Genomic DNA, 54,321 nt, shown 5'->3' with positions numbered 1-54,321 from the left:
TGGGCGATCGGCCTGCGCGATCTGCGCCGCGGGCTGGAACGCCATGCCACGCCCACCCAGATGGGCCGCTGGGTGGCCGCGTGGCGGCGGTACTTCTTCGGTCTGGGCTGGGAGACCCTCCACCGCAGCCAGGGGACGCTGCCTTCGCTCAATGAATTCGTGGCCATGCGGATGGCGGGAACCGTCGGCATGGAGATTCTCACCACCATGAGCGATATCGCGGAGGGCTATGAATTGCCCACGGCGGATCTGGAAAAGCCCGCGGTCCGGGCGCTCACCGAAATGAGCTGGCTGCTCGTCGCCCTCGACAACGACCTGTATTCCTATCACCGCGAATCCCTGTTGCAGGGCAATGGGCTCAACGCCGTCGATGTGATCGCCCACGAGGAGCGCTGCACGGCCGGGCAGGCGGTCACCCAGGTGGTGGCGATGCGGGACCGCGTGATGTGCCTGTTCCTGCGCCTCCACGATCAGGTCGCCAAGGAGGCGGGCTGGGAGCTGAACCAGTACGTGGCCGGCCTCGGCCGCTGGGTGCGCGCCCATCTGGACTGGGGGCTGGCGAGCCCCCGCTATCTGCGTCCGCTCGGCGCACAGAGCCCGCCGGAGACCTGGGCGCGGCTGCCCCGGGAGTATGCCGAGGAACCCGCCGACGCCGACCCGGCGCCCCTCCCCCTGCCCGCCATCGCCTGGTGGTGGAGTTGCGTGGACCCCGCGCCGGCCACCGGCTGAGGGCGGACCGCGCCCCGCCGCACCGCTACCCGTCCGACGGCCGACCCAGCAGCCGCCGCCACAGGGGTCCCCACCATCGGGCGCGCCGGGGCGGCGGCGCCACCGGTTCGGTGACGGGCGGCCGCGGGGGCGCGGGCGGCTCCTCCTCGGGCATCCAGCGCGCCCGGAACTCGGGCGAGAGCGGGGTGCCGGCAGTGTCCTCCATGATGTCGGGCTCGGGCCGGCGCGGCATGAACTCGGCGGGCAGCGCCACGAGATGGCGCGACACCCAGGAGGAGACCCAGTTCAGCTCGGACTCCGGAACGGCCAGTCGGAGGTCGGGCAGCCGCAGCAGCAGGGTGTCGATCCCGGTGTCGGTGATGGCCCGGCCGATGTCCTGGCCCGGGCACTCGTGCGGGCCGCCGCTGAAGGCCAGGTGCGAGCGGTTGCCGTACATGGGCGCGGCGATGTCGGGGCGGATGGCGGGGTCGACGTTTCCGGCGGCGAGGCCGAGCAGCAGCATGTCCCCGGCCTTGATCTGCTGGCCGCCCAGCTCGGTGTCCCCGGTCGCCCAGCGGCCGGGGACCACGGTGAGCGGCGGCTCGTTCCACAGCACATGCTCCACGGCGTCGGGCAGGGTCATATGGCCGCCCGCCAGGGAGGCGCGGAAGCGCGGATCGGTGAGGACCATGCGCAGCGTATTGGCCATCAAGTTGGTGGTGGTCTCGTTGCCGGTGAGCAGGACGAGCCGCAGATGCTGGACGACCTCGTCGTCCGTGAGGTCGGAGGGGTGGGTCAGCAGCCAGGACGCCAGGTCGTTCCCGGGGCGGGTGCGCTTGCGCTCCACGAGCTGCCGGATGGTCTCGGTGACGTATTCGTTGCTGCGGATGGCCGTCTCGGAGCCCTTGATGAGATCCCGGCTGGCCTCGACCAGCCGGGGGCCGTACTCGTCGGGCATCCCGAGCAGATGGGTGAGGACGAGCAGGGGCAGCTGCTGGGCGAACCGGCCGAGCAGCTCGGCCTCGCCGTCGGCGCAGAAGTCGTTGACCAGTTGGTGGGTGAGGCGGGTGATGTGACGGCGGATCCCCCGGCGGTCGAAGCGCGCCATGGACTCGGTGACCGCCGCGCGCAGCCGCTCGTGCTCATCGCCATCGGCGAAGACGCAGGTGGGCTGCCAGGCGATCACCGGCAGCAGCCGCGAGTCGTCGGCGACCCTGCCCTCCCGCCAGTCGCGCCACTGCCGCGAGTCGCGGGAGAAGCGGGACGGGGTGCGGGTCACCTCCAGGTTCTCCCGGTAGCCCAGCAGCAGCCAGGCCGGTACGTCACCGTCGAGCCGGACCGGGGCCACCGGGCCGTGCTCGGAGCGCAGCCTCTCGTACAGGCCCATCGGGTCCTTCGCGTTCTCGGGCCCGAAGAGGTCCGTCATGGCGCCCTCGGACATCAGGGCGTGGGCGGGGCACTGGACGGGCGGCACGGCCGCGCGCCCGGTGCCGGTGCCGAGGTGGTCGGAGGGAGGGGTCACGGTGTCTCCGGGGTCACGGTGGTGAGGGATTGCAGATAGCGCACGAGGGTCAGGAGGGTGTCGCGGCTGGAGCCGCGGTCGCGGGCATCGCAGTCGATCATGGGTACGGCGTCGGGCAGATCCAAGGCCGCGCGCAGCTCCGGGATCGGGTGGACGGGGGCCTCGGGGAACGCGTTGACCGCGACCACGAAGGGCACGCCCCGCTCCTCGAGCCGGCCGACCACATCGAAGCTGACCTCCAGCCGGCGGGTGTCGATCAGGACCACGGCGCCGAGGGCGCCCTCGAAGAGGCCGTTCCACAGGAACCAGAACCGCTCCTGCCCCGGGGTGCCGAACAGATAAAGCACCAGCCGCTCGTTGAGGCTGATCCGGCCGAAGTCCATCGCCACGGTGGTCTCGGTCTTGCGCTCCACCCCGGCGATGTCGTCGACACCGACCCCCGCCTGGGTCATCGTCTCCTCGGTGGTCAGCGGGCGGATCTCGCTTACCGAGCCGACCATGGTCGTCTTGCCGACCCCGAACCCTCCGACGATCACGATCTTGACGGCCGCGGCGGCGGACGCCGGAAGGGTGTCCTCGGTGCGCGGTCCGGTGATTCCTTCAGAGATTCTGTAGTCCATGCATCACCGCCTGCAGCAGTTCGGGGTCGGGCAGCGTTGCGGCGGGAACCGGCGCCCTGGCCTCCACCTGGTTGTCGTCGAGCAGACCCGCGAGGAGCACGGCGACGGTGGAGACGGGCAGCACCAGATAGGCGGAGATCTCGGCCACTGACAGCGGAAACTGGCACATCCTCAGCACGGCCGCCCGCTCGGGCTGTATGCCCGGGTCCGGCTCGACGCGCGCCACGATCAGGCTGACCAGTTCGACGGTCGTCCGCGCGCTGCCGCCGCCCACGATGTACAGGCGCTCGGGCCCGCCCTCGTCCCACTCCTTGTCCGGGCCGCTCATGTCACCTGTCCGTCGACGCGCGGCGGACTGCTCAGATGCTCCCCGAGCCGGGCTACCAGATCTCTCATGCACTGTCCCATCAGCCCGGCGTCCACGCTCTCCTCGGCGAGCACCGCCAGATACGAGCTGACACCGGCCGCCATCAGATAGAAGAAGCCGCCGCCGACCTCGATGACGACCAGCCGCATCCGCCCGTCGCCGTCGGGGAATTCGGCGGCGATCGCGGACGAGAGGCTCTGGAGCCCCGCGCAGGCGGCGGCCAGCCGGTCGGCGGTGTCCTTGTCGGTGCCGACCTGTGCCATGCACAGGCCGTCCGAGGAGAGCAGGACCACGTGGCGGGTCTGAGGCACGCTGGACGCCAGGTCCCGGAGCATCCAGTCCATGTTGAACCGCGCTTGCGTCACTTGCCTACTCATCCTTGTTCGACGGGTCCGAGGGGTCGGCCGTGGCCGAGGTGTCCGTGACGTCCGAGGTGCCGGTCGTGGCGGGGGTGCCGGTCGCGTCCGAGAGGTCACCGGAGATGCCCTTGTGGAACGCGGCCAGCCACATCCCCGGCTGCACGGGCGGGGCAGCCGGTGCCGGGGGCCGCTCGGGGTCGGGCGAGGGAGCGGAATCGACCCCGATGGGCGGGGTGACGACCGGCATCCTTCGACGGCGCTGCGGCAGCCCGGCGCCGTTCTGCCGAAACCCGGGCTGGCCCGGGGCGGCCCTGCCGGTGCGCGAGGGCATCGGCGTCGGCGTCGCCCGCTTGACGGGCTTGGGCGGCGGCAGCTTGGCGGCCCGGGCGATGGCGCCGCCGGGGGCGGGGGTGGTGCAGGTGATGTCCTGCGGTACAACGAGTACGGCGCGCACCCCGCCGTACGCCGAGGGCCGCAGCGAGATCTGGAACCGGTACTTCAGGGCGAGCCTGCCGACCACCGCGAGACCCAGCCGAGGCGTCTCCCCCAGGTCGTTGAGGTCGAGTCCGGTCGACGCCTGCGCCAGCACCAGCTCGGTGCGTCTGCGCGCTTCCTCCGACAGGCCGACCCCCGCGTCCTCGATCTCGATCGCGACCCCGGACTGGACCTCGATCGCGGTCAGATGCACCCGGGTCCTGGGCGGCGAGTAGCGGGTGGCGTTGTCCAGCAGCTCGGCCAGGGCATGGATCAGCGGCTCGACCGAGGGTCCGACGATGGCGACGTCCGCCACCGAGTGCAGATCCACCCGCTGGTACTCCAGGATCCGCGACATGGCGCCGCGCAACACATTGAACAGCGGCACCTCCTTCTGCCACTGGCGCCCCGGGCGGGATCCGCCCAGCACCGCGATGCTGTCCGCCAGCCGTCCGATCAGCGCGGTGCCGTGGTCCAGATGGAGAAGATCCCCGAAGACTTCGGGGTCGGCACCGTGCTTGTCCTCCAACTCCCGCAGGTCATGGGCCTGCTGGTGGACGATGGCCTGCACCCGGCGGGCGATGTTGACGAAGGCCCGCTGCGCGGCGTCCCTCAGCTCCTCCTCGGCCTGCACGGTCTCCAGCACCGAGCGCACCAGGGCCCGGTGTGCGGCCTCGAAGTCCGGGTCGAGGGCGGGTGAGTGGTCGAGCCCCTTCAGCACGTCTTCCACCATCGCGCCGCGCTGCAGCCGGGCCACCGCGGCGGGCAGCAGATCGCCGGCCAGCCGCCGGGTCTCCGCCTCCTGGTCCACCAGCCGCTGCCGGAGCGCGGCCTCCTGCGCGGCGAACCGCCCGCGCAGTGTGGTGATCAGCCGTCCCCTGCGCAGCGCCTCGGCCGCCGCCAGGGCCACCGCCAGCGTGGCCGCCGTTCCGCACCAGGCGACCGTGGCGCGCGCCCCGGCGGGGACCACGGTCACGGCGAGTGCCGCGCAGAATGCCATCGCGGCGGGAGGGATAACCCATACGAGCGTGGAGGCGGGCCGTCGGCCTCCGGGTGAGGCGCCAGCGAAAACCATTGGCTTCCTTAAAAGCAGGGAAGAGAAAATGAGTGCGAAAATGCGCACGAAGGCGAGGAGCTCGCTATGGGCCCTGGAGCATAGCGCTTTCATCGCGCCCCGAGCCGAATATGCTTTTTTCTTCCGCAGGGATCGGGGGGTGAATTCAAAGAGCGCGAAGAACCGATCAGATTCATTCACTTTCACCTGCACCCTGAACACCCACACCGTCAAAATGCGGTGCATCGGCGGCGATTACGGACATTGCGGCGCGGCTCATGACAGGCGCCCGAGAGTTGTAGAGTCTGTCGTTTGACCACGACGAGGTGGAGGCGGTCGCCGTGTTCTACCAGGTGCTCAAATATGTGCTGCTGGGGCCGTTACTGAGACTGATCTTCCGCCCCCGGGTCGAGGGCGTGGAGCACATCCCGGCCGAGGGCGCCGCGATCGTCGCCGGGAATCATCTGTCGTTCTCCGATCATTTTCTGATGCCGGCGATCGTGCCGCGCCGGATCACCTTCCTCGCGAAGGCGGAGTACTTCACCGGACGCGGACTCAAGGGGCGGCTGACCGCCGCCTTCTTCCGCGGCGCCGGTCAGATCCCGGTGGACCGTTCGGGCGGGAAGGCGTCCGAGGCGGCCCTGCGGTCGGGGCTCGCGGTGCTGCGCAAGGGCAGACTGCTGGGGATCTATCCGGAGGGCACCCGTTCGCACGACGGCCGGCTCTACAAGGGGCGGACGGGCGTGGCGGCGATGGCGCTCGAGGCGAAGGCACCGGTGATCCCGTGCGCGATGGTGGGCACCTTCGAGATCCAGCCCCCGGGGCGGCTGATCCCCCGGATCAAGCGCCCGACCATCCGCTTCGGCGAGCCGCTGGACTTCTCGCGGTACGCGGGGCTGGAGGGCGAGCACACCGTGCTGCGGGCCGTCACCGACGAGGTCATGTACGAGATCCTGCGGCTGTCCGGGCAGGAGTACGTCGACCGGTACGCACCGGACGTCAAGGCCGAGCAGGCCAGGCGCCCTCCCCGGGCGTTGCGCTGACGGCGAATCTGCTGGCGGCGAATCTGCTGACGGCCGAGGGACCTGGGCACCGCGGCCACCCGGCCCGTAGCGTCCCGTCATGACCACAGGCAGCGCATGCGTCATCGGGGCGACAGGACAGATCGGGCGGGCGGCGGTGCGGACGCTCGCCGCCGAGGGATGGAAGGTGCGGGCGCTCTCACGCGGCGGGGGCCGCGATGAGAGCTGGCCCGCGGAGGTGGTGAGCCTGGCCGTGGACCGGGACGACGACGCGGCGCTGGCCGCCGCGCTCGGGGACGGCTGCGACGTGGTGCTGGACTGCGTCGCGTACGGCCGCGCCCACGCCCGGCAGTTGCTGGGGCTCGCGGACCGGATCGGATCGGCGGTGGTGATCTCCAGCGGGGCGGTGTACGAGGACGACCAGGGCCGCGGCTTCGACACCCAGGGAGAGCCGGACGGCGCCCCGCGGTATCCGGTGCCGGTCCCCGAATCCCAGCGGACCGTCCCGCCCGGCGACAGCTACGGCACCCGGAAGATCGCGCTGGAGCGGGAGCTGCTGGCCGCCGGGGACCGGCTGCCGGCCACCCTGCTGCGCGCCGGGGCGATCCACGGCCCGCACTGCCGTACGCCGCGTGAGCTGTACTTCGTCAAGCGGGCGCTGGACGGGCGGCCGGTGCGGATCCTGGCGTACGGCGGCCGCAGCCGGTTCCATCCGGTCCATGTCGACAATATCGCCGAGCTGGTGCGGCTGGCCGCGCACCGGCCCGGGACACGGGTGCTCAACGCGGCCGATCCGCAGGCGCCCACGGTGGCCGACATCGCCGCCGCGGTGGACGCCGTGATGGGCACGCGCAGCGAACTGGTGCTGATCGACGGCGAGCCGCCGCATCCGCACGTCGGCGGCACTCCGTGGAGCCTCGCGCACCCGCTGGTCTACGACATGTCGGCGGCCGAGCGGGAGTTGGGCTACCGCCCGGTCATCGACTACGCCGCATCGCTGCCCACGACGGTGGAGTGGCTGGCCGGGCGGCTGGCGGACGGCCGGGACTGGCGCGCGGCGTTCCCGGAGATGGCCAGGGTGTACGACGCGAGGGTCGATCTGTTCGACTATGCGGCCGAGGACGAGTGGCTGCGGACGAGCGGTAAATCCGTCGCGCCGTGATCACCACGGCCCGTAGCCTCAAGGCGCTATGACGAAGGTACGGACATGAGCGCGCGGCTGCGCTCCATCGCCAAGGACACCGAACGGATCGTCGTTCCCCGAGTGACCGCCGGGCACGGCACCGGGCCCGCCCCGTCACGCACCGACGCGTGACGAGACGGGCCCGGCCGACCGTTACTTGATCGCCTCGGCGGCCTCGGCCACCAAGGCCTTCGCGGCCCTGGCGGCCAAGCCGGCCTTGGCCGGCACGGGCGTGGCGTGGGGGCCGCACGTCACGTCCTTGGCGTCCACCGTGCCCTTGAGCAGGTAGGCGTCCACCCGGTCGTTGATGCAGGGGTTGACCAGGCCGGTGACACCGTGCGAACCGGCGTCCTTCTCGGTGATCAGACGCGATCCCGCCAGCCGCTTGTGCAGTTCGACGGCGCCGTCGTACGGGGTCGCGGCGTCACGGGTGCTCTGCACGATGAGCGTCTTGGGCAGGCCCTTGGCGGCGCCCACCTCCAGCGGGGTGTGCTGCTTGGCGCCCCAGGTGGCGCACGGCAGGTTCATCCAGGCGTTGGACCAGGTCAGGAAGGGGTAGTCCTTGTTGAGCCGGGTGTTGTCCCGGTCCCACTTGGCCCAGCTGGTCGGCCACTTGGCGTCGGCGCACTCGACGGCGGTGTAGACGGCGTTGCCGTTCTCCGAGGAGATGTTGCCCGCGGTGTCGGACATATCCGGCCCGGCGGCCTCGACCAGCGCCTTCTCGTCACCGGCGAGGTAGTCGCTCCACACCTGGGCGACCGTGGCCCACGACGAGTCGTAGTACGGGGCGCTCTGGAAGAAGCCGAGCAGCTCGGCCGGGCCGACGACCCCGCCGATGGGGTTCTTCTTGGCGGTCGCGCGCAGCTTCTCCCACTGCTTCTGGACCTTCGCTGGGGTGTTGCCTATGTGGTAGGCGGCGTCGTTCTTGGCGACCCACGCCTTCCAGTCGCCCCAGCGCATCTCGAACGCGACGTCCTGGTCCAGGTTCGCCTGGTACCAGATCTTCTCCCGCGAGGGGTTGACCACGCTGTCCACGATCAGACGGCGCACATGGGTCGGAAAGAGCGTCGCGTAGACGCCGCCGATGTACGTTCCGTAGGACACTCCCAGGTAGTTGAGCTTCTTGTCACCGAGCGCCGCCCGGATGACGTCGATGTCACGGGCGGTGTTGGGCGTCGTCAGATACGGCAGCATCCAGCCGCTGCGCTCCTTGCACCCATCGGCGTACTCCTTGGCCAGCTTGCGCTGTACCCGCTTGTCGGCCTCGCTGTCGGGCACCGGGTCGAGCTTCGGCGCCTTGACGAACTCCTGCGGGTCCACGCAGGAGATGGCGGCGGAGCGGCCCACGCCGCGGGGGTCGAAGCCGACGAAGTCATACGCCTTCGAGGTCTTCGTCCACAGCGGGTTCTTGTTGGTGACCCGGGTCGGGAAGCGCATACCGGAGCCGCCGGGGCCACCCGGGTTGTAGATCAGCGAACCCTGGCGCTCGGAGGCGGTGCCGGTGTTGCCGATCCGGTCCAGCGCGAGCTTGATGGTGCGGCCGTTCGGCTTGGCGTAGTCGAGCGGCACGGTGACATAGCCGCACTGAATGGGCTTGGCCAGCCCCCAGTCGGCCGGGCAGTCCGCCCAGTCGATGCCCTTCTTCGCGGCCTTCTCGGCGGCGATCGCCACCCCGCGCGCTTCCTTGGCGCCACCCGGCGTCCGCTCCGAAGCGCCGGCCATGGGAGCAGCCAGCGCACCGGTTATCAGCGCTCCGGTGATCACACCACCGGCCACGCCGAAGAGTGCTGTGCGTCTCACGTAGTAATCCCCCTGCATTGGTGCGCCGCTTGTGGCGGCGCTGGCGTCACAGAGTGTCAGGGGGGATTCTTGTGTCTACCCTACCGCCGAGTACAGGGCGAACCGCCGTTTCTTTATCAACACGTAAGCATCAGCCCATGGGTGAGGGCCGCGTCGTCGAACAGCCGACGCAGGTGGAGCGCGTCCGGGGCCACGGCGCTGACCAGGGCGGCAGGGCCGGACAGGGGGGTGAGGACGGCCGTTCCGGCAAGCGACCAGGGGTCGGCGGGGCGGTCGTCGAACCCCGGATCGACGACGAGGAGTTGCCCCACCGCGCGGTGGCCGCCGAGGACCGCGCCGCCGTCCCAGCCGGGCACGCCGGGGCCGTAGGCGAGCTCCTGGTCAAGCAGCGGGCGGCCGGCGCGGTGGACGGTGAGGTGGCTGGTGAGGCGGCCCGGGGGTTCGCCGGTGCGGCCGAGGACCTGCTCCTCGCGGAGCACGAGCCGGGCAGTGGGGGCCAGTTCGACGCGGGTGGTCATGCGCAGATCGCTGCCGTGGGCGGAGATCAGCGGCTCGGGCAGCCAGCACAGGGTCGCGCCCTCGCCGACGGTCAGCCGGACCTCGTAGTGGGCGGGCTCGGCCGAGCGGCCGGGCAGGGCGATGGTGGCTGCCGCCGAGCCGATTCGCAGCCACGCCCCCGGTCCGGCCGTCGCCTCGAAGCCGATCCGGTCGCCGCCGAGCGGCGCGCTCATCGCCCCGACCACGGTGACGCGCGCCTCCGGGCCGGTGGAGCGGGTCCGGCGCAGCGCGAGCGGGCCGTCCCCGGCGAGCACGGGCAGCGCGGTCCCGCCGCGTCCGTCCGCCTCGGCGACGACGCGGGCGGTGGCCCGTACGCCAGGGGAAGCCCCGCCGGGCGCGGCCGGGTCGCCGGGCGGCGCCGGGGTGAGCGTCGGCCGGGTTACGGGAGGCGTCACGCCTCGGCCGCCGTCCAGGCCGTGAGCCGGGCGCGGACCCAGTCCACGATCGGGCGGACGCCGTCCTCGGCGACCAGGGAGGTGAAGGCGACGGGCAGGTCGCCGCGCTGGGCCTTGGCGTCGCGGGCCATGCGCTGCAGGTCGGAGCCGACGTACGGGGCGAGGTCGGTCTTGTTGACGACGAGGAGGTCGGCGGTGGTCACCCCGGGGCCGCCCTTGCGCGGGATGTCGTCGCCGCCCGCGACGTCGATGACGAACACCTGGGCGTCGACGAGCCCCTTGGAGAAGGTCGCCGTGAGGTTGTCGCCGCCGGACTCGACGAGGACGAGGTCCAGCGGGCCCACGCTCTCCTCCAGGTCCTCGACCGCTTCGAGGTTGGCGGAGATGTCGTCGCGGATCGCGGTGTGCGGGCAGGCGCCGGTCTCCACGGCGGTGATGCGTGTCGCCGGCAGTACGGCGTTGCGCAGCAGGAACTCGGCGTCCTCGCGGGTGTAGATGTCGTTGGTGACCACGGCGATCGACAGCTGGTCGCGCAGCGCCCGGCAGAGCGCGGCGACAGTCGCGGTCTTGCCGGAGCCCACCGGGCCGCCGAGGCCAATGCGCAACGCCCTGCGGGTGCCGTCGGGGCGGCGGGGGGCGGCGCTGTAGGTGTGGCGCGGGGGGTAGGTGTCCGCGTGGTCGAGATGCATGACGGCTCCGGGTGTCGCGGTTACGAGGCGAAGAGGCGTACGGGCCAGGTGGCGTGCTGTTCGGCGGTGATGTCGAGCAGCGGCGCCGCGGCGGCGGGCAGGGCGCCCGGGCCTTCGTCCAGCGCCTGTCGGGCCGCCTCGGCGGCCCGCGCCGCGACCTGGTCGAGCTCGGGGGCGAGGCGGGCGAGGACGGCGGTGGCGTCGAAGGGGTCGAGGCTCAGCAGCCGTACGGCGGCGGTCGCCGGTCCGCCGACCGACTCGTACGCGGCGGCGTACGCGGCGTCCGACGGCCCGAGCCCGGCGGCGCGCGCGGCGAGGCCGAGCACGACGGGCTGGTGCGCGCCGCGCGGGCGCGCGGCGGCCAGGGCGTCCAGCTCCGGCGAGGGCCAGGTGGCGCGGGCGGCGCGCATCAGCTGGCGGCCGAGTCGCCGTGCGGTGGTGCGCAGCGCGGGGACGGGGGTACGGGCGTCCGCCGCCTCGTCGAGGGCGAGCGGATCGAGACCGGCGGCTGCCGCGGCGGCGAGCCCGGCCGCGGTGAGCCCGGCGGTGTGCAGCCGGCCCCGGCAGAACTCCTCCAACGAGGCCGCGTCCCGGATCCGCCCGGCCGCGACGGCGGCCTCGACGCCCCCGGAGTGCGCATGGCCTCCGGCCGGGAACCGGCCGTCGGCCAGGATGAGCAGCGCGGCCGAGGTGCCGCCCCTTGAGGTTTCGCCGTCGGGCGCGGGGCCGTGGGTGGGCACAACCGGGTGCGCGACGTCCAGCCCGTCCGGCGTTTCGCGGATCATGATCAGAAGAGGAAGTACCGCTGGGCCATGGGGAGTTCGGCTGCGGGGGCCGGTTCCACGAGGGTGCCGTCGATGGTCACCGTGAATGTGTCGGGGTCGACCTCCACCACCGGCAGGGCGTCGTTCTCGCGCATATCGGCCTTGGTGACGCCGCGCGTGGAGCGGATCGGGACGAACCGCTTGCCGAGGCCGAGCCGCTCCGGGAGCCCGTCGTCGAGCGCGCTCTGGGTGACGAAGTTGAACGAGCCCGCGGCGGGGGCACGGCCGAGGGCGCCGAACATGGGGCGCGGCATGACCGGCTGCGGGGTCGGGATGGACGCGTTGGCGTCGCCCATCTGCGCGTACGCGATCTGTCCGCCCTTGATGACCAGCTGCGGTTTGACGCCGAAGAACGCGGGCTCCCACAGCACCAGATCGGCGAGTTTCCCGGGCTCGACGGAGCCGATCTCCCCGTCGAGGCCCTGGGCCACCGCCGGGTTGATGGTGTATTTGGCGACATAGCGACGTGCCCGGTGGTTGTCGGCGCGGCCGTCCCCCGGGAGCGCGCCCCGGCGGCGCTTCATGACATGCGCGGTCTGCCAGGTGCGCAGCACCACCTCGCCGACCCGCCCCATGGCCTGGGAGTCGGAGGAGATGATCGAGATCGCGCCGAGGTCGTGCAGGATGTCCTCGGCGGCGATGGTGCTGGGCCGGATGCGGGATTCGGCGAACGCGAGGTCCTCGGGGACGGCCGGGTTGAGATGGTGGCAGACCATCAGCATGTCGAGGTGTTCCTCGACGGTGTTGACGGTGTGCGGCCGGGTCGGATTGGTGGAGCTGGGCAACACGTTCGGCTGCGAGACGACGGTGATGATGTCGGGCGCGTGCCCGCCGCCGGCGCCCTCGGTGTGGTACGCGTGAAGGGAGCGTCCGGCGATGGCGGCGAGGGTGTCGCCGACGAACCCCGCCTCGTTCAGCGTGTCCGTATGGATGGCGAGCTGGGCGCCGCTCTCCTCACAGACGCCGAGGCAGGCGTCGATGGCGGCGGGGGTCGCCCCCCAGTCCTCATGGATCTTGAATCCGAGGGCGCCGCCCCGCAGTTGGGACCACATGGCCCCGCGCGAGACGGTGTTGCCCTTGCCAAGGAGCCCGATATTGACCGGATAGGACTCCAGCGCCTCGAACATTCGGGCGAGATGCCAGGGGCCGGGGGTGATGGTGGTCGCCTTGGTGCCCTCGGCGGGGCCGGTGCCGCCGCCGACGAGGGTGGTGATGCCGGCCGAGAGCGCCTGGTCGACGATGGTCGGGGAGATGAAGTGGACATGGGCGTCGATGGCGCCCGCGGTGAGGATTCTGCCGTTGCCCGCGATGACCTCGGTCTCGGGTCCGATGACGAGATCGGGGTGGACACCGTCCATGGTGTCGGGGTTCCCGGCCTTGCCGATGCCCGTAATACGGCCGTCACGCAGCCCGATGTCGGCCTTGACGACACCCCAGTGGTCGAGCACGACGGCACCGGTGATCACGGTGTCGGGGGTGCCGTCGGCGCGGGTGGCGCGGGACTGGCCCATGGACTCGCGGATCACCTTGCCGCCGCCGAAGACCGCCTCGTCCCCGGCCCGGCCGGGGCCGCCGCAGCGGTCCTCCTCGATCTCGACGAGGAGGTCGGTGTCGGCGAGACGTATACGATCCCCGGTGGTGGGGCCGAAGAGATCCGCGTACGCGGTCCGGCTGAGCTCAGTGGTCATGGTGCCCCCTTTTGTTCGCTTCTCCGCCCGCGAGGCGACAGCGCGGGCCGTCGTCCACGTACCGCCCGGCGGCCTCGCGCGCGTCGCTCACAGGGGCCCTCCCGTCTCGCCCCGCAGCCCCGGCACGATCCGCGCACCCGCGATCGGCACCAGTCCGACCTCGACCGGAATGCCCGGCTCGAAGCGCACGGCGGTGCCCGCGGCGATGTCCAGGCGTGTACCGCGGGCCGCGCCGCGGTCGAATTCCAGGCCGGGGTTGGCCTCGGCGAAGTGGTAGTGGGAGCCGACCTGGACGGGCCGGTCGGCGGCGTTGAGCACGGTGAGGCGGATCACGGGCCGCCCCTCGTTGAGCCGCACCGGCTCCTCCGCGTGGAGGACCTCTCCGGGGATCATGGAACAGGCCCTCCGGTCAGGCGATCGGCTGATGGACGGTGACGAGCTTGGTGCCATCGGGGAAGGTGGCCTCGGCCTGCACATCGTGAATCATCTCGGGGACGCCCTCCATGACCTCGTCGCGGGTGAGCACCCGGCGGCCGGAGGCCATCAGCTCGGCGACGGTACGGCCGTCGCGGGCGCCCTCCAGGATGTGCGAGGTGATCAGCGCGATCGCCTCCGGGTGGTTGAGGAGCACACCGCGGGCCCGCCGCTTCTCCGCCACATCGGCGGCCACATGGATGAGCAGCCGCTCCTGCTCGTGCGGGGTCAACTGCACGCTTTCCACCTCACACTCGTCCCGTCGGAGGGGGCGACTCGCGCCCCGGTTGGGGCAGGCTAGTTCGGCGGCGTTTCCTCCGCGTTAACTGGCGCGTGGGCGGTACGGCTCGTGGGGGCGGTGCTCGTTCACCGGCTCAGGCGGCGGCTGTCAGCGCAGCGGCACGAGGGCCCGTACGCGCTTGCCCCCGCCGGGGAGCGCCGTGACCGTCACCTCGGAGGCCAGGCTGCGCACCATGGGCCAGCCGTGGCCGCCGGGCATCGACGGGTCGCTTGGGGGACGTGCGGTGGGCAGGTGATCGCTGGCGTCCTCGACGGTGATCTCGAGGCCGTTCTCCCGCACCGCGCTCCCGAACACGGTGATCCCGCCGGCGTGGCGCAGGGCGTTGGTGGTCAGCTCGGATGTGACGAGCAGGGCGTCGGTGAGGGCGGCACCGCCCACCGGGCGCCGCTGTCGGCTGAGCAGTTCCCGTACCGTGTCGCGCGCCACCGCGGCGGTGCCGGGGCTCGTGCGCACCGGCATGTGTCGGTCGACGGTGGTCACATAGCCTCCCTCCGCGCGGTTGCGCGTGTCTCTTCCCCCTGCTTCCCCGCGACGCGACGCGCACGCACACGCGCCCCGAAGTCGCGACCGGGTGCCCCTCTCCTGCCCGTCCGCCGACGGGCCGGGGTCAGATCACATCGATACTGCGCGCGGCCGAGCCGGTGGCGGTGGCCGTTCCCGGCGGCGACCTCCAACTCCTGCGGGCGGCACTGGGCCCCAGCGCCGAGAGGGTCCGGTTCCTCGACATGACCGAGGCCGGGCGCAACACCGGGCGGATCATCCCCGGTGTGCTGCGGGCCTTCGCCGACCGGCACCCCGCCGCCCGGGTAAGGATCATCGGCGAGCCCATCTGGGCCGGCCGCACCGAGGCGGGGTACGGCGCCTGCGTCCAGCACGAGGCGTTGATCAACCTGGCCTTCCGCGGCCGTGCGGTCACCATCATATGTCCGTACGACACCGCCCGGCTGGATGCCGGCGTGCTCGCCGACGCGCGGGCGACACACCCGCTGATCGTCGAGAACGGCCACCAATGGCCCAGCCATGCCTACGCCCCCGAGCAGGCCATCGCGTCCTACAACGAGCCGTTGGGCGTCCCCGCCGGGGCCCCTTCGTTCTCGTTCGCCGCGGACTGTGTGCCCGGCGCCCGGGTCTTCGCGGTCTCAGAGGCGAGAGGCTCGGGCTGATGGGGCGGCGCCTGGGCGATCCGGCCCTCGCGGTCGCCGAGTTGACCACCAACAGCGTGCTGCACGGCGGCGGCCGCGGCACGGTCCGGGTCTGGGCCCAGGGCGGACAGGTGCTGTGTCAGGTCGAGGACCCCGGCCGCCTCAGCGATCCGCTCGCCGGCCGGCGGCCGGCCCTGCCCGGCCGGATCGGCGGCCGGGGCCTGTTGCTCGTGCATCAGGTCTCCGACCTGGTTCGCGTGCACACCGGGCCCGACGGCACCGCCATCAGGTTCCACTTCGGCCGGTAGCGGCGTCGGTCTCCGCCCCGGCCGGTACCGCGCCCTGCCCCCGCGTCACCTCTCCCGGCCCGGACGCCGGTCCCCGCCCTCCGGGCCGCGGTGTTCCGCCGCGATACCAAAGCGCCGCCGTTCGCCCGGAGCGGACGCCGGGGGGCGCACCGCGGAGACGGTGCTGATCACCTGCTCCTCCGCCTCCGTCTCGCTCTCCTCAAGTCGCCGCAGGTCAGCAGCGGACACCAGGGCGACGAGCGGCTTCCCGTGGCGTGTGACGACCACTCTCTCGCCGCCGTACACCACGCGGTTGATCAGATCCGCAAGCTCTGCACGGGCTTGCGTCACCGGAATCTCGTAGGCCATGCTCCCCACCTTACGAGATGTACGTCCTGTACATTTTTCACGCAGCCATGAGGCCGAGAGGTGACGCGAATGGAACGACCCGCGATCCAACGACCGACCGCGCGCTATGTCCTGCCCGAGTTCACCGAGCGCACCAGCTCGGGCGTCCGCACCATGGACCCCTACTCCAAGCTGCTCTCCGAGCGGATCGTCTTCCTCGGCACCCCCATCGACGAGACGTCGGCCAACGATGTGATCGCGCAGCTCATGCATCTTGAGCACGCCGCGCCCGACCAGGACATCTCGCTCTACATCAACTCCCCCGGCGGCTCGTTCAACGCCATGACGGCGATCTACGACACGATGCACTTCGTCTGCTGCGACATCGAGACGATCTGCCTGGGCCAGGCCGCGTCGGCGGCCGCCGTGCTGCTCGCCGCCGGTGCCCCGGGCAAGCGGCTCGCGCTACCGGGCGCGCGGATCCTCATCCACCAGGCCGCGTTCAGCGAGCCGGTCCAGGGCACCACCTCCGATCTGGCGATCCAGGCGGCCGAGATGCTCCGCACCCAGCGGATGCTCGAGGAGATGCTGGCGCGGCACACCGGCCGGACCACCGAGCGGATCCGCGCCGATATCGACCGCGACAAGATCTTCGACGCCGAGGCCGCGGTGGCCTACGGGCTGGTGGACCGGCTCACCCGGAGCCGTAAGCGGCCGGTCTCGCCGCGCAGGGCGGGGTGAGCGCGATGTTCCCGCCGGAGCTGCCCCCGCTGCCCGCGCTCACCCGCGCGGAGGGAAGCGTCATCGACCACTACCTGGAGGCGGTCGATCTGCTCGGCCGGATCAACCCGGCGCGCGGCAGTGACACCTACGGAAGCCTGCGGGCCGCGCAGGCGCTGGCCGGGAAGGCCGTCGCGCTGCGGGACGCGCTGGCGCTTATGCACGAGCGCGGCGAGAGCCGGCTGCACGCCACGACGCTGGCGCGGGCGCTGCGGGTGCTGGACGGGGAGCGGCGCGCGGAGCGGGTCACGCTGCCCCCTGCGCTGCGGACCTGAGGCCCGGGGGCCCGAGGCCGTCGCCCGAACGGCGTAGCCGGATCCCGGCGGGCGGCGCGCGGCCCGCTTGCGCGCCGCCCGCCGCCCCGGGTCCGCAACGCGGGCCGCCCCACCCCGGCGAAACGGCCGTTCCCGCAGGTCGCGGGCGTACGGCAGAGCGGCGCCCGCCACCCGAACGGGCCAGCCGTGACCACCCTCACATCGCGCCGTTTCGAGTCGGAACCGGCGGCTGCCGTGCGTGACCATCCCTGGGACGACACGAACCCGCCGTCGCACCGGGGGGGTCGGCTCACGAAGGGTGGTGCGCGATGAGTGCGCACATACGTATCCCCAGGATGGTCTCCCGAGCGAGCGCCGTCTCCGCGCTCACCGTCGCCGCCGTGGCGTCGCCCGGATGTCCACCGGAGGCCGAGGCGGCGACGGCGTCGGCCAAGGCCCTGAAGGTCGCCGCCTCGAAGAAGGGCGCACCGTACAAGTACGGCGCGGCGGGGCCGAACCGCTTCGACTGTTCCGGTCTCACGCTGTACGCGTACAAGCGGGCCGGGAAGCGGCTGCCCCGCACCGCCGCCGCCCAGTACAACCGGACGCGTCATATCGCGGCCGCCTCCCGCAAGGGCGGGGACCTGGTGTTCTTCCACTCCGGAGGCAGCGTGTACCACGTCGGCGTGTACGCGGGCAGCGGCCGCGTCTGGCACGCGCCCAAGACGGGCGAGGTGGTCCGGCTGGAGCGGATCTGGACCAGGAAGGTCTGGTACGGCCATGTCCGCTGACCGGTGCCGGCCCAGGTCATGGCCCGTTGTCAGTGGCCGCCGGTAGGTTGACGAGGCGGGTGGAGGCCCGTCCGTCCCCCCTCCGGAGGCCCCGTATGGCGTATCTCAACCCGGTCCGGCACATCACCTTCGACGCCCACGATCCCTATGCCCTGGCGCGGTTCTGGTCCCAGCTGACCGGCTACGCGCTGGAGGACTCCGCACCGGGCGACGACGAAGTGCTGATCGTGCCGGACCACCCCGGGATCCCGGGCCTGCTGTTTCTGCGGGTCCCGGACTCCAAGGCCGTCAAGAACCGCGTCCACCTCGACATCCAGCCGCCCTCGGGCACCCGGGACGGCGAGGTGGAGCGGCTGATCGGGCTCGGCGCGAGCGTCGTGGACGACCGGCGCACGGACGAGGGGATGGGGTGGGTCGTGATGTCCGATATCGAGGGCAATGAGTTCTGTGTGGAGCGCAGCGCCGTCGAGCGCGGTCTGGTGCCTTCATAGGCTTTCCGCCACCTGGAGCGGGCTCCAGGTCAGGCGTTAGCGTGAGCCGGTGCCGGCGCGGCCGGCACCGGGAGGGGGATCGTCATGAGTGGTCAGTTCCAGCCGGACCGGACCTACGACCAGGTGTATCTCGTCTTCGTGGACACCTCCGGGTATTCGACGATCGTCCGGTCGAACCCCAGAGATCGCGCCGCGCACGCCTTCGATCTGCTGCGGGAGCGGATGCGCGCGCGGATCGGCCAGCTCTCCGCGCAGCATCGCTGTGCCCGCAGCGACTTATGGAGCTGGCGCGGCGACGGCGGATTCTTCGCGGTCCACGACGACAGCGAGAGCGTGGCCCGCGATGTGGCGCTGGAGGCCGCCCGCACCTTTCTCACCCTGGATCTGCGGCATCTGCGGGACGAGTTCGCCCAGGCGGGGGTGGACGGCGCGCTGCATGTGCGGATGGCGGTGCACAAGGGGGCGATACGCCACAGCGCCGAGGGCCGGACCGGTGCCATCCACTCCCCCGACATCAATCTCGCCGCGCATCTGGAGAAGGCGACCCCGCCGGACTGTCTGGCGGTCTCGGAGGATGTGTACCGCACGGCGGGGCCCTACGCGGAGCTGTTCACCCCGGTCGGAAGCCATGAGGGCAAGGACGTCTATCTGATGGCGGGCGACGGCGGCCCCGGGGAGGCCGCCAAGGCGTGGCTCGCGGGCCGGGGGCTGGCCGACGGCACCCCCGTGCACGCGTATCCCGAGCGCCCGAGCTCACCGGAGAAGGCGCGGCTGCTGGACGCGTCGTCCGAGGAGGTCCTCGACATGGGGACGGCGCTGCGCACCTCCTCCAGCCGGCTGGTCACCACCGAGCGCCCGGCCCGCTACCGCGACGCGGTCCTCGGGCTGCTCCGCCGGGGGGGCGTCTACCGCTGCTATCTGCTGGATCCGTCCTCGGACGCGGCGGCCACGCTGTCGCGCCAGTACGAGGAGGACATGACGCGGAAGATCAAGGATTCGCTGGAGCGGTTCGGCCGCTTCAAGGAGCGCTACGGGGCGGAGGCCGAGCGGTTGCGGGTCTACCAGACGGATGAGTTCCCCGGGTTCTCGGCGCTCACCGTCGATATGCGCGGGCCCAACGGGCTGATCCTGTACTCCTCGTACCTGATGGGCGCGAGCCCGTACGGGGTGATCGAACGCGGCGACATGCCGCACTATCTCATCGGCCCGGCCGCCGGGCGGGTCTTCACCCGCATCCGTGAGCTGGCCGAGGCCCGTGCCACCACGGGGCAGGTCCAGCGCGTGCTGTGAGCCGTCGGGTGGCTCAGCGCACCGGCACGGTCCACGGCAGGGCGATCCATACGGTCTTGCCGCCCTCGGCGGTGGGGGTGACGAAGACCTCGCCGCCCGACTCGGCGGCCAGACAGCGGATGATGACCAGTCCCCGCCCGTGGTCCTGCTGGGTGGCGGCCGACAGCCGCCTGGGCCATCTGGGGTGACTGTCCGTGACGCCGATCTCCAGCCGCTGCTCGCGGTCGAGCCGTAGGTCCAGAGTGAAGGTGGGCGACTGGCCCAGGGTGTGCTGGACGGCGTTGGTCGCGAGCTCGGAGACGATGAGCCGCACGGTGTCGGCGGCCTCCGCACCCGCCCCGATCCCCCACTCGGCCAGCACGTTCGTCACATAGGCGCGTGCCGCGGGAACCGAGGCCGGTGCGCTCGGCAGAGTGACGGATGCTTCCTGATGGTCTGCCATGGCGGCTGTCCCTTTCCCGCCGGGGCGCGGCTGCGGACGCGTTCGGGAGGTACTGCGAAGTCAGGGCAGCCCCGGCGGCTCTAGGCGTCAGAGTGCCACCGATGCCCTCCGTAACGGGGGCGATCCACCGAGTTATGCATATATCTGTCGCCCAAAGCGGTGAACTCTGCTACGGAAGACCGGATTTGGACGGCACACTGAGTCATGGGCGCAATGTGGGGCACGAACCGGAAATGACAGGAGGAAGAACCCATGCGGTATGGCCCGGCGGTGCGCCGCCGCAAGCTCGGCGCGGAGCTCCGCCGCCAGCGCGATCTGGCCGGACTCACCAGCGGCGAGACCGCGCGCCGGCTGGGTTGGCACCAGTCGAAGGTGAGCCGGATCGAGACCGGGCGGAGCGGAGCGAAGCCGTCGGACGTGGCGCGGCTGCTGGAGGTGTACGAGGTCGCGGACCCCGAGCTGCGCGCCCTGCTGGAGGCGCTGTGCGGCGGGGGTGCCTCGGATCCGGAGGGGTCGCGGCGCGGCTGGTGGTACGCGTACCGCGATCTGCTGCCGCCCGTCTACCGGGACTTCATCAGCCTGGAGGCGGAGGCGTCGGACGCGTACACGCTGGAGACCACGGTGGTGCCCGGTCTGCTCCAGACGCCGGACTACGCCCGGGCGGTGACCCGGGCGGCGCTCGCGGATCTGCCGCGGTCGCAGGTGGACGCGCTGGTGGAGGTGCGGATCGCGCGCCAGTCGGTGCTGCGCGGTGAGCGGCCGCTGCGGCTGCACGCGGTGCTCGACGAGGCGGCGCTGCGGCGCGAGGTCGGGGACGCGACGGTGATGGCGGCTCAGTTACGCCATCTGGCGGAGCTCTGCGCACTGCCCCAGGTGCGGCTGCAGATTCTCCCGTTCTCCACCGGAATGCCCATTGGTATAACAGGTCCTTTTATTATCTTCTCCTTTCCGCACATTACTGACCTGGACGTGGTAGTTCTCGACCACTTGACGAGTAGCCTCTATCTGGAGCGGAAAGAAGACCTCCGGGCGTACAGCGCCGCGTTCGAGGTGCTGCGGACCAACGCCCTGACACCTGAGGATTCGTTGACCTTTATCACCAAAATCGGGGGCGGCGCCTGAGGGGGCACCATGTCTGATTCGTCCGCCAAGCCCGTTGTCTGGCTGCGCAGCAGCTACAGCGTCGGCATGAACAACTGCGTCGAGACGGCCCTGCTGGGGCCGGGCCGGCTCGCCGTGCGCGACTCGAAGAACACGGCGGGCCCCGCCGTCCTCTTCACCCCGTCGACCTGGGCCTCGTTCCTCAAGGGACTGCGGGACGGCGAACCCGGCGGCCTCGGCTCCGGCACCACCCACCCCGCCGGAAGCTGATCCGTCAGGCGGTCGGCGCGGTCCTCACGATCACGCCGACCGCCTCCTCGATCCGCTGATTCGTCAGATCCGCGCGGGCGGTCAGCCGCAGCCGGGAGATGCCGTCGGGGACGGACGGCGGACGGAAGCAGCCCACGAGCAGCCCGGCCGCACGGCAGTCCGCGGCCCAGCGCAGCGCCTGCTCCGGCGACGGCGCGCGCACCGACACCACGGACGCGTCGGGCCGTACCGCGGCGAGACCGGCGGCGGTCAGCCGTCCGTGCAGTTCGGCCGCGACCGTACGCGCGCGGGCGGCGCGCTCCGGCTCCCGGCGCAGCAGCCGCACGCTCGCCAGGGCGGCGCCCGCGGCCGCCGGGTTGAGCCCGGTGTCGAAGATGAAGGTACGAGCGGTGTTCACCAGATGCTCGATCACCCGGGCGGGACCCAGAATCGCCCCGCCCTGGCTGCCCAGCGACTTCGAGAGGGTGGCGGTTGCGACCACGTCCGGCGCGCCCGCGAGCCCGGCGGCGTGCACGGCGCCGCGCCCGCCCGCGCCGAGCACCCCGAGGCCGTGCGCGTCGTCCACGACCAGCGCCGCGCCGTGCGCACGGCAGACGGCGGCGTGGTCGGCCAGCGGCGCGGCGTCGCCATCCACCGAGAAGACGGAGTCGGTGACGACGAGCGCGCGGCCCCCCTCGCCCGGGCCGGCGCCGTCGAGGACCTTGCGTACCGCCTCGGGGTCGGCGTGCGGCACGACGGCGACCTCGGCGCGGGAGAGCCGGCAGCCGTCGATGAGCGAGGCGTGATTGCCCGCGTCGGAGACGACCAGCGCGTCCCGGCCGCCCAGCGCGGAGACGGCGGCCAGGTTCGCGGCGTAGCCGGAGGAGAACACCAGGGCCGCCTCGAAGCCGCAGAACGCGGCGAGCTCCGTCTCCAGCGCGGCGTGCAGTTCGGTGGAGCCGGTGACCAGCCGGGACCCGGTCGACCCCGCGCCCCAGCGGCGGGCCGCCTCCGCGGCGGCGGCCGTCACCTCCGGGTGCCGGGCCAGCCCCAGATAGTCATTGCTCGCCAGGTCGAGCAGCGGGGAGTCGGCGGGCCGGACGCTGAGCCTGCGGACCAGCCCGGCCCGGCCGCGCCGCTCCCGCTGGACGTCGATCCACTCGAACGGGTCGTCCTGGCGCTGCTGGGGCATCGGCTGTCCCTCTCTTCGCTGTCTTCGCTGTCTTTCCTGGGTTCTTCCGTCGGACACCAACTGTCGGGTCCGGATAGAACGTAGCGGCGTCCATGCGCGGTCAGGGTGTGGCAATACACACACCTCGATCGCGGCGTCTTGTACGGTCCCTCCTTGGCCGGGAGCGGTGACGTAGGACAGGATCGGCGCCATGGATCTGCTGAACACGCTGGTGGAGAAGGGGTCGCGGCGCGAGACGCCGACCCGCGAAGAGGCTCTCGCCGTGCTGGCGACCTCCGATGACGATGTGCTGGATGTGGTGGCCGCCGCGGGCAAGGTGCGCCGCGCCTGGTTCGGGCGGCGGGTGAAGCTCAACTATCTGGTGAACCTCAAGTCGGGGCTGTGCCCCGAGGACTGCTCGTACTGCTCGCAGCGGCTCGGCTCGAAGGCCGAGATCCTCAAGTACACCTGGCTGAAGCCGGACGAGGCGGCTGCCGCGGCGACGGCGGGCGTCGCGGGCGGCGCCAAGCGGGTGTGCCTGGTCGCCAGCGGACGCGGGCCGACGGACCGGGATGTGGACCGGGTCTCCCAGACCATCGCCGCGATCAAGGAGCAGAACCAGGACGTCGAGATCTGCGCCTGCCTCGGGCTGCTGTCCGACGGGCAGGCGACGCGGCTGCGGGACGCGGGCGCGGACGCGTACAACCACAACCTCAACACCTCGGAAGCCACTTACGGGGACATCACCACCACCCACACCTACGCCGACCGGGTCTCGACCGTGCAGCAGGCCCAGGCGGCGGGCATGTCGGCCTGCTCCGGGCTGATCGCGGGCATGGGCGAGACCGACGAGGACCTGGTCGACGTCGTCTTCTCGCTGCGTGAGCTGGACCCGGACTCGGTGCCGGTCAACTTCCTCATCCCCATCGAGGGCACCCCCCTCGCGGGCGAGTGGGCGCTGACCCCGCAGCGCTGTCTGCGCATCCTGGCGATGGTGCGGTTCGTCTGCCCGGATGTGGAGGTACGGCTCGCGGGCGGGCGCGAGATCCATCTGCGTACGCTCCAGCCGCTCGCCCTGCACCTGGCTAACTCGATCTTCCTCGGTGACTATCTGACCACCGAGGGACAGGCGGGCAAGGAGGACCTGGCGATGATCGCCGACGCCGGGTTCGAGGTGGAGGGCACCGACACCACGACGCTGCCCGCGCACCGCGTGGACGCGCTCGCGGCGGCCGGCTGCGGCTCGCACGGCGCGGAGGGCGGGGGCTGCGGCCCGTGCGGCGACGCGACGCCCGCCGAGACGGCGCCCGCCGCGGAAACGCCCGCCGCGGACGCCCCCGTCGCCGTGGTGGCCGGGGAGGGCCACGCCGATCTGGTCGCGGTGCGCCGCCGGGGCGTGGGCACGGACCTGCCGCCCAATGCCTGAGTCCGAGCCGCTGACCCCCGAAGAGCTGCGGGCGCTGGACCGGCAGCACGTCTGGCATCCCTACGCCCCGATGCCCGGCCGCCAGGACCCGCTCGTCGTCGAGTCCGCGGCCGGGGTACGGCTGCGGCTCGCCGAACCGGCGGAGGGCGCCCGCGAGCTGGTGGACGGGATGTCGTCGTGGTGGTCCGCCATCCACGGCTACAACCACCCGGCGCTCAACCACGCGGCGCGCGGCCAGCTGGACCGGATGAGCCATGTGATGTTCGGCGGGCTCACCCATGAGCCCGCCGTGCGGCTGGCCGCCCGTCTGGTGGAGATCACGCCCGAGCCGCTCCGGCATGTCTTCCTGGCCGACTCGGGTTCGGTGTCGGTCGAGGTCGCGGTCAAGATGTGTCTGCAGTACTGGCGGTCGCTCGGCCGGCCCGCCAAGCGACGGCTGCTGACCTGGCGCGGCGGCTACCACGGCGATACCTGGCAGCCGATGGCCGTATGCGACCCGGACGGCGGAATGCACCGGCTGTGGTCGGGGGTGCTGCCCGAGCAGATCTTCGCGGACGCGCCGCCGCCGGGCTTCGACGCCGCCCCGGACCCGGCGTACGAGGCTCGTCTGCGCGATCTCGTGGCCCGTCACGCGGATGAGCTGGCCGCGGTGATCGTGGAGCCGGTGGTACAGGGCGCGGGCGGAATGCGCTTCCACTCCCCCGCCCTGCTGCGGCTGTTGCGCGAGGTGTGCGACGAGCACGACGTACTGCTGATCTTCGACGAGATCGCCACCGGCTTCGGCCGCACCGGTGCGCTCTTCGCGGCCGGGCACGCGGGGGTCAGCCCCGATGTGATGTGTCTGGGCAAGGCGCTGACCGGCGGCTATCTGACCCTGGCCGCCACGCTGTGCACCCCGCGGATCGCGGACGGCATCTCGCGCGGCGAGCTGCCGGTGCTCGCCCACGGCCCGACCTTCATGGGCAATCCGCTCGCCGCCGCCGTCGCGGCCGCCTCGATCGACCTGCTGCTCTCCTACGACTGGCGCCAGGAGGTCAAGCGGATCGAGACCGGGCTGCGCGACGGTCTCGCGGAGGCCGCCGAGCTGCCGGGCGTACGGGACGTACGGGTGCTCGGCGCGATCGGCGTCGTCCAGCTGGCCCATCCGCTCGACGAGGCGGGGATGGCGGCGGCGACACGGGCCGCACTGCGGGAGGGCGTCTGGCTGCGGCCCTTCCGCGATCTGCTGTACACCATGCCGCCGTACATCACCGGCGACGACGATCTGGCCCGGATCTGCGCTGCGGTACGGGCAGCGGCACGCACGGCGCCATCGGCGGAAACCACCGACGACGGCGCGCGGACGAAGCGAAAGGCACCAAGCTCATGACAGTACTGGTCGTCACCGGCACGGGCACGGAGATCGGCAAGACCGTCACCACGGCGGCCGTCGCGGCCGCGGCGCTGGCGGCCGGCCGATCGGTGGCGGTGCTCAAACCCGCGCAGACCGGTGTCGCGGAGGGCGAGCCGGGAGACGCCGCGGAGGTGGCCCGGCTCGCCGGTCCGGTGACCGTCCGCGAACTCGCCCGCTACCCCGAGCCGCTGGCCCCCGCCACGGCCGCCCGCCGCGCCGGGCGCCCGCCGGTGCGGCCGCACGAGGTGGCCGAGGCCGCCGAGAAGCTGGCCACCGAGCACGATCTGGTCCTGGTGGAGGGCGCGGGCGGGCTGCTCGTACGCTTCGACGAGACCGGCGCGACGCTCGCCGACGCGGCCCGGCTGCTCGCCGCCCCCGTCCTGGTCGTCGCCCACGCGGGCCTGGGCACGCTCAACGCGACCGCCCTCACGACCGAGGCGCTGCGCGCCCGTGGCCTCGACTGCCCCGGTGTCGTCATCGGCAGCTGGCCCGCCGACGCCGATCTCGCCTCCCGGTGCAACCTGGCCGACTTCCCGGAGTCGGCGGGCGCCCCGCTGCTGGGCGCGCTCCCGGAGGGGGCGGCCGCCCTCGCACCCGCCGACTTCCGCGCCGCGGCGCCCGGCTGGCTGGCGCCGCAGCTCGACGGGGAGTGGGACGCGGCCCGCTTCACGGCGTAACAGCACCCCTGGCAGAATCCCGGTACCGGTTACCGACCGTCCCGCCGGGAAAGGGGTGTCACCCATGCCCGTACGCCGCAAGTCCCCACGTGACGCCGTCCACCATCCGCTCTTCGCCCGCTGCTACGCCAGGCTCGGCCCGCTGGCCGACGAGCGGGCGGGGGTCGGTGAGCTGCGGCACGAACTGCTGGCCGGACTGTCCGGCCGGGTCATCGAGATCGGCGCGGGCAACGGCCTGAACTTCCCGCACTACCCCGGCACCGTCTCGGAGGTCGTCGCCATCGAGCCCGAGCGGCATCTGCGCCGCCTGGCCACGGGCGCGGGGCTGCGGGCGGCGGTGCCGGTGGATGTGGTGCCGGGTGTGGCGGAGGCGCTGCCGGTCAAGAGCGAGGCCTTCGACGCGGCGGTGGCGTGTCTGGTGCTGTGTTCCGTACGCGACGTCCAGCGTGCGCTGGGGGAGCTGTTGCGGGTCCTACGCCCGGGTGGCGAGCTGCGCTTCCTCGAACACGGCCGCGCGGACGGCCGGATCCTGGCCACGACGCAGCGGGCGCTGGACCGGACGGTGTGGCCGTTGGTGTTCGGCGGCTGTCATACGGGCCGTGAGGTGCGGTGGGAAATGGCGAGGGCGGGCTTCGAGCCGGTCACCCACCGCCGCCTGCGGATCCCCGACCGCGGCGTCCCTCTCCCCACGTCCCCCTGTGTGCTCGGCGTGGCCCGGCGGCCGGGTGGGGAGACCTAGACGCTCCAGGTGCGCAGCTCGTCGGCGATCGTGTGCACATCCGCCCTCCCGTCCTTCACCAACCGCGCCAGATCCCGCACCCGCTCCGGCGACGTCGCGATCTTCAGCCCGTTCGCCACGAGATAGGCGTAGGCGACGGCCGAGGCGAACAGCGCGTTGGACCGCTCCAGCGCCGGGACCAGAAGCAGCAGTTGCAACAGGGCGGCGGCGCGGGTCTGGGGGTCGGTGTAGATGGGGGTGCCGAATATCTCCGCCTCATGGCGGCTCACGGCGGCCACGAGCGCACCGTAGTCGGTGACCCGGGGGTCCCCCGGCGTATTGTGTTCGGCGATCATCAAGAGCCAGGCGAGATCGATACGCACGTTCAAGGGCGCGCTTCGCCCTCGTCGCCGGACTCCTTGCCGAACTCCTCGTCGAAGACGGACCGGTACTGCTTCATGAAGTCGGCGGCGGCCTCCACAAAGGTGTGGCCCGCCTCGCCCGCGTCCTGCCGGACCAGCTCTTCGATATAGCGGTTCATGCTCATCCCCCGCTGCAGCGCACGCTCCCGGGCCACCTCCGCGGTGGCCTCGTCGACCCGGACGTTCAGCTGTGTCTTCGGCACGCTCTCACGCTAGCGCATATTTGCTAGCAGCAGCAAGCGCGCGCACCCGGGGGTGAATCCCTACCATCGAGGAGCAGACGTTCCGATACGGGGAGGCATCGTGTCCACACCGGCGGCGACGAAGACGGACGGGTTCGCGGACGGCGGCGCCCGCGCGGCGGCCCGTGCCGTGGCCCTGACCAAGGCGTACGGCAGCGGCGAGACGGCGGTGCTCGCGCTGGACGCGGTGGATGTGGAGATCGAGCGCGGCCGGTTCACCGCGGTGATGGGCCCGTCCGGATCCGGCAAGTCCACTCTGATGCACTGTCTGGCGGGTCTCGACACGGTCTCCGCGGGCCAGGTCTGGCTGGGCGACACCGAGATCACCGGGCTGGGCGACAAGGAGCTGACCCGGCTGCGCCGCGACCGGATCGGCTTTATGTTCCAGTCGTTCAATCTGCTGCCCACGCTCAACGCGGCCGAGAACATCACCCTGCCGATGGACATCGCGGGCCATGAGCCCGACCCGGAGTGGCTGGACCGGGTCATCGATACCCTCGGGCTGCGGGACCGGCTGAAACACCGGCCCGCCCAGCTGTCCGGCGGACAGCAGCAGCGCGTGGCGTGCGCCCGCGCGCTCGCCTCCCGCCCCGAGCTGATCTTCGCGGACGAGCCGACCGGCAATCTCGACTCACGGGCGGGCCTGGAGGTGCTGCGCTTTCTGCGGGAGGCGGTCGACGAGCTGGGCCAGACGGTGGTCATGGTCACCCATGACCCGAGTGCCGCCGCCCACTCCGATCTGGTGCTCTTCCTCGCCGATGGGCGGATCGTCGACCGGATGTCGCACCCCACGGCCGACGCGGTGCTGGAGCGCATGCAGATCTTCACCCGGGCGTACACCCCGACGTCCGGGGGCGGCCCGGACCCGCTGAGCTGAGCCCGAGGTGCTCCGGGCCACGCTGCGCGGCTTTCTCGCCCACAAGGGCAGACTGCTGCTGTCCGCACTCGCGGTGGTGCTGTCGGTGGCGTTCGTCGCCGGCAGCCTCGTCTTCTCCGACACCGTCACCCGCACCTTCGACCGGCTCTTCGCCTCGACGGCCGCCGATGTGACGGTGTCGCCGAAGACCGGGTTCGACGAGGGGGGCCGCTACGGATCGGGGCGCACCGCCACCCTGCCCGCCGCGCTCCAGCGGCGCGTGGCCGCCGTCGACGGCGTGGCCGGCGCCTACGCGGACACCACGGTGAGCGACGTCACCGTGGTCAACTCCCGGAACCAGGAGGTCGGGCCGACGACCGGCGCCCCGACCGTCGCCTCCGACTGGCACGTGGGTGAGCGCAGCCCGGTGCGGCTGACCTCCGGCACCGCGCCGCGCGGTGCCCATCAGGCCCTGATCGACGCCGATACGGCGGACAAGCGGCACCTGGCGATCGGCGACACCCTGCGGGTGGTCGCCGCCCCCGGCACCTTCCGGGTCCGGCTCGTGGGCATCGCCGGCTTCACCACCACCAACCCGGGCGCGGCGATGGTCTTCCTGGACCCGGCGACGGCCCCGGCCCGGCTGCTGGGCAAGGCCGGCGCCGCGACCTCCATCAAGGCGGGCGCCGCCCCGGGCGTCTCCGACGCGGTCCTCAAGCGGCGGATCGCCTCCGTACTACGGAGCACGGGGGACGCGTACGAGCTGAAGACCAGCGCCGAGCAGGCGAGGTCGGACGCCGAGTCCTTCGGCCAGTTCCTCAAGGTCATCAAGTATGTGATGCTCGGCTTCGCCGGGGTGGAGGTGCTCGTCGGCGTCTTCCTGATCGTCAATACGTTCTCCATGCTCATCGCCCAGCGCACCCGTGAGCTCGGGCTGCTGCGCGCGCTCGGCGCCGACCGCCGTCAGGTGCGCCGGTCGGTGCTCACCGAGGCGGTGCTGCTCGGCCTGGCGGGCTCGACGCTCGGCCTGGCGGCGGGGATCGGGCTCGCGGCCGGGCTGGTCAGGCTGCTGGGCCTGCTCGGGATGCATCTCGACACGGCGCGGCTGGTCGTCCGTTGGCCGACCCCGGTGGCGGCGTACGCGGTGGGCATCGGGGTCACCTTCGTCGCGGCGTATCTGCCCTCGCGCCGCGCGGCGGCCGTCTCCCCCATGGCCGCGCTGTCCGATGTCGAGGTGGCGGGCGCCGGGCAGCCGCTGCGGACGCGGGCGGTCGCGGGCCTGGCCGTCGGGGCGGCCGGGGTCGCCGCGCTGGCGGGCTGTGCGCTGAGCGGCGGGGCCGGGACGGCGGCCGCGCTGCTGGGGGTCGGGGTGGCACTGACGCTGATCGCCACGGTGGTGGCGGGCCCCCTGCTGGTGCGCCCCCTGGTGCGGGTGCTGGGCGCCGCGTTCCCCCGGGTGTTCGGCCCGGTCGGGCGGATGAGCCGGCGCAACGCGCTGCGCAATCCGCGGCGTACGGGGGCCACGGCCTCGGCGCTGATGGTCGGGCTCGCGCTGGTCACCGGGATGGCGGTGGCCGGGTCGTCGATGACGAAGTCCTTCGACGAGCAGGTCGGGAAGGTGCTCGGGGCCGACTTCGTGCTCCAGAACTCCCGTTTCGGGAGCCCGTTCCCCCAGGAGATCACCGAGCGGGTACGGGGCGTGGCCGGGGTCGGCACCCTGGTACGCCAGCGGACCGTGCCGATGAAACTGGCGCTGCCGGACGGCAGGACGGTCCGGACGCAGGGCTCCGCCTACGACCGGGGGCTCGACCGCGTCGTCCATCTCACCTACACGGCCGGCAACACGGCGGCGGCCCTCGGCAGCGACCGGATCGGCATGGAGCGGACCTTCGCCGCGCGGCACGGCGTACGCGTCGGCAGCCGTATCGCGGTGACGTTCCCGGAGGGCCGTACGGCCCGCCTCACCGTCGGTGCGCTCAGCAAGCCGGTGTCCGGGAACGGCGTGGGCCCCGAGGGCGGCATCACCCTGGGGACGGCCACCGCGCAGCGGTATCTGCCCGGCGGCCAGGACTCGGCACTCTACGTCCGCGCCGCGCCCGGCACCGACCCGCAGGCCCTGCGGACGGGCCTGGAGCGTGTGCTGACGCCGTTCCCGCAGGTCAAGGTCCGTGACCAGGCCGACTACAAGCGGCTGGTCCATGACCAGATCGCCGTGCTGCTCTACCTGGTGTACGCGCTGCTGGGGCTCGCGATCGTGATCGCGGTGCTCGGCGTGGTCAACACGCTCGCGCTGGCGGTCATCGAGCGCACCCGCGAGATCGGCTTGCTGCGCGCGATCGGGCTGTCCCGCCGGCAGACGCGCCGTATGGTCCGGCTGGAGTCGGTGGTCATCGCGGTGTTCGGCGCGGTGCTGGGGCTCGGGCTGGGGCTGGTATGGGGCGTGGCGATGTGGCGGGTACTGGCCCTGGAGGGGATGAAGGCCCTCGCGATCCCGTGGTCGACGGTCGTCACCGTCGTCGTCGGCTCGGTCGTGGTGGGGCTGGTCGCGGCGCTGCTGCCCGCACTGCGGGCGTCCCGGATGAACGTCCTCGCCGCCATCTCCCATGAATGAGGCCGCACCACACCAAGCGGAGCCATTCTCCGGTACGTTCGCGGTATCCGCGCTCAAGGAGGGCTCATGGCATGGCCGTTCCGTTTCGGCGTCAATCTGCTCACCCTCGAATCGGCCTCGGCCTGGCGGGAGAAGTGCCACCGGGCCGAGCGGCTCGGCTATGACGTACTGCTGGTCCCCGACCATCTCGGCCTGCCCGCGCCGTTCCCGGCGCTGATCGCCGCAGCCGAGGCGACCGAGCGCCCGCGGCTCGGCACCTTCGTCCTCAACGCGGGCTTCTGGAATCCCACCCTCCTGGCGCGCGAGGTGGCCACCTGCGACACGCTCACCGGCGGGCGGCTGGAGCTGGGGCTGGGCGCCGGCTATGTCAAGGCCGAGCACGACAGCGCCGGGCTGCCGTTCGGCTCACCGCGCGAGCGGGTGGACCATCTGGAGCAGACCGTCCACGTGCTGGAGCGGCTGCCGGCCGACCCCGAGCAGCGGCCGCGCCCCGCGCAGACGCCGCGTCCGCCGCTGCTGCTGGGCGGCAACGGCGACCGGCTGCTGCGGCTGGCCGCCCGCCACGCGGAGATCGCGGCCTTCACCGGGGCGGTGCAGGCGCCCGGCAAGCCCCCGGGCACCATGCATCTGATCAGCCCCGAGGCGCTGGAGGAGCGGGTGGCGACGTACCGCCGCTTCGCCGCCGAGGCCAAACCCGGCGGGGCCGGCGAGCCGGCCGAGCTGAACTATCTGATCCAGGTGGTGTCGGACACCGACGACCCGCGCGCCACGGCCCGTGAGCTGGCGCGGTACGCACCGGATCTCAGCGAGGACCAGCTGCTGGCCCACCCCGCCCTGCTGCTCGGCAGCCCCAAGGACATGGCGGATCAGCTGCGGGCGCACCGCGAGCGGTTCGGCTTCTCGTACTTCACGGTGCTGGACCCCAACATGGAGGCGTTCGCCCCCGTCATCGAGGAGCTGCGCGGCAGCTGATCCAGGGAATCCCGTCGACGCCGCGGGCGCCGGATGATGGGATGCGGCCATGGACGATCTTCGGATACGGGCCGCGGTGGCCTCGGACCTGGACGATGTGCTCGCCTTCTGGAAGCAGGCGGCGGAGGGCACCAGCATCAGCGACGACCGGGACGGGGTGGCCCGGCTGATCGCCCGCGACCCGGAGGCGCTGCTGCTGGCCGAGCGCGACGGCGCGCTCGCCGGGACCGTGATCGCGGGCTTCGACGGCTGGCGCTGCCATCTGTACCGGCTGGCCGTCCACCCCGAGCACCGCCGCCGGGGTACGGCGACCGCGCTCCTGGCGGCGGCCGAGGAGCGGTTCGCGGCGCTGGGCGGACGGCGCGGGGACGCGATGGTGCTGGACGAGAACCCGCTCGCCCACCACGCCTGGACCGCGGCCGGCTATGCCCGCCAGCCGCAGTGGAGCCGCTGGGTCAAGCCGCTGGGCTCCTGACGCCCGTCCCCCCAACCACCCTACTTTGCCGATCCTTTACCATGGATGTAGTCGTCCGCCGAGTGAAAGGTGTGAGCGTCCGCCCATGGGCGAGCCTCCCAGTAGTCGTAGTCGACATCGCGCATTCCTCCCGTCCCTGCCGGATCATGGGACGGAGGTGAACCGATGACCGAAGTCCTCCTCCTGGCCGTGGCGCTCCTCCTGGCGCTCGCCTGTGGCGCCTTCGTCGCGGCGGAGTTCTCGCTGACCACGGTCGAGCGCAGCGAGCTCGAAAGGGAGGCGGAGCGGGGGGACCGCCGCGCGGCGAGCGCGCTCAAGGCCGTGCGGAGCCTCACGTACCAGCTCTCCGGCGCCCAGCTCGGCATCACCGTCACCAACCTCGTCGTCGGCATGCTCGCCGAGCCGTCCGTCGCCGTCCTGCTGGCCGGGCCGCTCGAAGCGATCGGCGTGCCCCACTCCGCCGTCCACTCGGTCGCGCTGGTGACCGGCACCGCCCTGTCGACGGTCGTCCTGATGGTCGTCGGCGAGCTGGTCCCCAAGAACTGGGCGATCTCCCGGCCGCTGACGGTCGCGAAGGCCGTCGCCACCCCGCAGCGCGTCTTCAGCGCCGCCTTCCGCCCGCTGATCACGCACCTCAACAACACCGCGAACCGCACCGTGCGCCGAATGGGCCTGGAGCCCGCCGAGGAGCTGGCCTCCGCGCGCGGCCCGCAGGAGCTGATCGCGCTCGCCCGGCACTCCGCCAAGCAGGGCGCGCTGGAGGAGGACACCGCGGAGCTGTTCGTCCGCACCCTCAACCTGGCCGAGCTCACCGCGCAGAACGTGATGACCCCGCGAGTGCGGGTCGTGGCGCTGGAGGTTCGGGCCACGGCCGAGGACGTCGCCAACGCGACGCGCGCCACGGGACTGTCCCGCTTTCCCGTCTACCGCGGCAACCTGGACACCGTCGTCGGCATCGTCCACATCAAGGACGTCCTGGCGATCCCCGCCGAGCAGCGGCTCCGCCACCCGGTGTCCGATCTGATGCGCGAGCCCCTGTTCGTACCGGAGTCGCTCACCGTGGACCGGCTGCTGGACCGGCTCTCGGGCAAGAACACCATGGCCGTGGTGATCGACGAGTACGGCGGCACCGCCGGCGTCGTCACCCTGGAGGACATCGTCGAGGAGGTCGTCGGCGAGGTCCGCGACGAGCACGATCCGAAGGAGAGGCCCCAGCTGGCCCCGGCGGGCGTGGACGCGGAGGGCCGGGCGCTGTACGACGCGGACGGCGCGACCCGTATAGATCAGCTGGAGGAGATCGGGCTGTGGGTCCCCCCGGGCCCGTACGAGACCCTGGCCGGGCTGATCGCGACCGAGCTCGGCCGGATCCCGGCCGTCGGCGAGACCGTCGAGCTGGCGGGCTGGCGTCTGGAAGTGGTGAACGCGGCGGGCCACCGGGCCGCCCGGGTACGGCTGCGGGCACCGCTGCCCGCCGCCGAAGGCAGCCATGAGGGCGACGAGGGGGCGGACCGATGACCGCGGTGCAACTGCTGATCGGCCTGTTGACACTGGTCGTCAACGCCTTCTTCGTCGGCGCCGAGTTCGCCCTGATCTCGGTGCGGCGCAGCCAGATCGAGCCGTACGCCGAGCGGGGCGACCGCCGGGCGCGGGCGGTGATCTGGGGTCTGGAGCACGTCTCCGCGCTGCTGGCCGCGGCGCAGCTGGGCATCACGCTGTGCACGCTGGTGCTGGGTGCCGTCGCGGAGCCGGCCATCGCGCATCTGCTGGAGCCGGTCTTCGATGTGGTGGGGCTGCCGCTCGGCCTGGTCCACCCCGTCTCGTTCGTCATCGCGCTGACCGCGGCGACCTATCTGCACATGCTGTTCGGCGAGATGGTGCCGAAGAACGTGGCACTGGCCGAGCCGGTGCGCACCGCGCTGCTGCTGGGCCCGCCGCTGGTCGGGCTCGCGCGCGCCCTGCGTCCGGTGATCTTCGGAGTCAACGCCCTCGCGAACGGACTGCTGAAGCTCATGCGGGTCGAGCCCACGGGCGAGGTCGCCGCCACGTTCTCGGATGACGGGCTGGCCCGCCTGGTCGCGGACTCGAGCCAGGCCGGACTGCTGGACGAGCGGGCCACCGAGCGGCTGCGGGACGCGCTGGAGCTCGGCCGCCGGCGGGTACGGGATGTGGTGCTGCCCATGGACCGGGTGGTCTCGGCGCGGCTCGGGGTGACCCCCGAGGAGCTGGAGCGGCTGGCGGCCGAGTCGGGCTTCTCCCGGTTCCCGGTGGTCGACGACTCCGGGCGGATCCTCGGCTATCTGCATGTCAAGGACGCGCTCGACGCCCTGCCGCGCGACCGGCCGTTCCGCCCCGAGCAGCTGCGCCCGATCCCCCGGGTGCGGTCCCAGACGCCGCTGGACGACGTGCTCACCGCGATGCGCGACAGCGGCACCCATCTCGCGGCGGTCATCGACGCGGACGGCCGGCTGGAGGGGCTGGTCACGATGGAGGACGTGCTGCGCGAGCTGGTCGCCTGACGGGCGCGGGCGCGGGCCCGGTGGCCGAGGGGCGCGGCGCCCCTCGGCCACCGGGCCCCTCACTCCTCGCCACGTCTGGACTCATGGGCGATGATGCACGCCTGCCAGTGCGCGAGCGCCTCCTCCCGGCCGCCTCCGCCCTCCTCGGCCACCGCCAGCAGCGCGTCGGCGGCCATCGCGGCGAGCCGGACGGCGACCCGGCACACATCACGCGTCTCGAGCGGCTCCAGGAGGGCCGCCGCGCCCTCTCCGTCGTCGGCGAGCGCGGCGGCGACGATGGCCATGGTCGTACGGTCGCATTCAAAGGCATCCACGCCGACCAGACTGCCCCGCTCCGCCCCCGACGGAACCCGGCGCGGTCCAACCGGGGTATCCGTTGCGCGGCCGCGCGGGGGCGTGCGGGGGCTCAGGGGCGCGGCCCCGGCCGGGTCCCCGACGGGTCGTAGCGGAAGACGACATACTCGATCCGCCCGATGACCCTGGTCCGGTTCGTCCGCCGGTACAGCTCGGGCGGCCGGAAGATGTTGTCGTCGTAGATGTCCGCGCCGGGCTCCACATTCCAGCTGACGGTGGTCCCGTTCCGCGCTCCGCCCTCGAAGTAGATGTGGGTCATCGCCATGCGCTCATCATGCTCGGGACGCACCGCTGCCGCCCCCGGGCCTGACCGCCGGGCTTGTGCGGCGGCCTCGTGCGGGGCCTCGTGCGGGGTCTTGTGCGGGGCCTCGTGGGAGGCCACCCCGGCCACCGGTCTGGCCTGCGGAATCGGCCAGTAGACTCTGTGCACGTGACTGGTAAGCCGCGCATTCCGAACGTCCTGGCCAACCGCTACGCCTCCGCGGAGCTGGCTGTCCTGTGGTCCCCCGAGTACAAGGTGACGCTGGAGCGGCGGCTGTGGCTTGCCGTGCTGCGCGCCCAGAAGGACCTCGGCATCGAGGTGCCGGACGCCGCCCTCGCCGACTACGAGCGGGTGCTGGAGACCGTCGACCTGGCCTCGATCGCCGAGCGCGAGAAGGTCACCCGGCATGATGTGAAGGCCCGTATCGAGGAGTTCAACGCCCTCGCCGGTCATGAGCACGTCCACAAGGGCATGACCTCCCGCGATCTCACCGAGAACGTCGAGCAGCTCCAGATCCGGCTCTCCCTGGAGCTCGTACGGGACCGTACGGTCGCGGTGCTGGCCCGGCTCGGCAAGCTGGCCGCCGAACACGCCGAGCTGGTGATGGCGGGCCGGTCGCACAATGTCGCGGCGCAGGCCACGACGCTCGGCAAGCGGTTCGCGACCGCGGCGGACGAGCTGCTGGTGGCGTACGGACGCCTCGAGGACCTGCTGAACCGCTACCCGCTGCGCGGCATCAAGGGCCCGGTCGGCACCGCTCAGGACATGCTCGACCTGCTCGGCGGCGACACCGAGAAGCTGGCCGAGCTGGAGCGGCGGATCGCCGGGCACCTGGGCTTCGCCCAGGCGTTCACCTCGGTCGGCCAGGTCTACCCGCGCTCGCTGGACTATGACGTCGTCACCGCCCTGGTGCAGCTGGCCGCCGCCCCGTCCTCGCTGGCCAAGACGGTCCGGCTGATGGCCGGGCACGAGCTGGTGACCGAGGGCTTCAAGCCGGGCCAGGTCGGCTCGTCCGCGATGCCGCACAAGATGAACACCCGCTCCTGCGAGCGCGTCAACGGCCTCGCCGTCATCCTGCGCGGCTACGCCTCGATGACCGGCGAGCTGGCGGGCGACCAGTGGAACGAGGGCGATGTGTCCTGCTCGGTGGTGCGCCGGGTCGCGCTGCCGGACGCGTTCTTCGCCTTCGACGGCCTACTGGAGACCTTCCTGACCGTGCTGGACGAGTTCGGCGCCTTCCCCGCCGTCGTCGCGCGCGAGCTGGACCGCTATCTGCCCTTCCTCGCGACGACGAAGGTCCTGATGGGCGCCGTGCGGGCCGGGGTGGGCCGCGAGGTGGCCCACGAGGCCATCAAGGAGCACGCGGTCGCCGCGGCGCTCGCGATGCGCGAGCAGGGCGCCGAGCGCAATGAGCTGCTCGACTCGCTCGCCGCCGACGCCCGGATCCCGCTGGACCGGGCGGGACTGGACGCGCTGATGGCCGACAAGCTGTCGTTCACGGGCGCCGCCGCCGATCAGGTCGGTGCGGTCGTCTCCCGGATCGAGGAGATCGTCAAGCAGCACCCGGAGGCCGCGGCCTACACCCCCGGGGCGATCCTCTGACCGCCGGATGACCCCTGAAGAATTGCAGGCCCACGATGCGGCGGGGCATCCGGCCGTATCGCTCCAACAGGCATGTCCGGGACCTTATGGCCCGTGCGCGGGAAGTCGCACGGCAGAAGGCCTTGGCTCAGGCCGAGCACAGCCCCCACCGTGATGCGACGGGGGTTCCTGTCAAAAGCCGGTGCCGCCAAGTGTCCCGGCAGACCTGGCGGGACCCCCGCCCGCATCAGTGACAAGGTGGCAGGCTACCGGCACGCTGCCCTGCTCAACGACGCCGACTACTTCCCGTACGTGGTCTTCATGGTGAAGAACGGGGTACGTAGGCGCGAGCTGGACCCCATCTTCCAGCGACTGCCTGAGGAGCAACAGGAGACGGTACGGGTATTCCTCGCTCAAGAGCAACTGGACGACGGCGACGATGGCCGAGGAGTTCGGCCGGCTGCGGGCCGCGGCCGAGGCGGAGGGCTAGGTCTCCCCCACCGCGAGCAGCAGCTGGAACGGCAGCTCGCGGTCCCCCTGCCCCACCCCCAGCCCGACCCACCGGTCGTCCACGCGCCAGATGTGCAGCTCGGGCACGTACCCGCACAGCGCGTCCAGCGGCGGCGGCACCGGCTCGCCCATGGCCTGGCGTTCTAAGTGGCCGGTGAGGTCGAGGACTGCGGGGGCGCCCCAGCGTACGGTCAGCGCGTGGACGAGAACGCTCAACTCGGCCTCGAACTCCTCCAGCACCTCCTCCACCCGGGTCAGATCCGCGTCCCAGAAGTCCTCGCTGACGCGGAGGTCGGCTACATGGAAGCCGGGGCCGCTCTCCACCCGCTCGGACGTCCCCCGCTGCGCGGGAAAGTCCCGGGCGCGCAGCAGATCGATCGTGGCCACGTACTGCGCGAGGGAGGTCATGCCGTCAGTAAACAACCCCGGTCGGACATGTGGCTGTCCGTCAGGCGTCAGGCACCGCGCCGCCTCAGGGCCATCCACCCGCCCCACACCGCGGCAGGCGCGGCACGCGCCGCGCGGTCGGCGGAGTTCACGGAGCGGGCGCTGGGCGCGATCGAGGAGACCGGGCGCCATGCGCTGGAGGATCTGGAGCGGGTGCTGCGGCTGCTGCGGCTGCTGCGCGAGGACGCGGGCCGGCGCCCGGCCGACCGGCCGGGACTCACCGACGCCGAACGGCTCCTGGAGTCGGCGCGGGCGGCGGGGTACGCGCTGGAGGCGGAGGTGACCGGTCCGCTGGACGCCCTTCCAGGCCCGGGTCGCACCCAGGCGGTGATCGCCGCGTATGAGTCGGGGTTCGTCGCACCGGGCTGAGCTGCCGCACCGGGGCGGCGAGGCCGGGCGAGGGGCGGGCCGGGCCGCTCGCGAGGCCGCTCGCCGCTTCCGCGCCCAGCGGATACGATCCGGCAGATACGCACAGGAGGGAGGCCGACGTTGGGGCGGCTCACCGGCGGGGATCCGTCTCTGCTGCGGCGCATCAACTCCGCCGTAGTACTGCACGCGCTGCGCGCCGCGACCGCGTCCGGCCCCGGGGCCGGCTCCCCCGCCTCCGGAGACTCCCCGGACGGCTCCCCCGGTTGTGCGAGCCTCACCGATCTGACCCGGGTGACCGGCCTGTCCCGCCCCACCGTCGAGGGCGTCATCGACGGGCTGACCAGCAGCGGTCTCGCGGTCGAAGTCCCCGCCGAGGAGGGCGGGGTGCGCCGCCAGGGCCGCCCCGCGCGCCGCTTCCGCTTCCGGGCCGAGGCGGGGCATCTGCTTGGCATCGAGATAGGCGCGCACCGCGTCGCCGCGCTGCTGTCGGACCTCGACGGCCGCCCGCTCGGCTCGACGGTGCGCGGGGTGTCCGAGAAGGCGTCGGCGGACGAGCGGCTGGAGCGGGTACGGACCGCCGTCGCGGATCTGCTGCGGCGCGCGGGAGTGGACCGCTACTCGCTGCGCGCGGTCGGCGTCGGCAGCCCCGGCATCGTCGAGGCCGACGGCACCGTCCATCTGTGCACCGCCCTCCCCGGCTGGACGGGCCTGCGCCTCGGCGAGCGGCTACGGCGGTCCTTCCGCTGCCCGGTGCTGGTCGAGAACGACGCGAACACCGCCGCGGTCGCGGAGCACTGGAAGGGCGCGGCCATCGGCTCGCACGATGTCGTCTTCATCCTGGCCGGACTGAGCCCGGGGGCCGGATCCCTGATCGGCGACCGGCTCCACCGCGGCTTCGGCGGCGCGGCCGGCGAGATCGGCGCACTCCATCTGCTGGGCCGCGAGGCCACCCCGGAGGAGGTGCTCTCCACGACCGGGGAGCCCCTGAGCCCCCTGGACGAGGAGCAGGTCGCGCACGTCTTCACGCTGGCCCGGAACGGTGACGCGCAGGCGCGCGCCGCCGTGGACCGCTTCATCCGCCGGCTGGTGCACGACACGGCGGCGCTGGTGCTGGCGCTCGACCCCGAGGTCGTCGTGGTGGGCGGCTGGGCCGCGGGCCTCGACGGCATGCTGAGCCCCCTGCGCGACGAGCTGTCCCGCTACTGCCTGCGGCCCCCGCAGGTCGCCCTCTCCCTGCTCGGCGAGGCGGCGGTGACCACGGGCGCGCTGCGGCTGGCCCTCGACCACGTGGAAGAGGAGCTCTTCGCGGTCGAGAGCACGGTGACGGCGCGCCGCGCCGGGCACTGACCCGCGGGCCCGACCGCCGACGGCATTCGGCCGGGGCGGCGAAGGAGGGCTCGGGCCGTCAGCCCGCCAGCAGTTCCTCGCCCGCCGGGTCGCCGAAGGTGAGGGCTCTTCGCGGTCGAGAGCACGGTGACGGCGCGCCGCGCCGGGCGCTGACCCGCGGGCCCGACCGCCGACGGCATTCGGGCGGGGCGGCGACGGAGGGCTCGGGCCGTCAGCCCGCCAGCAGTTCCTCGCCCGCCGGGTCACCGAAGGTGAGACGGCAGGTGTCGGCCCGGTAGGTGGCCACGGCGACCGCGGCGGTGCGGCCGGACGCCGCATAGCGGGTGGTCACCACGAGGACGGGGGCGCCGGGCAGCCGGTCGAGCTCCTTGGCGTCCTCCGCGCGGGCCGAGCCGAGCTCCACGGACTGCTCACGGCCCTCCAGCTCCAGCCGGCTCAGCTCACGCAGGACGGCGCGAGCGCGGGCCAGACCGCTGGGGGCGTCGATGGCGGCGAGGCCGGGAACGGACTCGGCCGGTACGTAGAGCAGCTCGGCGGCGAGCGGCTGGCCCTTGCTCATCCGGGTGCGGCGGACACGGTGCACCCGGGTGTCCGGGCCGGTCTCCAGGAGCCGGGCGATCGCCGCGGGCGGCACCGTCTCGACGCTGTCGACGGACTGCCAGGCGTCGTCGCCCGCCGTGTCCGTCCAGCTGTGGGTGTAGTCGCCGACGGCCACGCCGACGCGGGGCGGGGCGACGGTCGTGCCGACGCCACGGCGGCGCTGCAGCCTGCCCTCCAGCTCAAGCTGCTCGAGGGCCTGCCTGAGGGTGGCGCGGGCGACGCCGAAGCGGGCCGCCAGCTCACGCTCGTTGGGCAGGATCTCCCCGACCGCGAACTCCGAGTCGAGAGCGTCGCTGAGCACGGTCTTGAGGTGCCAGTATTTCGGCTCCGGCACCGATTCGAGCTGCGTCGTCCCCACCCTGTCCCCCTTGTCCTCCGCAACGGTTTTTGCGCGCTTCTTTATTAAAGGTTGTTGCAGTATCAATGTGACCATAAGGCGGTGTGGCGGACTTGGTCAAGACCAATCCTCGATCGGTTATCGTCGGGTGATCATCTGGTGCGACTGACGGTATGGGGCAGGGGCTGAGGCAATGGACCAGGTCACGGTGGTCACCGGCGGCAGTCGCGGAATCGGCGCGGCGGTAACGGTGCGGCTCGCCCGCGCCGGACACAGCGTCGCCATCGGCTACGAGCACGCCCGGGACGCGGCCGAGCGCTGCGCGGCGGCGGTGCGCGCGGAGGGCGTCCGGTCGGTGGCCGTCCAGGCCGACACGAGCGTCACGGAACAGGTCGAGGCGCTGTTCGACACGGTCCGGGAGCAGCTGGGCCCGATCACCGGACTGGTCAACAACGCCGGGATCACCGGGCCGCTGGGCCGCTTCACCGAGACCTCGCCGGAGGTCATGCGCCGCGTCGTGGACGTCAACGTGACCGGCGCCCTGCTCTGCGCCCGGCGCGCGGCACGCGAGATGTCCACCCGCCACGGCGGCCAGGGCGGCGCCATCGTCAACATCTCCTCGGGTGCGGCGACGACCGGCAGCCCCGGGGAGTACGTCCACTACGCGGCCAGCAAGGCGGCGGTCGACGCGATGACGGTGGGCCTGTCGAAGGAGCTGGCGGCGGAGGGGGTCCGGGTCAACTCCGTACAGCCCGGCATGACCCTGACGGACATCCACGCGCGGATGGGCGACCCGGAGCGGCCGTGGCGCGACCGTGAGCGGGTGCCGATGGGGCGGCCCGGTGAGCCGGAGGAGATCGCGGGGGCGGTGGCCTGGCTGCTGTCGCCCGAGGCGTCGTACACGACGGGAGCGGTGCTGCGGGTCGCGGGCGGGTTGTGATCAGCGCTCGAACGCTGTGAGCTTGTCCGGATTCCGCACGATGTAGATCGACCGGATCCGGCCGTCGACGACATCAAGACTGACAACGGTGTCCGGCCGTCCCCGCGACAGCAGGAGCAGCGCCGGCCCGCCGTTGACCTCCGTCACGACCAACTCCGGCTCCGGAATCGGCTGGTGCGAGACGGCGAAGAGGAAGCGCCCGACCTTATCCGCCGTCTCCAGCACTCGCAGCGGCGCCTTCGCCTTGCCGCCGCTGTCGCCGATGAGGCGTACATCGGGGGCCAGCAGGGCCAGCAGTTGCCGGAGGTCGCCACCGGTGGACGCGGTGAGGAACTTCTCCGTCAGATCGCGCCGCTGCTCCGGATCCACCTCGAAGCGCGGCGTGCCCTCCTCCACATGACGCCGGGCCCGCCCCGCCAGCTGCCGGACAGCCGCCTCGTTGCGGTCGAGCGCCTCCGCGATCTCGCCATAGGGGAAGCCGAACGCCTCGCGCAGTACGAAGACCGCGCGCTCCAGCGGCGACAGCGACTCCAGCACCACCAGCACGGCGAACGAGACGGTTTCGGCCAGCAGCGCCCGCTCGGCGGCATCCGGGGCGGTGTGGCCGAGGTCGGTGGCGAGGGGCTCGGGGAGCCAGGGGCCGACGTACGACTCGCGGCGGGCCTTGATCTGCCGCAGCCGGTCGATGGCGAGCCGGGTGGTGGTCCGCACCAGAAAGGCACGCGAGTCGCGCACCTGGTCGCGGTCGGTGCCGGACCAGCGCAGCCACGCCTCCTGGACGACGTCCTCCGCGTCGGCGACCCGGCCCAGCATCCGGTACGCCACCCCGGTCAGTACGGGGCGGTGCCGCTCGAAGACGTCGGTCGCGGTATCGGCGGTGGCCACGGACCCATCCCACCCGACGCCGTGGCCGTTGTCCAGGAAGGCGATCACATGAGCCACGCCGTCGAGCGGTCGCCCCAGGCTCGATACACAAGGGGCTACCCCGCGGTAACTCCTGCTGACATGCTGTCTTATACGCTCATCCAGGACGCCGACCGATCGCAAGGAGCCCCCCATGGCCGCGCCCCTTTCCTTCCCCGTCGACACCCCCGGCGGCCCCCGCACCGCACGGATCGTCCATGAGCGGCGCGGCACCGGGCGGCCCCTGGTTCTGCTGCACGGGATCGGCCACCACTGGCAGGCATGGGAGCCGGTGATGGACATCCTCGCGGTCGACCGCGATGTCATCGCCATCGATCTGCCCGGCTTCGGGGCGTCGGACGCGCTGCCGACCGGCATCCCCTATGACCTGGACGGCGTCATACCGGTCCTCGGCGCGCTCTTCGACGCGCTCGGGGTCAAGCGCCCCGACGTCGCCGGGAACTCGCTCGGCGGGCTGATCGCCCTTGAGCTGGGCCGGGTCGGGCTCGTACGGTCCGTCACCGCGCTGTCCCCGGCCCGGTTCTGGACCGACGCCGAGCGCCGCTACGCCTTCGGGGTGCTCGGCGCGATGCGCGCCGGCGCACGGGCGCTGCCGCCGCCGCTCGTGGCGTGGCTGGCCCGTAGCGCGGCCGGGCGGGCTGCACTGACCGGCGCCATCTACGCCCGCCCCGCGCGTCGTTCACCGGCCGCGGTCGTCGCCGAGACACGGGCGATGCGCGAAGCCGTCGGCTTCGACGCCACGCTCGCCGCCGGGAGCGCCGGGCTGTTCAGCGGCGATGTGCCCGACGTGCCGGTCACCATCGCCTGGGGCTCGCGCGACCGGCTGCTGCCGCGCCGTCAAGGCGTCCGGGCCAAGCAGGTGATCCCCGGCGCGCGGCTGATCCGGCTGCCCGGCTGCGGGCACGTCCCCATGAACGACGACCCCGCGCTCGTCGCCCGCGTCATCCTGGACGGCAGTCGCTAATTTTCAGGGCTCGGTTCGCCGCCGGGGCGCTCCAGCCACTGTCGACAGTCGACCGTGCTCGGCCCCCCCTTTTTTGGGGCTCGGTTCGCCTCCGGGGCGCTCCAGCCACTGTCGACGGTCGACCGTGCTCGACCCCCCCTTTTTGGGGGCTCGGTTCGCCTCCGGGGCGCTCAAGCCACTGTCGACGGTCGACCGTGCTCGACCCCTCGTTCCTCGGGGCCTCCGCGCGCTCTCCCTTTCGACAGCGGCGCGCGGCCTTCGGCTCGCCCCCAGCTACCGCTGGGAGGTGCCCCCAGCCGGGGGCCGGGGGCACCCCCCATACCGAAGGGAGCCCGAGGGGCCTCCGCGCGCTCTCCCCTACGACAGCGGCGCACCCCTTCGGCTCGCCCCCGGCTTCCGCTGGGAGGTACCCCCAGCCGGGAGGCACCCCTACCGATGGGAGCCCGAGGCGCCTGCGCGCACCCTCCCGTTCGACAGCGGCGCGCCCCTTCGGCTGACTCGCCACGGGGCACCCCATAACGATGGGCGCCAGGGGGCGCCCCATACCCATGGGAGCCTCGCGGCTTCCCCACGCCCTCCCTTACGACGGCGGCGTGCCCCTCCGGCTCACTCGTCGGCGGGCCGCGACGCCCTCGGGTTTACCCGTCCGGGCCGGGGCGGAGTCCATCCACAGCGGCTTACGGAGGCGCACCGAGCCGCCAACGACGCCCGCCGCCTGCGGCGGGCCGTAGCCGCCGGTGCCGACCGGTGGCGCGGTGACGGCGGCGGACACCGGAATCAGGCCGGAGAAGAGCGTGGCCCGCTCCGCGCCGATCCGCTGGACGCCCGCGTACCAGCAGACGAAGCCGATGACCGTGACGACCGCCGCCTGCCACAGCAGCGCCGCCGCCTCGCTCGCGTCCGGCATCCGCAGACCGCCGCCCTGGACCAGGCCACGGTCGACCGTCGACAGGGGCTTAAAGCGCCCCGGAGGCGAACCGAGCCCTGAAAAAAAGTGGGCGGTACTTCCCTTGGCATGGCGGCCAGTTGTTCACTGTCCGTTCGGGAATGAGGCACCTCGCACCGATAGCAACAGAACGGCACACCAGTTCCACGAGCAACGGGAGGTTCCACCATGGCGCGGGAATCCGGCAGAGGAATCGGGCGGCGCACAGTGCTCCAGGGGTCGGCGGCCGCGTCTGCGGCCCTGGCGCTGCCCACGGTGGCATCGGCCGCGTCGGCGGCGGCCGCCGCCCCCGCGCAGGCGCTGTCCGGGCGCCCGAGCGCCCAGTGGGGCGTCCAGGTGGGCGATGTGACGACGTCTTCGGGCCTGGTGTGGGTGCGCTCGGACCGTCCGGCCCGGATGATCGTCGAGACCTCCGCGACCGAGTCCTTCGCGCGCCCCCGCCGTTGGCAGGGCCCGCTGGTCGGCCCCGGTACCGACTTCACGGGCCGCACCGCGCTGCACGGGCTGCCCTCCGGCTCCCAGGTGCACTACCGCGTCCTGCTGGCCGATCCGGACGATCCGCGCCGCACCGGTGAGCCGGTGCATGGGACGTTCCGTACGGTCGCGCAGCGCCGCGAGGACGTGCGCTTCGTCTGGTCGGGCGATCTGGCGGGGCAGGGCTGGGGCATCAACCCGGACCACGGCGGCTACCGCATCTTCGAGGAGATGCGCCGCCGGAACCCCGACTTCTTCCTGTGCAGCGGCGACAACATCTACGCGGACGGCCCGGTCAAGGAGAGCGTCACGCTGCCGGACGGATCCACCTGGCGGAACATCGTCACACCGGAGAAGACCAAGGTCGCCGAGACGCTCGACGAGTACCGCGGCAACTTCCGCTACAACCTCCTCGACGCCAACCTGCGCCGCTTCCACGCCCAGGTGCCGACCATCACCCAGTGGGACGACCACGAGGTCCTCAACAATTGGTACCCCGGCGAGATCCTGGCCGACGATCGCTACACCGAGAAGAACGTCGACGTGCTGGCGTCGCACGCGCGGCAGGCGTTCGCCGAGTACTTCCCGGTCAGCACGGTGCGGCCGGACGCGAGCGGCCGGGTCTACCGGGTTCAGCACCACGGCCCGCTGCTGGATGTCTTCGTCCTGGACTGCCGCACCTACCGCGACGCGAACTCGCCGAACCGGCAACCCGAGGACACCCAGGGCATCCTCGGCGCCGAGCAGCTGAGGTGGCTCAAGCGGGAGCTTTCGCGGTCGCGCGCGGTGTGGAAGGCCATCGCCTGCGATATGCCGCTCGGTCTGGTCATCCCGGACGGGAGCACCGACTTCGAGGCGGTCTCGCAGGGGGACCCGGGCGCCCCGCTCGGCCGTGAGCTCCAGATGGCGGAGCTGCTGCGGCACATCAAGCATCAGAAGATCACGGGCACGGTGTGGCTGACGGCCGACGTCCACTACACCTCGGCGCAGCACTACGACCCCTCGCGCGCGGCGTTCAAGGACTTCGCGCCGTTCTGGGAGTTCGTCTCCGGGCCGCTGAACGCGGGCGCCTTCCCGGCGGTCAAGCTGGACGGCACCTTCGGGCCCGAGCAGCCCTACGTCAAGGCGCCGACCCGGGCGAACGTCTCGCCGGCCGAGGGCTTCCAGTTCTACGGCGAGGTGGACATCGACGGCGACAGCGCCGAGATGACGGTCCGGCTGCGCGAGGACGGCGGCACGGTGCTGTTCACCAAGGTGCTGCGGCCGGGCCTGGTGGGCCAGTAGCCACACCTGCGGGGCGCGGTCCCGGCGGCGTACGGGGCCGCGTTACCGTACGGGCATGGCAGCCACCCACGGCCCCGACGCGCCCTCTCACCTCACCTACCCCGAGGTGGGCGCCACCCGGCGGTGGCCGCTGCCCGCCGGCTACCACCATCTGCGGGTGCGCACCCGGGTCGGGCACGGCCGCGCGGTGTTCGAGGCCGCGGGCCGGGCGGTCATGGACTGGCGGATGCACCGCGCGGTCGGGGTCTCGGTCCGCACCCGGGAGCCGGTCGCCACCGCCGGAATGCCGGTGGTCGTCGGCCTCGGGGTGGGGCGGCTGCGGCTGTCGGCGCCGTGCGAGGTGGTGTGGACGGTGGCGGACGAGGAGCGGACGGGCTTCGCCTATGGGACACTTCCCGGCCATCCTGAGCGTGGCGAGGAATCGTTCGTGGTGAGCCTGGAGCCGGACGGCTCGGTGGTGTTGACGGTAACGGCCTTCAGCCGGCCGGCGGCCTGGTTCAGCCGGGCCGGGGGGCCGCTGGTGCCGCTCTTCCAGCAGGCATACGCACGGCGTTGCGGCGGGGTACTGCGGCGGCTGACGGCGGAGTGAGCAGAAGTGCCAGCTTCGATCTTTTGTTTTCGGACAAAATGAGCTTCTAGGATCAGATGCGCCCTTAACTCATCGGACATGGTCCGTTTGTGATCACGCAACACCTTTGCGCGAGGCTGTTTCCATGACATCTCGAGCGACCCCCGAGCACCCCGCCCGCCATCACCACCGCTGGCGACGCGATCTGGTCGAACTGGCGGCCCTGTTCACGGCGGTGGCGGTCGCCGACATCGTGGCCAACAGCATCGCCCACGGCCCCGACGGACCGGTCCTGCTCATCGCGTCCGCCGTGGCGCTGCTCGCCACGGCCGGCTTCCACACATGGTGGTCACGACGCCACAGGGGCGCGCCGCCGACAGCGTCACCTTCGCCCGCGGACGGCGCGCGCACCGCCGCCGGCTCCGCGGGCGCCCCACGGGCCACGGACCGCAAGGCGACCACGTTGTGGCGGATGCGGACGACCGTACAGGACGAGCCGGGCACCCTGGCCACGCTGTGCGCGGCGCTGGCCCACCACCGGGTCGACATCCTGGCCCTGCAGACGCATCCCCTGGCGGACGGGACCGTGGACGAGTTCCTGCTGCGCGCCCCCGAGGCCCTGCCGTCCGCCGAGCTGACCCGCGCCGTGACGGCCGGGGGCGGCAGCGACACCTGGGTCGAGCGGGCCGACACCCACGACCTGGTGGACGCCCCGACCCGAGTGCTGACCCTGGCCACCCGCACCGCACTGGACGGCGCCGAACTGCCGCTCGCGCTACGCCAGTTGCTCGGCCGCTGCACCATCCACTCGCTTCCGGCGAAGTCCCTGACCGGCCGCCGTCTCGACGGCAGACCCCCGGTCGAGGGCGTGCTGGAGGAGACCGTGATGCGGCTGCGCGACCCGTCCGGCGGTGCGATCACCATCGAGCGGCCGTATCTGCCGTTCACTCCGACCGAGTTCGCACGGGCCCGCGCCCTGGTCGAGCTGGACGCCCGGCTCGGCCCGCGCGTCCCGCACCGCAGCGATGTGCTGACGCTGCCCGAGGGCAACGCGATCACCGTGCGCCGCGCCGACACCGGCGATCTGGACGCCGCCGTCGAGATGCACGGCCGCTGCTCCTCCGCGACGCTCGGGCAGCGCTACCACGGCCCGATCGGTGACGCCGACCGCTACCTCGCCCATCTGCTGAGCCCGCGCTTCGGCCGGACGCTCGCCGCGTACACCGCCTCCGGGCGGCTGGCCGCCCTCGGCCATCTGCTGTGGGACGGGGACGAGACCGAGATCGCGCTGATCGTCGAGGACGAGTGGCAGCGCCGCGGCGTCGGCGGGGAGCTGCTGCGACGGCTGGTCGGAATGGCCGCCGAGGCGGGGTGCGAGAGCGTCTACGCCGTCACCCAGTCGGCCAACACCGGGATGGTGGCGGCGATGCGCGCCCTCGAACTGCCGCTGGACTATCAGATCGAGAAGGGCACTCTCGTGATCACCGCCCGGCTCACCCCGGCACCGGCGCCCGCTCCGGCCCCTCCGCTGCCGGCTCCGCCGCGCGGGCGCTGAGCGCCTGGTCCAGATCGCGCCACAGGTCCCGGGCGTCCTCAAGGCCGACGGACATCCGCAGCAGCCGGTCGCTGATCCCCGAGGAGCGGCGGTCCCCCTCGGCCACGATCCGGTGGCTGATGGAGGCCGGGTGCTGGATGAGGGTGTCGACACTGCCGAGGCTGACCGCCGGGGTGATCAACCGCACCCCGGCGATCACCTCGTGCGGATCGCCGCGGGTCTCGAAGGCGACCATCGCACCGCCGAGCCGCGGATAGTGGACGCGGGCCACCCGCGGATCGGCGGCCAGCCGCCGGGCGAGCTCGGCGGCGGTCGCCGAGGCGGCGCGCATCCGCACCGGCAGCGTGGACAGGCCGCGCAGCAGCAGATACCCGGCGAGCGGATGCAGCACCCCGCCGGTCGCGAACCGCACCTGGCGCAGCGCCCGCGCGAACTCCTCGTCGCAGGCCACCACCCCGCCCAGCACATCGCCGTGTCCGCCGAGGTACTTGGTCGCGCTGTGCAGCACGATGCCCGCGCCCTGCTCGGCCGGGCGCTGGAGCACCGGAGTGGCGAAGGTGTTGTCGGCCAGCAGCGGCACGGCGCCGCAGGAGCGGGCGACGGCCCGCAGATCGAGTTCGGCGAGCGTCGGATTGGCCGGGGACTCGACCATCACCAGTCCGGTGCCGGGGCGGATGGCGTCCGCGATCCCGGCGGGATCCACCCAGGTCACCTCGGTGCCGAGCAACCCGCCGTCCAGCAGATGGTCGCTGCAGCCGTACAGCGGGCGGACCGCGACGACATGGCGCAGCCCGCGCGCGACCCGAACCAGCAGACAGGCGGTGAGGGCCGCCATACCGCTGGCGAAGGCGACCGCGCTCTCGGTGCCCTCCAGCCGGGCCAGGGCCGTCTCGAAGCGGGCGACGGTCGGATTGTCGAGGCGGGCGTAGACGGGCGGGCCGTCCGGCCGGGCGCCGGTGGCGGCGAACGCGTCGATCCGGGCGGCCTCCTGGCGGCTGTCGTACGAGGGGTAGGTCGTCGACAGATCCAGCGGTACGGCGTGCAGGCCCATGCCGGCGAGGTCCTCGCGGCCGGCGTGGACGGCCTCGGTGGCGAGCGAGTGGCTGCCACCCCTGTCCTGCGTGCTCTCCGTGATCTCCATGAGTGCAGGGTGAACACATCTCGGGCCCTGGGGAGAGCCTTCCGTGCTACGTTCGGCCGATGGCCGAAAATGTCGCTCTCGATCCGGTGGATCTGCACATACTGCGGCTCCTGCAGAACGACGCCCGGACCACCTACCGCGACCTGGCCGCCCAGGTCGGCGTGGCGCCCTCGACCTGTCTCGACCGGGTCGCCCGGCTGCGCCGCTCGGGGGTGATCCTCGGCCATGAACTCCGCCTGGATCCGGCCAAGCTGGGGCGCGGTCTGCAGGCGCTGCTCTCCGTCCAGCTGCGGCCGCACCGGCGGGAGCTGGTCGGTCCGTTCGTGGAGCGGGTCCGGGCGCTGCCCGAGTCGCGGGCGCTGTTCCATCTGGCCGGTCCGGACGACTATCTGGTGCATGTCGCGGTGGCCGACACCGCCGATCTGCAGCGGCTGGTGCTGGACGAGTTCACCTCACGCCGCGAGGTGGCCCGGGTCGAGACCCGGCTGATCTTCCAGCAGTGGGAGTGCGGGCCGCTGCTGCCACCCGCGCACGGTGGCTCATCAGCCTCGTAGCACACTCCCGCTCGGCTACGTCACACCCCCCATGCTGCTGACGGCGCGCCCCTGATCGTACGAGGATGGCCACATGTCCGACACCAAGAACGCTCCGCTGCCCCGTCAGGTCGCCGACAACCATGTGGACGCCCTCATCGAACTCGACCCGATCACCGGCACCTACCTGGGCGTTCCCGAGAGCTCCCGGCGCCTTCCGGACTTCTCCCCCGCGGGGGCCGAGGCCGTCGCCGACCTCGCCCGCACCACCTTGGACCGGCTGGCCGAGGCCGAGGCGCGCCCCGGCGCGGACAGCGACGCCGAGCGGCGCTGCGCCCGGCTGCTGCGGGAGCGGCTGACCGCCGAGCTCGCCGTGCACGACGCCGGCGAGGCGCTGCGCGCGGTCAGCAATCTGCACTCCCCGCTGCACTCCGTGCGCGGCATCTTCACCGTGATGCCGGCCGACACGGACGACGACTGGGCGGCGATCGCGGCCCGGCTGCGCGCCGTACCGGCCGCGCTGGAGGGCTACCGCGCCTCGCTCGCCGAGGGGCTGCGGCGCAAGCTGCCCGCCGGCCCCCGGCAGGTGACCACGGTTCTCAGCCAGTTGGAGCAGTGGATCGGCAAGGATCGCAGCTGGTTCGCCGACTTCACCACCGAGGGGCCCGATGCGCTGCGCGCCGAGCTGGACGGGGCGGCGGCCGTGACGACCGACGCGCTCGTCTCGTTCCGCGACTGGCTGCGCGATGTGTACGGCCCGGCCACCGAGGGCGCCCCCGATGTCGTCGGGCGCGAGCGTTACGGCCGCTGGGCCCGGATGTGGAACGGCACGGATCTCGACCTGGACGAGGCCTATGCGTACGGCTGGTCGGAGTTCCACCGCATCCACGCGGAGATGCGCACCGAGGCGGAGAAGATCCTCCCCGGCGCCACCCCCTGGGAGGCGCTGCGCCATCTCGATGACCACGGCACGCACATCGAGGGCGTCGAGGAGACGCGGGTGTGGCTGCAGGAGCTGATGGACGAGGCCATCGAGGAGCTGAACGGCACCCACTTCGACCTGGCCGACCGGGTGAAGCGGGTCGAGTCGATGATCGCCCCGCCGGGCAGTGCGGCGGCGCCGTACTACACCCAGCCGTCGGTGGACTTCTCGCGGCCGGGCCGGACCTGGCTGCCCACCATGGGCGAGACCCGCTTCCCGGTCTACGACCTGGCCTCGACCTGGTACCACGAGGGCGTGCCCGGCCACCATCTGCAGCTCGCGCAGTGGGCCCATGTCGCCGACCAGCTCTCCCGCTACCAGGCCACGGTCGGCATGGTCAGCGCCAACGCCGAGGGCTGGGCGCTGTACGCGGAGCGGCTCATGGACGAGCTGGGCTACCTTTCCGACCCTGAGCGGCGGCTGGGCTATCTCGACGCGCAGATGATGCGCGCGCTGCGGGTGATCGTCGACATCGGAATGCATCTGGAGCTGGAGATCCCGGCCGACTCGCCCTTCCATCCCGGTGAGCGGTGGACCCCGGAGCTGGCGCGGGAGTTCTTCGGTCTGCACTGCGGCCGCCCGGCGGAGTTCCTCGACAGCGAGCTGGTGCGCTATCTGGGCATGCCGGGCCAGGCCATCGGCTACAAGCTGGGCGAGCGCGCCTGGCTGACGGGGCGGGAGGCGGCCCGTAAGGCGCACGGCGACGCGTTCGACGCCAAGAAGTGGCATATGGCGGCGCTGTCGCAGGGCTCGCTGGGGCTGGACGACCTGGTGGCGGAGTTGTCGGCGCTCTGACACGGCGGGTCGGGTCGGGTCGGGTCGGCCAGGACCGTACCGTACCGGTCCCGTTGCGGCCCGCCCCCACTCCGAACTCCCCACGCCCTGTTCACCGCATTGCCCACGGCGGCCACGGGCTGACCTTGTACAGTCACGCTGCGCCGCGCGGCCTCGCGCCGCGCCTCACCCGAGGAGGGAAAGGCACCACATGGCGTACCGGACAGGGTACGAGGACGGCCGGTTCGTGCTGGGGGACGGCCGGGTGACGCTGCGCGAGCACACCCCCGAGGACGCGGCGGTGCTGGCCGACGGCAAACCCGGCGAGCTGCGCTGGATCGACGGCGTACCGGGCGAGGGGTCGATCGGCGCCGCCGGGACGACCGTACGGGCCTCGATCGCGGGGCAGTACCGCTCGCCCTGGGGCATCTTCGCCATTCTGCGGGCCGAGGACGGTGTGGCGCTGGGCAGTATCGGCTTCCACGGCCCGCCCTCCCCCGCGGGCGGCGAGGTGGAGGTCGGCTACGACCTGTCCCGGTCGGCCCGCAGGGTGGGCTGGGCGACCGACGCGGTGCGGCTGCTGGTGGGGTGGGCGCTGGAGCGGCCGGAGGTCCGTACGGTCGTGGCGACCACCGAGCCGCGGAACGGCCCCTCCCAACGGGTGCTGGTCCGGGCGGGGTTCGAGCGGATCGCGGACCGTGGCGCGCTGTGGACCTACGCGCGTACGAGAGGCGAGCCGTGACGCCCGGTCAGCAGCCGTTCGAAGCCGCTCAGCAGCCGCAGTCGCCCGAGCCCGCCGGGGCGGTCAGCGGGTCGGCCGGGACGCCGCTGGACGCCGTGCGCGGTCTCGACGGCGTAGCCCTCGCGGATCCAGTACTCGATTCCGCCCAGCATCTCCTTGACCCGGAACCCGAGCCGGGCGAGGGCGAGCGCGGCGCGGGTGGCGCCGTCGCAGCCGGGGCCCCAGCAGTGGACGACGACCGGCATGGCCGGGTCGAGGACCTCCCGTGCGCGCTCGTCGATCCGCGCGGTCGGGAGGTGGACGGCGCCGGGGACATGGCCCTGGTCCCACGCCGTCTCGGAGCGCGAGTCGACCAGCATGACGCCCGGGTCGCCCGCGTCCAGGGACGCGGGCACATCGGCGACATCGGTGTGGAAGGCGAGGCGGGCGGCGTCGGGGGCGGCGGGCGGATGGGCGAGCACGGGGGCCGTGATGGTCGCTGTCATGACGGAAAATCTGCGCAGCGTGACCGGTGCGGAGAACCGGTGATCCCCGGCACATCCCTTGTACGGCCGGGGCTTCCACTGCTAGACAGCGCCTATGACCGGCTATTCCCCAGACGCCACCGACTGGCGCATCCTCGACGCCCTGCAGAGCAACGGCCGCGCGGGATACGCCGAGCTGGCGCGCACCGTGAACATGTCCGCGAGCGCCGTCACCGAACGGGTCCGGCGGCTCGAGGAGGCCGGGGTGATCTCCGGGTACTCGGCCGTGCTCGATCCGGCGCGGCTGGGCCTTCCGGTCCTCGCCTTCGTACGGCTCCGCTACCCGACCGGGAACTACGAGCCGTTCCAGGATCTGATCGCCACGACCCCGGAGATCCTGGAGGCCCATCACGTCACGGGCGAGGACTGCTTCGTCATCAAGGTCGCGGCGCGGTCGATGCGGCATCTGGAGGAGGTCTCGGGGCGGATCGGCACGCTCGGCTCGGTGACCACCAGCGTCGTCTACTCCTCGCCGCTCGCCCGCCGCGCCCTCAGCACCTGACGCCTCCGGTCACGGGGACGCGATGGCGTACCGCCGACCCCTCGCGCCCCTTCACCACCTCCAGCTGGACCGGGATGCGTTGGCGCAGATCCGCGACATGGCTGACGATGCCGACCGTCCGGTCCCGCTCGCGCAGCGCGTCCAGGACGTCCAGGACCTCGTCGAGGGTCTGTTCGTCCAGGCTGCCGAACCCCTCGTCGATGAAGAGGGTGTCGAGGCGGACACCGCCCGCCTCGTCCGTGACGACGTCGGCGAGGCCGAGGGCGAGCGCGAGCGAGGCGAAGAAGGTCTCGCCGCCGGAGAGGGTGGCGGTGTCGCGCTCGCGGCCCGTCCAGGCATCGATGACGTGCAGGCCGAGGCCGGAGCGGCCGCGGCCGCCCGAGCGGGCGTCGGAGTGCACCAGGGTGTAGCGCCCGCAGGACATGTGCGCGAGCCGCTCGCTCGCCGCGGCCGCGACCTGCTCCAGCCGGGCGGCCAGGACGTACGCCTCCAGCCGCATCCGGCGCTCGTTGTCGGCGGAGGTGCCCGCCGCGAGCGAGGCGAGGCGGGCGACGCGCTCGTACTCCTCGCGCAGCGGGGCGAGTCGACGCGCGTCGGCGACCACCCGTGCGGAGAGTGCGTCCAGGTCCTCGCAGCGCGTACGGGCCGCCGCGTCCGCGGCCGAGGCCTCGCGCAGGACGCGGGTGGCCGCGCCCGCCGCCGCCTCGGCCGCCGCGGGCTCGGCGGGCGGCGCCTGCGCGGCGGCGAGCACGCGCGGATCGGCCAGCTCGGCCGCGACCGCCGCCGACTGCGTCTGCCACGCGTCGAGGCGGCGCCGCGCCTCGCGCTGCCGGTCCGGGGGGAGCACGGCGTCGGCGGCCTGCTGCGGGGTTGCGCGGCCGGGATGGCCAGCTCAACGGGACCGGCTCCGGTGTGGGCCAGCTGCTCGGTGCCCGGAGCGTGGGAGCCCCCGAGGTTCGCGGACGGGTC

The 54,321-nt window shown here is 72.6% G+C and carries 55 protein-coding genes and 5 pseudogenes (1 of these 60 only partly in view); 33 read left to right on the top strand and 27 right to left on the bottom strand.

Annotated elements, in window-relative coordinates:
* On the top strand, positions 1-729 hold the 3' portion of the coding sequence (locus ABZS71_RS25460) for a terpene synthase family protein (protein ID WP_356213835.1). The gene continues 375 nt to the left of window position 1, outside the view; 729 of the gene's 1,104 nt are visible here — the last part of the coding sequence; its start codon lies beyond the left edge, outside the window; the stop codon is at positions 727-729.
* 25 nt (positions 730-754) lie between these two features.
* Here the strand turns inward: ABZS71_RS25460 and ABZS71_RS25455 are convergent, their stop codons facing one another.
* The 5 genes from ABZS71_RS25455 to ABZS71_RS25435 form a co-directional block, all read right to left on the bottom strand.
* Entirely contained in the window at positions 755-2,149 is a 1,395-nt protein-coding gene (locus ABZS71_RS25455) for a cytochrome P450 (protein WP_356213881.1), read from the bottom strand.
* A gap of 77 nt (positions 2,150-2,226) precedes the next feature.
* Positions 2,227-2,850 (bottom strand): ATP/GTP-binding protein, encoded by a 624-nt coding sequence (locus ABZS71_RS25450; RefSeq protein WP_355842383.1) that lies wholly within the window; start codon positions 2,848-2,850, stop codon positions 2,227-2,229.
* Positions 2,831-3,178, bottom strand: a complete 348-nt coding sequence (locus tag ABZS71_RS25445) for a DUF742 domain-containing protein (RefSeq protein WP_355842380.1) — start codon at positions 3,176-3,178, stop codon at positions 2,831-2,833. The genes ABZS71_RS25450 and ABZS71_RS25445 overlap by 20 nt, the downstream gene beginning before the upstream one ends.
* The gene (locus tag ABZS71_RS25440) at positions 3,175-3,594 is read right to left on the bottom strand and encodes a roadblock/LC7 domain-containing protein (protein ID WP_355842376.1); all 420 of its coding nucleotides are present in this window, start codon (positions 3,592-3,594) and stop codon (positions 3,175-3,177) included. Before ABZS71_RS25440 ends, ABZS71_RS25445 begins: the two co-directional genes overlap by 4 nt.
* Positions 3,587-5,050, bottom strand: a complete 1,464-nt coding sequence (locus ABZS71_RS25435; protein ID WP_355842373.1) for an ATP-binding protein — start codon at positions 5,048-5,050, stop codon at positions 3,587-3,589. Before ABZS71_RS25435 ends, ABZS71_RS25440 begins: the two co-directional genes overlap by 8 nt.
* Before the next feature lie 395 nt (positions 5,051-5,445).
* Between ABZS71_RS25435 and ABZS71_RS25430 the strand changes: the two genes are divergently transcribed.
* Together ABZS71_RS25430 and ABZS71_RS25425 are read left to right on the top strand one after the other, a co-directional pair.
* Positions 5,446-6,147 (top strand): lysophospholipid acyltransferase family protein, encoded by a 702-nt coding sequence (locus tag ABZS71_RS25430; protein WP_355842759.1) that lies wholly within the window; start codon positions 5,446-5,448, stop codon positions 6,145-6,147.
* A 79-nt stretch (positions 6,148-6,226) separates the two neighbouring features.
* Positions 6,227-7,288 (top strand): NAD(P)-dependent oxidoreductase, encoded by a 1,062-nt coding sequence (locus ABZS71_RS25425; RefSeq protein ID WP_356213833.1) that lies wholly within the window; start codon positions 6,227-6,229, stop codon positions 7,286-7,288.
* A gap of 174 nt (positions 7,289-7,462) precedes the next feature.
* Here ABZS71_RS25425 and ABZS71_RS25420 read toward each other — a convergent pair whose 3' ends face one another.
* The 8 genes from ABZS71_RS25420 to ABZS71_RS25385 all read right to left on the bottom strand — a co-directional run bounded on the left by ABZS71_RS25420 (position 7,463) and on the right by ABZS71_RS25385 (position 14,518).
* Entirely contained in the window at positions 7,463-9,127 is a 1,665-nt protein-coding gene (locus ABZS71_RS25420) for an alpha/beta hydrolase (protein ID WP_356213831.1), read from the bottom strand.
* 98 nt (positions 9,128-9,225) lie between these two features.
* Positions 9,226-9,927 (bottom strand): urease accessory protein UreD, encoded by a 702-nt coding sequence (locus ABZS71_RS25415; protein ID WP_356213879.1) that lies wholly within the window; start codon positions 9,925-9,927, stop codon positions 9,226-9,228.
* A 131-nt stretch (positions 9,928-10,058) separates the two neighbouring features.
* Positions 10,059-10,751, bottom strand: a complete 693-nt coding sequence (gene ureG / locus ABZS71_RS25410) for an urease accessory protein UreG (RefSeq protein WP_356213829.1) — start codon at positions 10,749-10,751, stop codon at positions 10,059-10,061.
* A 20-nt stretch (positions 10,752-10,771) separates the two neighbouring features.
* Positions 10,772-11,536, bottom strand: coding sequence for an urease accessory UreF family protein (locus ABZS71_RS25405; RefSeq protein ID WP_356213827.1), 765 nt, complete (start codon positions 11,534-11,536; stop codon positions 10,772-10,774).
* A gap of 2 nt (positions 11,537-11,538) precedes the next feature.
* Positions 11,539-13,263, bottom strand: coding sequence for an urease subunit alpha (locus ABZS71_RS25400; protein WP_356213826.1), 1,725 nt, complete (start codon positions 13,261-13,263; stop codon positions 11,539-11,541).
* An 87-nt stretch (positions 13,264-13,350) separates the two neighbouring features.
* On the bottom strand, positions 13,351-13,656 hold the full coding sequence (locus ABZS71_RS25395) for an urease subunit beta (RefSeq protein WP_356213824.1): 306 nt from the start codon (positions 13,654-13,656) through the stop codon (positions 13,351-13,353).
* A gap of 16 nt (positions 13,657-13,672) precedes the next feature.
* A complete protein-coding gene (locus ABZS71_RS25390; protein ID WP_355842352.1) occupies positions 13,673-13,975 on the bottom strand; it encodes an urease subunit gamma in 303 nt (100 codons plus the stop codon).
* Positions 13,976-14,125: 150 nt separating this feature from the next.
* Entirely contained in the window at positions 14,126-14,518 is a 393-nt protein-coding gene (locus tag ABZS71_RS25385; RefSeq protein ID WP_355842349.1) for an ATP-binding protein, read from the bottom strand.
* 143 nt (positions 14,519-14,661) lie between these two features.
* On the opposite strand from ABZS71_RS25385, the pseudogene ABZS71_RS25380 reads away from it, so the two are divergent.
* Positions 14,662-15,488 (top strand): annotated as a pseudogene (locus ABZS71_RS25380) (anti-sigma factor RsbA family regulatory protein); the annotation flags it as partial.
* Between the two features lie 45 nt (positions 15,489-15,533).
* Here the strand turns inward: ABZS71_RS25380 and ABZS71_RS25375 are convergent.
* The gene (locus ABZS71_RS25375) at positions 15,534-15,836 is read right to left on the bottom strand and encodes a type II toxin-antitoxin system Phd/YefM family antitoxin (protein ID WP_355842346.1); all 303 of its coding nucleotides are present in this window, start codon (positions 15,834-15,836) and stop codon (positions 15,534-15,536) included.
* A gap of 84 nt (positions 15,837-15,920) precedes the next feature.
* Between ABZS71_RS25375 and ABZS71_RS25370 the strand changes: the two genes are divergently transcribed.
* The 5 genes from ABZS71_RS25370 (at position 15,921) to ABZS71_RS25350 (ending at position 19,421) form a co-directional block, all read left to right on the top strand.
* A complete protein-coding gene (locus tag ABZS71_RS25370) occupies positions 15,921-16,556 on the top strand; it encodes an ATP-dependent Clp protease proteolytic subunit (RefSeq protein ID WP_356213877.1) in 636 nt (211 codons plus the stop codon).
* A 5-nt stretch (positions 16,557-16,561) separates the two neighbouring features.
* Positions 16,562-16,870 carry a hypothetical protein gene (locus tag ABZS71_RS25365; RefSeq protein ID WP_355842343.1) on the top strand — a complete coding sequence of 103 codons (309 nt, stop codon included), beginning with the start codon at positions 16,562-16,564 and terminating at the stop codon, positions 16,868-16,870.
* Positions 16,871-17,178: 308 nt separating this feature from the next.
* The gene (locus ABZS71_RS25360; protein WP_356213821.1) at positions 17,179-17,640 is read left to right on the top strand and encodes a C40 family peptidase; all 462 of its coding nucleotides are present in this window, start codon (positions 17,179-17,181) and stop codon (positions 17,638-17,640) included.
* 95 nt (positions 17,641-17,735) lie between these two features.
* Positions 17,736-18,131, top strand: a complete 396-nt coding sequence (locus tag ABZS71_RS25355) for a VOC family protein (RefSeq protein WP_356213819.1) — start codon at positions 17,736-17,738, stop codon at positions 18,129-18,131.
* Between the two features lie 84 nt (positions 18,132-18,215).
* The gene (locus tag ABZS71_RS25350) at positions 18,216-19,421 is read left to right on the top strand and encodes a hypothetical protein (RefSeq protein WP_356213817.1); all 1,206 of its coding nucleotides are present in this window, start codon (positions 18,216-18,218) and stop codon (positions 19,419-19,421) included.
* A 13-nt stretch (positions 19,422-19,434) separates the two neighbouring features.
* Here the strand turns inward: ABZS71_RS25350 and ABZS71_RS25345 are convergent, their stop codons facing one another.
* Entirely contained in the window at positions 19,435-19,863 is a 429-nt protein-coding gene (locus ABZS71_RS25345; protein WP_355842331.1) for an ATP-binding protein, read from the bottom strand.
* 252 nt (positions 19,864-20,115) lie between these two features.
* Here ABZS71_RS25345 and ABZS71_RS25340 point away from each other — a divergent pair, with 252 nt between their 5' ends.
* Positions 20,116-20,985: a helix-turn-helix transcriptional regulator gene (locus ABZS71_RS25340; RefSeq protein ID WP_356213815.1), complete on the top strand. Its 870-nt coding sequence runs from the start codon at positions 20,116-20,118 to the stop codon at positions 20,983-20,985.
* A gap of 9 nt (positions 20,986-20,994) precedes the next feature.
* Positions 20,995-21,234 (top strand): DUF397 domain-containing protein, encoded by a 240-nt coding sequence (locus tag ABZS71_RS25335; protein ID WP_355842325.1) that lies wholly within the window; start codon positions 20,995-20,997, stop codon positions 21,232-21,234.
* Between the two features lie 4 nt (positions 21,235-21,238).
* On the opposite strand, the gene ABZS71_RS25330 is transcribed toward ABZS71_RS25335, so the two are convergent.
* On the bottom strand, positions 21,239-22,405 hold the full coding sequence (locus tag ABZS71_RS25330; RefSeq protein ID WP_356213813.1) for an 8-amino-7-oxononanoate synthase: 1,167 nt from the start codon (positions 22,403-22,405) through the stop codon (positions 21,239-21,241).
* Positions 22,406-22,595: 190 nt separating this feature from the next.
* On the opposite strand from ABZS71_RS25330, the gene bioB reads away from it, so the two are divergent.
* The 4 genes from bioB to ABZS71_RS25310 all read left to right on the top strand — a co-directional run bounded on the left by bioB (position 22,596) and on the right by ABZS71_RS25310 (position 26,619).
* Positions 22,596-23,810 (top strand): biotin synthase BioB, encoded by a 1,215-nt coding sequence (bioB, locus tag ABZS71_RS25325; RefSeq protein ID WP_356213811.1) that lies wholly within the window; start codon positions 22,596-22,598, stop codon positions 23,808-23,810.
* Positions 23,803-25,179 carry an adenosylmethionine--8-amino-7-oxononanoate transaminase gene (locus tag ABZS71_RS25320; RefSeq protein ID WP_356213809.1) on the top strand — a complete coding sequence of 459 codons (1,377 nt, stop codon included), beginning with the start codon at positions 23,803-23,805 and terminating at the stop codon, positions 25,177-25,179. Before bioB ends, ABZS71_RS25320 begins: the two co-directional genes overlap by 8 nt.
* On the top strand, positions 25,176-25,880 hold the full coding sequence (gene bioD / locus ABZS71_RS25315) for a dethiobiotin synthase (protein WP_355842313.1): 705 nt from the start codon (positions 25,176-25,178) through the stop codon (positions 25,878-25,880). The genes ABZS71_RS25320 and bioD overlap by 4 nt, the downstream gene beginning before the upstream one ends.
* A gap of 64 nt (positions 25,881-25,944) precedes the next feature.
* Positions 25,945-26,619, top strand: a complete 675-nt coding sequence (locus ABZS71_RS25310) for a methyltransferase domain-containing protein (protein WP_356213807.1) — start codon at positions 25,945-25,947, stop codon at positions 26,617-26,619.
* Here ABZS71_RS25310 and ABZS71_RS25305 read toward each other — a convergent pair.
* Positions 26,616-26,987 (bottom strand): fic family toxin-antitoxin system, toxin component, encoded by a 372-nt coding sequence (locus ABZS71_RS25305; RefSeq protein WP_356213805.1) that lies wholly within the window; start codon positions 26,985-26,987, stop codon positions 26,616-26,618. The two genes, ABZS71_RS25310 and ABZS71_RS25305, sit on opposite strands and share 4 nt — an antisense overlap.
* The gene (locus ABZS71_RS25300) at positions 26,984-27,223 is read right to left on the bottom strand and encodes an antitoxin (protein ID WP_355842304.1); all 240 of its coding nucleotides are present in this window, start codon (positions 27,221-27,223) and stop codon (positions 26,984-26,986) included. Before ABZS71_RS25300 ends, ABZS71_RS25305 begins: the two co-directional genes overlap by 4 nt.
* Positions 27,224-27,323: 100 nt before the next feature.
* On the opposite strand from ABZS71_RS25300, the gene ABZS71_RS25295 reads away from it, so the two are divergent.
* From ABZS71_RS25295 to ABZS71_RS25270, 6 genes are all read left to right on the top strand, one after another.
* On the top strand, positions 27,324-28,139 hold the full coding sequence (locus ABZS71_RS25295; protein WP_356213803.1) for an ABC transporter ATP-binding protein: 816 nt from the start codon (positions 27,324-27,326) through the stop codon (positions 28,137-28,139).
* 7 nt (positions 28,140-28,146) lie between these two features.
* Positions 28,147-30,729, top strand: a complete 2,583-nt coding sequence (locus tag ABZS71_RS25290) for an ABC transporter permease (protein WP_356213801.1) — start codon at positions 28,147-28,149, stop codon at positions 30,727-30,729.
* A gap of 66 nt (positions 30,730-30,795) precedes the next feature.
* Positions 30,796-31,701, top strand: coding sequence for an LLM class F420-dependent oxidoreductase (locus ABZS71_RS25285; RefSeq protein ID WP_356213799.1), 906 nt, complete (start codon positions 30,796-30,798; stop codon positions 31,699-31,701).
* A 49-nt stretch (positions 31,702-31,750) separates the two neighbouring features.
* Positions 31,751-32,176, top strand: coding sequence for a GNAT family N-acetyltransferase (locus tag ABZS71_RS25280; protein ID WP_356213797.1), 426 nt, complete (start codon positions 31,751-31,753; stop codon positions 32,174-32,176).
* A 165-nt stretch (positions 32,177-32,341) separates the two neighbouring features.
* A complete protein-coding gene (locus tag ABZS71_RS25275; RefSeq protein WP_355842289.1) occupies positions 32,342-33,691 on the top strand; it encodes a hemolysin family protein in 1,350 nt (449 codons plus the stop codon).
* A complete protein-coding gene (locus tag ABZS71_RS25270; protein ID WP_355842286.1) occupies positions 33,688-34,692 on the top strand; it encodes a hemolysin family protein in 1,005 nt (334 codons plus the stop codon). Before ABZS71_RS25275 ends, ABZS71_RS25270 begins: the two co-directional genes overlap by 4 nt.
* A 59-nt stretch (positions 34,693-34,751) precedes the next feature.
* On the opposite strand, the gene ABZS71_RS25265 is transcribed toward ABZS71_RS25270, so the two are convergent.
* Both ABZS71_RS25265 and ABZS71_RS25260 read right to left on the bottom strand, forming a co-directional pair.
* Complete coding sequence (locus tag ABZS71_RS25265) at positions 34,752-34,976, bottom strand: hypothetical protein (RefSeq protein ID WP_355842750.1); 225 nt, start codon at positions 34,974-34,976, stop codon at positions 34,752-34,754.
* 122 nt (positions 34,977-35,098) lie between these two features.
* Positions 35,099-35,311 (bottom strand): hypothetical protein, encoded by a 213-nt coding sequence (locus ABZS71_RS25260; protein WP_356213795.1) that lies wholly within the window; start codon positions 35,309-35,311, stop codon positions 35,099-35,101.
* A gap of 165 nt (positions 35,312-35,476) precedes the next feature.
* On the opposite strand from ABZS71_RS25260, the gene purB reads away from it, so the two are divergent.
* Positions 35,477-36,910 carry an adenylosuccinate lyase gene (purB, locus tag ABZS71_RS25255; RefSeq protein WP_356213793.1) on the top strand — a complete coding sequence of 478 codons (1,434 nt, stop codon included), beginning with the start codon at positions 35,477-35,479 and terminating at the stop codon, positions 36,908-36,910.
* A gap of 465 nt (positions 36,911-37,375) precedes the next feature.
* Here the strand turns inward: purB and ABZS71_RS25250 are convergent, their stop codons facing one another.
* Positions 37,376-37,807, bottom strand: a complete 432-nt coding sequence (locus ABZS71_RS25250; protein ID WP_356213791.1) for a hypothetical protein — start codon at positions 37,805-37,807, stop codon at positions 37,376-37,378.
* 93 nt (positions 37,808-37,900) lie between these two features.
* Here ABZS71_RS25250 and ABZS71_RS25245 point away from each other — a divergent pair.
* Positions 37,901-38,158 (top strand): annotated as a pseudogene (locus ABZS71_RS25245) (two-component sensor histidine kinase); the annotation flags it as partial.
* 177 nt (positions 38,159-38,335) lie between these two features.
* Positions 38,336-39,562 carry an ROK family protein gene (locus ABZS71_RS25240; RefSeq protein WP_356213789.1) on the top strand — a complete coding sequence of 409 codons (1,227 nt, stop codon included), beginning with the start codon at positions 38,336-38,338 and terminating at the stop codon, positions 39,560-39,562.
* 211 nt (positions 39,563-39,773) lie between these two features.
* Here ABZS71_RS25240 and ABZS71_RS25235 read toward each other — a convergent pair whose 3' ends face one another.
* Positions 39,774-40,520, bottom strand: a complete 747-nt coding sequence (locus ABZS71_RS25235) for a GntR family transcriptional regulator (RefSeq protein WP_356213787.1) — start codon at positions 40,518-40,520, stop codon at positions 39,774-39,776.
* A 172-nt stretch (positions 40,521-40,692) separates the two neighbouring features.
* Between ABZS71_RS25235 and ABZS71_RS25230 the strand changes: the two genes are divergently transcribed.
* Positions 40,693-41,439, top strand: coding sequence for an SDR family oxidoreductase (locus tag ABZS71_RS25230; RefSeq protein ID WP_356213785.1), 747 nt, complete (start codon positions 40,693-40,695; stop codon positions 41,437-41,439).
* On the opposite strand, the gene ABZS71_RS25225 is transcribed toward ABZS71_RS25230, so the two are convergent.
* Positions 41,440-42,324: an RNA polymerase sigma-70 factor gene (locus ABZS71_RS25225; protein ID WP_356213875.1), complete on the bottom strand. Its 885-nt coding sequence runs from the start codon at positions 42,322-42,324 to the stop codon at positions 41,440-41,442. It lies immediately after the preceding gene.
* A 172-nt stretch (positions 42,325-42,496) separates the two neighbouring features.
* Between ABZS71_RS25225 and ABZS71_RS25220 the strand changes: the two genes are divergently transcribed.
* Positions 42,497-43,327: an alpha/beta fold hydrolase gene (locus ABZS71_RS25220; RefSeq protein ID WP_355842262.1), complete on the top strand. Its 831-nt coding sequence runs from the start codon at positions 42,497-42,499 to the stop codon at positions 43,325-43,327.
* Positions 43,328-43,907: 580 nt separating this feature from the next.
* On the opposite strand, the pseudogene ABZS71_RS25215 reads toward ABZS71_RS25220, so the two are convergent.
* Positions 43,908-44,240: pseudogene (locus ABZS71_RS25215) on the bottom strand (EamA family transporter); the annotation flags it as partial.
* 201 nt (positions 44,241-44,441) lie between these two features.
* Here ABZS71_RS25215 and ABZS71_RS25210 point away from each other — a divergent pair.
* From ABZS71_RS25210 to ABZS71_RS25200, 3 genes are all read left to right on the top strand, one after another.
* Positions 44,442-46,031 (top strand): alkaline phosphatase D family protein, encoded by a 1,590-nt coding sequence (locus ABZS71_RS25210; protein WP_356213783.1) that lies wholly within the window; start codon positions 44,442-44,444, stop codon positions 46,029-46,031.
* A 55-nt stretch (positions 46,032-46,086) separates the two neighbouring features.
* Positions 46,087-46,620: a DUF1990 domain-containing protein gene (locus ABZS71_RS25205; protein ID WP_356213781.1), complete on the top strand. Its 534-nt coding sequence runs from the start codon at positions 46,087-46,089 to the stop codon at positions 46,618-46,620.
* Positions 46,621-46,744: 124 nt separating this feature from the next.
* Positions 46,745-48,154 carry a GNAT family N-acetyltransferase gene (locus ABZS71_RS25200; protein ID WP_356213779.1) on the top strand — a complete coding sequence of 470 codons (1,410 nt, stop codon included), beginning with the start codon at positions 46,745-46,747 and terminating at the stop codon, positions 48,152-48,154.
* On the opposite strand, the gene ABZS71_RS25195 is transcribed toward ABZS71_RS25200, so the two are convergent.
* Positions 48,093-49,295, bottom strand: coding sequence for a PLP-dependent transferase (locus ABZS71_RS25195; RefSeq protein WP_356213777.1), 1,203 nt, complete (start codon positions 49,293-49,295; stop codon positions 48,093-48,095). The two genes, ABZS71_RS25200 and ABZS71_RS25195, sit on opposite strands and share 62 nt — an antisense overlap.
* 59 nt (positions 49,296-49,354) lie before the next feature.
* On the opposite strand from ABZS71_RS25195, the gene ABZS71_RS25190 reads away from it, so the two are divergent.
* The 3 genes from ABZS71_RS25190 (at position 49,355) to ABZS71_RS25180 (ending at position 52,326) form a co-directional block, all read left to right on the top strand.
* Positions 49,355-49,849 (top strand): Lrp/AsnC family transcriptional regulator, encoded by a 495-nt coding sequence (locus ABZS71_RS25190; protein ID WP_356213775.1) that lies wholly within the window; start codon positions 49,355-49,357, stop codon positions 49,847-49,849.
* Positions 49,850-49,922: 73 nt separating this feature from the next.
* Entirely contained in the window at positions 49,923-51,605 is a 1,683-nt protein-coding gene (locus tag ABZS71_RS25185) for a DUF885 domain-containing protein (protein WP_356213773.1), read from the top strand.
* 190 nt (positions 51,606-51,795) lie between these two features.
* The gene (locus ABZS71_RS25180) at positions 51,796-52,326 is read left to right on the top strand and encodes a GNAT family N-acetyltransferase (RefSeq protein WP_356213771.1); all 531 of its coding nucleotides are present in this window, start codon (positions 51,796-51,798) and stop codon (positions 52,324-52,326) included.
* 28 nt (positions 52,327-52,354) lie between these two features.
* Here the strand turns inward: ABZS71_RS25180 and ABZS71_RS25175 are convergent.
* Positions 52,355-52,811 (bottom strand): annotated as a pseudogene (locus ABZS71_RS25175) (rhodanese-like domain-containing protein).
* Between the two features lie 94 nt (positions 52,812-52,905).
* Here ABZS71_RS25175 and ABZS71_RS25170 point away from each other — a divergent pair.
* Positions 52,906-53,352 carry an Lrp/AsnC family transcriptional regulator gene (locus tag ABZS71_RS25170; RefSeq protein ID WP_355842244.1) on the top strand — a complete coding sequence of 149 codons (447 nt, stop codon included), beginning with the start codon at positions 52,906-52,908 and terminating at the stop codon, positions 53,350-53,352.
* Here ABZS71_RS25170 and ABZS71_RS25165 read toward each other — a convergent pair.
* Positions 53,342-54,223: pseudogene (locus tag ABZS71_RS25165) on the bottom strand (SbcC/MukB-like Walker B domain-containing protein); the annotation flags it as partial. The gene ABZS71_RS25170 and the pseudogene ABZS71_RS25165 sit on opposite strands and share 11 nt — an antisense overlap.
* Between the last annotated feature and the right edge of the window lie 98 nt (positions 54,224-54,321).

Origin of the sequence: Streptomyces sp. NPDC005393, from assembly GCF_040606675.1 — a bacterium.
GTDB lineage: Bacteria > Actinomycetota > Actinomycetes > Streptomycetales > Streptomycetaceae > Streptomyces.
The sequence above is the reverse complement of the archived record's forward strand: the minus strand, read 5'-3'. Positions and strand labels throughout refer to the sequence as shown.

Bases quoted from the DNA above. Each gene is read 5' to 3' on its own strand.
- ABZS71_RS25455 (WP_356213881.1), bottom strand. From the start codon at position 2,149: ATGTCCGAGGGCGCCATGACGGACCTCTTCGGGCCCGAGAACGCGAAG.
- ABZS71_RS25450 (WP_355842383.1), bottom strand. From the start codon at position 2,850: ATGGACTACAGAATCTCTGAAGGAATCACCGGACCGCGCACCGAGGAC.
- ABZS71_RS25445 (WP_355842380.1), bottom strand. From the start codon at position 3,178: ATGAGCGGCCCGGACAAGGAGTGGGACGAGGGCGGGCCCGAGCGCCTG.
- ABZS71_RS25440 (WP_355842376.1), bottom strand. From the start codon at position 3,594: ATGAGTAGGCAAGTGACGCAAGCGCGGTTCAACATGGACTGGATGCTC.
- ABZS71_RS25435 (WP_355842373.1), bottom strand. From the start codon at position 5,050: ATGGCATTCTGCGCGGCACTCGCCGTGACCGTGGTCCCCGCCGGGGCG.
- ABZS71_RS25425 (WP_356213833.1), top strand. From the start codon at position 6,227: ATGACCACAGGCAGCGCATGCGTCATCGGGGCGACAGGACAGATCGGG.
- ABZS71_RS25420 (WP_356213831.1), bottom strand. From the start codon at position 9,127: ATGCAGGGGGATTACTACGTGAGACGCACAGCACTCTTCGGCGTGGCC.
- ureG (WP_356213829.1), bottom strand. From the start codon at position 10,751: ATGCATCTCGACCACGCGGACACCTACCCCCCGCGCCACACCTACAGC.
- ABZS71_RS25405 (WP_356213827.1), bottom strand. From the start codon at position 11,536: ATGATCCGCGAAACGCCGGACGGGCTGGACGTCGCGCACCCGGTTGTG.
- ABZS71_RS25400 (WP_356213826.1), bottom strand. From the start codon at position 13,263: ATGACCACTGAGCTCAGCCGGACCGCGTACGCGGATCTCTTCGGCCCC.
- ABZS71_RS25395 (WP_356213824.1), bottom strand. From the start codon at position 13,656: ATGATCCCCGGAGAGGTCCTCCACGCGGAGGAGCCGGTGCGGCTCAAC.
- ABZS71_RS25375 (WP_355842346.1), bottom strand. From the start codon at position 15,836: ATGGCCTACGAGATTCCGGTGACGCAAGCCCGTGCAGAGCTTGCGGAT.
- ABZS71_RS25365 (WP_355842343.1), top strand. From the start codon at position 16,562: ATGTTCCCGCCGGAGCTGCCCCCGCTGCCCGCGCTCACCCGCGCGGAG.
- ABZS71_RS25360 (WP_356213821.1), top strand. From the start codon at position 17,179: ATGAGTGCGCACATACGTATCCCCAGGATGGTCTCCCGAGCGAGCGCC.
- ABZS71_RS25355 (WP_356213819.1), top strand. From the start codon at position 17,736: ATGGCGTATCTCAACCCGGTCCGGCACATCACCTTCGACGCCCACGAT.
- ABZS71_RS25350 (WP_356213817.1), top strand. From the start codon at position 18,216: ATGAGTGGTCAGTTCCAGCCGGACCGGACCTACGACCAGGTGTATCTC.
- ABZS71_RS25345 (WP_355842331.1), bottom strand. From the start codon at position 19,863: ATGGCAGACCATCAGGAAGCATCCGTCACTCTGCCGAGCGCACCGGCC.
- ABZS71_RS25340 (WP_356213815.1), top strand. From the start codon at position 20,116: ATGCGGTATGGCCCGGCGGTGCGCCGCCGCAAGCTCGGCGCGGAGCTC.
- ABZS71_RS25335 (WP_355842325.1), top strand. From the start codon at position 20,995: ATGTCTGATTCGTCCGCCAAGCCCGTTGTCTGGCTGCGCAGCAGCTAC.
- ABZS71_RS25330 (WP_356213813.1), bottom strand. From the start codon at position 22,405: ATGCCCCAGCAGCGCCAGGACGACCCGTTCGAGTGGATCGACGTCCAG.
- bioB (WP_356213811.1), top strand. From the start codon at position 22,596: ATGGATCTGCTGAACACGCTGGTGGAGAAGGGGTCGCGGCGCGAGACG.
- ABZS71_RS25320 (WP_356213809.1), top strand. From the start codon at position 23,803: ATGCCTGAGTCCGAGCCGCTGACCCCCGAAGAGCTGCGGGCGCTGGAC.
- bioD (WP_355842313.1), top strand. From the start codon at position 25,176: ATGACAGTACTGGTCGTCACCGGCACGGGCACGGAGATCGGCAAGACC.
- ABZS71_RS25310 (WP_356213807.1), top strand. From the start codon at position 25,945: ATGCCCGTACGCCGCAAGTCCCCACGTGACGCCGTCCACCATCCGCTC.
- ABZS71_RS25285 (WP_356213799.1), top strand. From the start codon at position 30,796: ATGGCATGGCCGTTCCGTTTCGGCGTCAATCTGCTCACCCTCGAATCG.
- ABZS71_RS25280 (WP_356213797.1), top strand. From the start codon at position 31,751: ATGGACGATCTTCGGATACGGGCCGCGGTGGCCTCGGACCTGGACGAT.
- ABZS71_RS25275 (WP_355842289.1), top strand. From the start codon at position 32,342: ATGACCGAAGTCCTCCTCCTGGCCGTGGCGCTCCTCCTGGCGCTCGCC.
- ABZS71_RS25270 (WP_355842286.1), top strand. From the start codon at position 33,688: ATGACCGCGGTGCAACTGCTGATCGGCCTGTTGACACTGGTCGTCAAC.
- ABZS71_RS25265 (WP_355842750.1), bottom strand. From the start codon at position 34,976: ATGGCCATCGTCGCCGCCGCGCTCGCCGACGACGGAGAGGGCGCGGCG.
- ABZS71_RS25260 (WP_356213795.1), bottom strand. From the start codon at position 35,311: ATGGCGATGACCCACATCTACTTCGAGGGCGGAGCGCGGAACGGGACC.
- ABZS71_RS25250 (WP_356213791.1), bottom strand. From the start codon at position 37,807: ATGACCTCCCTCGCGCAGTACGTGGCCACGATCGATCTGCTGCGCGCC.
- ABZS71_RS25230 (WP_356213785.1), top strand. From the start codon at position 40,693: ATGGACCAGGTCACGGTGGTCACCGGCGGCAGTCGCGGAATCGGCGCG.
- ABZS71_RS25220 (WP_355842262.1), top strand. From the start codon at position 42,497: ATGGCCGCGCCCCTTTCCTTCCCCGTCGACACCCCCGGCGGCCCCCGC.
- ABZS71_RS25210 (WP_356213783.1), top strand. From the start codon at position 44,442: ATGGCGCGGGAATCCGGCAGAGGAATCGGGCGGCGCACAGTGCTCCAG.
- ABZS71_RS25205 (WP_356213781.1), top strand. From the start codon at position 46,087: ATGGCAGCCACCCACGGCCCCGACGCGCCCTCTCACCTCACCTACCCC.
- ABZS71_RS25200 (WP_356213779.1), top strand. From the start codon at position 46,745: ATGACATCTCGAGCGACCCCCGAGCACCCCGCCCGCCATCACCACCGC.
- ABZS71_RS25195 (WP_356213777.1), bottom strand. From the start codon at position 49,295: ATGGAGATCACGGAGAGCACGCAGGACAGGGGTGGCAGCCACTCGCTC.
- ABZS71_RS25190 (WP_356213775.1), top strand. From the start codon at position 49,355: ATGGCCGAAAATGTCGCTCTCGATCCGGTGGATCTGCACATACTGCGG.
- ABZS71_RS25185 (WP_356213773.1), top strand. From the start codon at position 49,923: ATGTCCGACACCAAGAACGCTCCGCTGCCCCGTCAGGTCGCCGACAAC.
- ABZS71_RS25180 (WP_356213771.1), top strand. From the start codon at position 51,796: ATGGCGTACCGGACAGGGTACGAGGACGGCCGGTTCGTGCTGGGGGAC.
- ABZS71_RS25170 (WP_355842244.1), top strand. From the start codon at position 52,906: ATGACCGGCTATTCCCCAGACGCCACCGACTGGCGCATCCTCGACGCC.